53 protein-coding genes and 1 tRNA gene (2 of these 54 running past the window's edge) are annotated in these 57116 nt (G+C 66.8%); 28 read left to right on the forward strand and 26 right to left on the reverse strand.

What is annotated here, in order from left to right:
• From KPL74_05150 to KPL74_05160, 3 genes are all read right to left on the reverse strand, one after another.
• Window positions 1-2280 carry the 5' portion of a TonB-dependent receptor gene (locus KPL74_05150; protein QWT21390.1) on the reverse strand. The gene continues 726 nt to the left of window position 1, outside the view, so only the first 2280 of its 3006 coding nucleotides appear in the window; the start codon lies at window positions 2278-2280; its stop codon lies beyond the left edge, outside the window.
• 276 nt (window positions 2281-2556) lie between these two features.
• On the reverse strand, window positions 2557-2934 hold the full coding sequence (locus KPL74_05155; GenBank protein ID QWT21391.1) for a TraR/DksA family transcriptional regulator: 378 nt from the start codon (window positions 2932-2934) through the stop codon (window positions 2557-2559).
• 119 nt (window positions 2935-3053) lie between these two features.
• Window positions 3054-4112, reverse strand: coding sequence for a permease (locus KPL74_05160; protein ID QWT21392.1), 1059 nt, complete (start codon window positions 4110-4112; stop codon window positions 3054-3056).
• A 73-nt stretch (window positions 4113-4185) separates the two neighbouring features.
• Here KPL74_05160 and selD point away from each other — a divergent pair, with 73 nt between their 5' ends.
• On the forward strand, window positions 4186-5238 hold the full coding sequence (gene selD, locus KPL74_05165; GenBank protein ID QWT21393.1) for a selenide, water dikinase SelD: 1053 nt from the start codon (window positions 4186-4188) through the stop codon (window positions 5236-5238).
• A gap of 13 nt (window positions 5239-5251) precedes the next feature.
• On the opposite strand, the gene KPL74_05170 is transcribed toward selD, so the two are convergent.
• From KPL74_05170 to KPL74_05205, 8 genes are all read right to left on the reverse strand, one after another.
• Window positions 5252-5347 (reverse strand) — tRNA-Sec (locus tag KPL74_05170).
• The gene (gene selB / locus KPL74_05175; GenBank protein QWT22578.1) at window positions 5300-7267 is read right to left on the reverse strand and encodes a selenocysteine-specific translation elongation factor; all 1968 of its coding nucleotides are present in this window, start codon (window positions 7265-7267) and stop codon (window positions 5300-5302) included. The genes KPL74_05170 and selB overlap by 48 nt, the downstream gene beginning before the upstream one ends.
• On the reverse strand, window positions 7264-8670 hold the full coding sequence (gene selA / locus KPL74_05180) for an L-seryl-tRNA(Sec) selenium transferase (protein ID QWT21394.1): 1407 nt from the start codon (window positions 8668-8670) through the stop codon (window positions 7264-7266). Before selA ends, selB begins: the two co-directional genes overlap by 4 nt.
• A 55-nt stretch (window positions 8671-8725) precedes the next feature.
• On the reverse strand, window positions 8726-9676 hold the full coding sequence (gene fdhE / locus KPL74_05185) for a formate dehydrogenase accessory protein FdhE (GenBank protein QWT21395.1): 951 nt from the start codon (window positions 9674-9676) through the stop codon (window positions 8726-8728).
• Window positions 9673-10332, reverse strand: coding sequence for a formate dehydrogenase subunit gamma (locus KPL74_05190; protein QWT21396.1), 660 nt, complete (start codon window positions 10330-10332; stop codon window positions 9673-9675). The genes fdhE and KPL74_05190 overlap by 4 nt, the downstream gene beginning before the upstream one ends.
• Window positions 10329-11249 (reverse strand): formate dehydrogenase subunit beta, encoded by a 921-nt coding sequence (gene fdxH, locus KPL74_05195; protein QWT21397.1) that lies wholly within the window; start codon window positions 11247-11249, stop codon window positions 10329-10331. Before fdxH ends, KPL74_05190 begins: the two co-directional genes overlap by 4 nt.
• Window positions 11250-11259: 10 nt before the next feature.
• Window positions 11260-13725 carry a formate dehydrogenase-N subunit alpha gene (gene fdnG / locus KPL74_05200; protein QWT21398.1) on the reverse strand — a complete coding sequence of 822 codons (2466 nt, stop codon included), beginning with the start codon at window positions 13723-13725 and terminating at the stop codon, window positions 11260-11262.
• Window positions 13726-13737: 12 nt separating this feature from the next.
• Entirely contained in the window at window positions 13738-14331 is a 594-nt protein-coding gene (locus KPL74_05205; GenBank protein ID QWT21399.1) for a molybdopterin-dependent oxidoreductase, read from the reverse strand.
• Window positions 14332-14659: 328 nt separating this feature from the next.
• Here KPL74_05205 and KPL74_05210 point away from each other — a divergent pair, with 328 nt between their 5' ends.
• Both KPL74_05210 and KPL74_05215 read left to right on the forward strand, forming a co-directional pair.
• On the forward strand, window positions 14660-15514 hold the full coding sequence (locus KPL74_05210; GenBank protein QWT21400.1) for a restriction endonuclease: 855 nt from the start codon (window positions 14660-14662) through the stop codon (window positions 15512-15514).
• Between the two features lie 80 nt (window positions 15515-15594).
• The gene (locus KPL74_05215) at window positions 15595-15918 is read left to right on the forward strand and encodes a carboxypeptidase-like regulatory domain-containing protein (GenBank protein QWT21401.1); all 324 of its coding nucleotides are present in this window, start codon (window positions 15595-15597) and stop codon (window positions 15916-15918) included.
• Between the two features lie 115 nt (window positions 15919-16033).
• Here KPL74_05215 and KPL74_05220 read toward each other — a convergent pair whose 3' ends face one another.
• Window positions 16034-16780, reverse strand: a complete 747-nt coding sequence (locus KPL74_05220; protein QWT21402.1) for a glucose 1-dehydrogenase — start codon at window positions 16778-16780, stop codon at window positions 16034-16036.
• A 382-nt stretch (window positions 16781-17162) separates the two neighbouring features.
• Here KPL74_05220 and KPL74_05225 point away from each other — a divergent pair, with 382 nt between their 5' ends.
• Genes KPL74_05225 through KPL74_05240 form a run of 4 tightly spaced genes read left to right on the forward strand, consistent with a single transcriptional unit; the run spans window position 17163 to window position 21800 of the window.
• A complete protein-coding gene (locus KPL74_05225) occupies window positions 17163-18227 on the forward strand; it encodes an HlyD family secretion protein (GenBank protein QWT21403.1) in 1065 nt (354 codons plus the stop codon).
• The gene (locus tag KPL74_05230) at window positions 18224-19762 is read left to right on the forward strand and encodes a DHA2 family efflux MFS transporter permease subunit (GenBank protein QWT21404.1); all 1539 of its coding nucleotides are present in this window, start codon (window positions 18224-18226) and stop codon (window positions 19760-19762) included. Before KPL74_05225 ends, KPL74_05230 begins: the two co-directional genes overlap by 4 nt.
• Entirely contained in the window at window positions 19752-21209 is a 1458-nt protein-coding gene (locus KPL74_05235) for an efflux transporter outer membrane subunit (protein ID QWT21405.1), read from the forward strand. The genes KPL74_05230 and KPL74_05235 overlap by 11 nt, the downstream gene beginning before the upstream one ends.
• Before the next feature lie 3 nt (window positions 21210-21212).
• Window positions 21213-21800 carry a TetR/AcrR family transcriptional regulator gene (locus KPL74_05240; GenBank protein QWT21406.1) on the forward strand — a complete coding sequence of 196 codons (588 nt, stop codon included), beginning with the start codon at window positions 21213-21215 and terminating at the stop codon, window positions 21798-21800.
• Here the strand turns inward: KPL74_05240 and KPL74_05245 are convergent.
• Window positions 21792-24104, reverse strand: coding sequence for a diguanylate cyclase (locus KPL74_05245; protein QWT21407.1), 2313 nt, complete (start codon window positions 24102-24104; stop codon window positions 21792-21794). The two genes, KPL74_05240 and KPL74_05245, sit on opposite strands and share 9 nt — an antisense overlap.
• Window positions 24105-24289: 185 nt before the next feature.
• On the opposite strand from KPL74_05245, the gene KPL74_05250 reads away from it, so the two are divergent.
• On the forward strand, window positions 24290-24499 hold the full coding sequence (locus KPL74_05250) for a DUF2945 domain-containing protein (GenBank protein ID QWT21408.1): 210 nt from the start codon (window positions 24290-24292) through the stop codon (window positions 24497-24499).
• A gap of 28 nt (window positions 24500-24527) precedes the next feature.
• Here the strand turns inward: KPL74_05250 and xth are convergent, their stop codons facing one another.
• The gene (gene xth / locus KPL74_05255; GenBank protein QWT21409.1) at window positions 24528-25325 is read right to left on the reverse strand and encodes an exodeoxyribonuclease III; all 798 of its coding nucleotides are present in this window, start codon (window positions 25323-25325) and stop codon (window positions 24528-24530) included.
• Window positions 25326-25462: 137 nt separating this feature from the next.
• On the opposite strand from xth, the gene KPL74_05260 reads away from it, so the two are divergent.
• Both KPL74_05260 and KPL74_05265 read left to right on the forward strand, forming a co-directional pair.
• Complete coding sequence (locus KPL74_05260; GenBank protein QWT21410.1) at window positions 25463-25612, forward strand: hypothetical protein; 150 nt, start codon at window positions 25463-25465, stop codon at window positions 25610-25612.
• A gap of 17 nt (window positions 25613-25629) precedes the next feature.
• Entirely contained in the window at window positions 25630-26532 is a 903-nt protein-coding gene (locus KPL74_05265; GenBank protein ID QWT21411.1) for an SDR family oxidoreductase, read from the forward strand.
• A gap of 42 nt (window positions 26533-26574) precedes the next feature.
• Here the strand turns inward: KPL74_05265 and KPL74_05270 are convergent, their stop codons facing one another.
• The gene (locus KPL74_05270) at window positions 26575-27192 is read right to left on the reverse strand and encodes an NAD(P)H-dependent oxidoreductase (GenBank protein ID QWT21412.1); all 618 of its coding nucleotides are present in this window, start codon (window positions 27190-27192) and stop codon (window positions 26575-26577) included.
• A gap of 207 nt (window positions 27193-27399) precedes the next feature.
• Between KPL74_05270 and KPL74_05275 the strand changes: the two genes are divergently transcribed.
• The 7 genes from KPL74_05275 to KPL74_05305 all read left to right on the forward strand — a co-directional run bounded on the left by KPL74_05275 (window position 27400) and on the right by KPL74_05305 (window position 36499).
• Complete coding sequence (locus KPL74_05275) at window positions 27400-27723, forward strand: YXWGXW repeat-containing protein (protein QWT21413.1); 324 nt, start codon at window positions 27400-27402, stop codon at window positions 27721-27723.
• Between the two features lie 80 nt (window positions 27724-27803).
• Window positions 27804-28793 (forward strand): dicarboxylate transporter/tellurite-resistance protein TehA, encoded by a 990-nt coding sequence (gene tehA / locus KPL74_05280; GenBank protein ID QWT21414.1) that lies wholly within the window; start codon window positions 27804-27806, stop codon window positions 28791-28793.
• Entirely contained in the window at window positions 28790-29470 is a 681-nt protein-coding gene (locus tag KPL74_05285; protein QWT21415.1) for a hypothetical protein, read from the forward strand. Before tehA ends, KPL74_05285 begins: the two co-directional genes overlap by 4 nt.
• Before the next feature lie 607 nt (window positions 29471-30077).
• Window positions 30078-32816: a TonB-dependent receptor gene (locus tag KPL74_05290; protein ID QWT21416.1), complete on the forward strand. Its 2739-nt coding sequence runs from the start codon at window positions 30078-30080 to the stop codon at window positions 32814-32816.
• A 2-nt stretch (window positions 32817-32818) separates the two neighbouring features.
• Window positions 32819-34186: an APC family permease gene (locus KPL74_05295; protein QWT21417.1), complete on the forward strand. Its 1368-nt coding sequence runs from the start codon at window positions 32819-32821 to the stop codon at window positions 34184-34186.
• Window positions 34168-35112 (forward strand): carbohydrate kinase family protein, encoded by a 945-nt coding sequence (locus KPL74_05300; GenBank protein QWT21418.1) that lies wholly within the window; start codon window positions 34168-34170, stop codon window positions 35110-35112. The genes KPL74_05295 and KPL74_05300 overlap by 19 nt, the downstream gene beginning before the upstream one ends.
• Window positions 35090-36499: a hypothetical protein gene (locus tag KPL74_05305; protein ID QWT21419.1), complete on the forward strand. Its 1410-nt coding sequence runs from the start codon at window positions 35090-35092 to the stop codon at window positions 36497-36499. The genes KPL74_05300 and KPL74_05305 overlap by 23 nt, the downstream gene beginning before the upstream one ends.
• Window positions 36500-36517: 18 nt before the next feature.
• Here KPL74_05305 and bla read toward each other — a convergent pair whose 3' ends face one another.
• The gene (gene bla / locus KPL74_05310) at window positions 36518-37444 is read right to left on the reverse strand and encodes a class A beta-lactamase (protein QWT21420.1); all 927 of its coding nucleotides are present in this window, start codon (window positions 37442-37444) and stop codon (window positions 36518-36520) included.
• Window positions 37445-37627: 183 nt separating this feature from the next.
• Between bla and KPL74_05315 the strand changes: the two genes are divergently transcribed.
• From KPL74_05315 to KPL74_05330, 4 genes are read left to right on the forward strand one after another with little or no spacing between them, the layout of a single operon-like run.
• Complete coding sequence (locus KPL74_05315) at window positions 37628-40735, forward strand: response regulator (protein QWT21421.1); 3108 nt, start codon at window positions 37628-37630, stop codon at window positions 40733-40735.
• Window positions 40735-41565 carry a protein-glutamate O-methyltransferase CheR gene (locus KPL74_05320; protein QWT21422.1) on the forward strand — a complete coding sequence of 277 codons (831 nt, stop codon included), beginning with the start codon at window positions 40735-40737 and terminating at the stop codon, window positions 41563-41565. The genes KPL74_05315 and KPL74_05320 overlap by 1 nt, the downstream gene beginning before the upstream one ends.
• Entirely contained in the window at window positions 41562-42131 is a 570-nt protein-coding gene (locus KPL74_05325) for a chemotaxis protein CheB (GenBank protein ID QWT21423.1), read from the forward strand. Before KPL74_05320 ends, KPL74_05325 begins: the two co-directional genes overlap by 4 nt.
• A complete protein-coding gene (locus tag KPL74_05330; protein ID QWT21424.1) occupies window positions 42131-43258 on the forward strand; it encodes a hybrid sensor histidine kinase/response regulator in 1128 nt (375 codons plus the stop codon). Before KPL74_05325 ends, KPL74_05330 begins: the two co-directional genes overlap by 1 nt.
• An 8-nt stretch (window positions 43259-43266) precedes the next feature.
• Here KPL74_05330 and KPL74_05335 read toward each other — a convergent pair whose 3' ends face one another.
• A complete protein-coding gene (locus KPL74_05335; GenBank protein ID QWT21425.1) occupies window positions 43267-44178 on the reverse strand; it encodes a LysR family transcriptional regulator in 912 nt (303 codons plus the stop codon).
• Between the two features lie 176 nt (window positions 44179-44354).
• Here KPL74_05335 and KPL74_05340 point away from each other — a divergent pair, with 176 nt between their 5' ends.
• A complete protein-coding gene (locus tag KPL74_05340; GenBank protein QWT21426.1) occupies window positions 44355-44594 on the forward strand; it encodes a hypothetical protein in 240 nt (79 codons plus the stop codon).
• Window positions 44595-44759: 165 nt separating this feature from the next.
• Here KPL74_05340 and KPL74_05345 read toward each other — a convergent pair whose 3' ends face one another.
• From KPL74_05345 to KPL74_05355, 3 genes are all read right to left on the reverse strand, one after another.
• Window positions 44760-46067 carry a hypothetical protein gene (locus KPL74_05345; protein QWT21427.1) on the reverse strand — a complete coding sequence of 436 codons (1308 nt, stop codon included), beginning with the start codon at window positions 46065-46067 and terminating at the stop codon, window positions 44760-44762.
• 335 nt (window positions 46068-46402) lie between these two features.
• Window positions 46403-47149, reverse strand: coding sequence for a DUF1080 domain-containing protein (locus tag KPL74_05350; protein QWT21428.1), 747 nt, complete (start codon window positions 47147-47149; stop codon window positions 46403-46405).
• A 35-nt stretch (window positions 47150-47184) separates the two neighbouring features.
• Complete coding sequence (locus KPL74_05355) at window positions 47185-48000, reverse strand: CHAD domain-containing protein (GenBank protein QWT21429.1); 816 nt, start codon at window positions 47998-48000, stop codon at window positions 47185-47187.
• Between the two features lie 106 nt (window positions 48001-48106).
• Here KPL74_05355 and KPL74_05360 point away from each other — a divergent pair, with 106 nt between their 5' ends.
• The 3 genes from KPL74_05360 (at window position 48107) to KPL74_05370 (ending at window position 50386) form a co-directional block, all read left to right on the forward strand.
• Window positions 48107-49696, forward strand: coding sequence for an inorganic phosphate transporter (locus KPL74_05360; protein ID QWT21430.1), 1590 nt, complete (start codon window positions 48107-48109; stop codon window positions 49694-49696).
• 161 nt (window positions 49697-49857) lie between these two features.
• Window positions 49858-50118: a hypothetical protein gene (locus tag KPL74_05365; protein ID QWT21431.1), complete on the forward strand. Its 261-nt coding sequence runs from the start codon at window positions 49858-49860 to the stop codon at window positions 50116-50118.
• A 7-nt stretch (window positions 50119-50125) separates the two neighbouring features.
• The gene (locus KPL74_05370) at window positions 50126-50386 is read left to right on the forward strand and encodes a Txe/YoeB family addiction module toxin (protein QWT21432.1); all 261 of its coding nucleotides are present in this window, start codon (window positions 50126-50128) and stop codon (window positions 50384-50386) included.
• A 9-nt stretch (window positions 50387-50395) separates the two neighbouring features.
• Here KPL74_05370 and KPL74_05375 read toward each other — a convergent pair whose 3' ends face one another.
• The 4 genes from KPL74_05375 to KPL74_05390 all read right to left on the reverse strand — a co-directional run bounded on the left by KPL74_05375 (window position 50396) and on the right by KPL74_05390 (window position 52720).
• Window positions 50396-51274 (reverse strand): bestrophin family protein, encoded by an 879-nt coding sequence (locus KPL74_05375; protein ID QWT21433.1) that lies wholly within the window; start codon window positions 51272-51274, stop codon window positions 50396-50398.
• A 60-nt stretch (window positions 51275-51334) separates the two neighbouring features.
• Complete coding sequence (locus KPL74_05380; GenBank protein QWT21434.1) at window positions 51335-51676, reverse strand: hypothetical protein; 342 nt, start codon at window positions 51674-51676, stop codon at window positions 51335-51337.
• Window positions 51677-51814: 138 nt separating this feature from the next.
• Window positions 51815-52333, reverse strand: a complete 519-nt coding sequence (locus KPL74_05385) for a low temperature-induced protein (GenBank protein ID QWT21435.1) — start codon at window positions 52331-52333, stop codon at window positions 51815-51817.
• Between the two features lie 18 nt (window positions 52334-52351).
• On the reverse strand, window positions 52352-52720 hold the full coding sequence (locus KPL74_05390; protein ID QWT21436.1) for a BON domain-containing protein: 369 nt from the start codon (window positions 52718-52720) through the stop codon (window positions 52352-52354).
• Window positions 52721-52972: 252 nt separating this feature from the next.
• On the opposite strand from KPL74_05390, the gene KPL74_05395 reads away from it, so the two are divergent.
• Window positions 52973-53563, forward strand: a complete 591-nt coding sequence (locus KPL74_05395) for a hypothetical protein (GenBank protein ID QWT21437.1) — start codon at window positions 52973-52975, stop codon at window positions 53561-53563.
• 18 nt (window positions 53564-53581) lie between these two features.
• Here the strand turns inward: KPL74_05395 and KPL74_05400 are convergent, their stop codons facing one another.
• Together KPL74_05400 and KPL74_05405 are read right to left on the reverse strand one after the other, a co-directional pair.
• The gene (locus KPL74_05400; GenBank protein QWT21438.1) at window positions 53582-54313 is read right to left on the reverse strand and encodes a 2OG-Fe dioxygenase family protein; all 732 of its coding nucleotides are present in this window, start codon (window positions 54311-54313) and stop codon (window positions 53582-53584) included.
• 22 nt (window positions 54314-54335) lie between these two features.
• Window positions 54336-56075 carry a L,D-transpeptidase family protein gene (locus KPL74_05405; GenBank protein QWT21439.1) on the reverse strand — a complete coding sequence of 580 codons (1740 nt, stop codon included), beginning with the start codon at window positions 56073-56075 and terminating at the stop codon, window positions 54336-54338.
• Between the two features lie 140 nt (window positions 56076-56215).
• Between KPL74_05405 and KPL74_05410 the strand changes: the two genes are divergently transcribed.
• On the forward strand, window positions 56216-56935 hold the full coding sequence (locus KPL74_05410) for a murein L,D-transpeptidase catalytic domain family protein (GenBank protein ID QWT21440.1): 720 nt from the start codon (window positions 56216-56218) through the stop codon (window positions 56933-56935).
• A gap of 53 nt (window positions 56936-56988) precedes the next feature.
• Window positions 56989-57116 carry the 5' end (the start) of a hypothetical protein gene (locus tag KPL74_05415; GenBank protein ID QWT21441.1) on the forward strand. The gene runs 211 nt beyond the window's last position, so 128 of the gene's 339 nt are visible here — the first part of the coding sequence; the start codon lies at window positions 56989-56991; the stop codon falls past the right edge of the window.

Genomic DNA, 57116 nt, shown 5'->3' on the forward strand with positions numbered 1-57116 from the left:
ATTGAACAGGTAGCAGCTGTTGGTCGCGGCGACGTCGTAGCCGAGCGCGGCGGCCTTGGCGGTGATCCGGTCGACATCGCAGTAGTCGTCGATCGCGCTGCGCAGGATGCGCTGCGTAGCCTTGGCGCCATACACCCAGTGGTCGCCCGCGGTTTTCTGGAAGCCGAGGATGAACTCGTCCTGGTACTCGGACTTGAGGTTGCTGGCCGTCACCGTGCGCGGATCGGGCAGCACGCCGAAATAGTTGTTGGAAGACACCGGCGCGGAGAACGCGGTGAGGCCGGTGGGCAGGCCCTGTGCGTCGATGCCGCCATAAGTGAAGTATTGCGAGGTGCTGAGCGATGCACCGGCGGCGTTGAGGCCGGGATTGAGCGGCAGGCCGAGGTAATAGCGACCGGCGTTGCCGTAGACCTTGAAGCTTGCATCGCCGTTCACGTCCCAGCTGAAGCCCAGTCGCGGTGCCCACTGCGGACGATGCTGGGTGACGTAGGCGTCGCCGTCGCGGTTGAAGTTCTCGAACTGGTCGTTGCGCAGGCCGAGCGAGAGCAGCCAGCGATCGCTGACCTGCCACTTGTCCTCGATGTACTGCGCACGCTGGGTGGCGCGCACGCTGGCCAGCGAGCTCACCACGTGCTTGACCACGTAGTAGCCCTGCTGGCCGTTCGGGAAGGCTCCCGGGGCAGGCACGCCCAGGCCGGTGGAGATCGGCGTGTTCGGATCGGCCCTGCCGTAGCTCCAGTAATAGCCGTCGCCCGACGCGGTGGAACCCTGGTCGATGGCGCGGGTGACCTGGTTGTCGAGGCCGGCACTCAATGTGTGGTCGCCCAGCGTGTAGGTCACGTCCAGGCGAGTGTTGTTGCTGCGCGTGCTGCGGCCGGGGTTCGCCAGCGTCTGCACGGTCTGGTTGTTGCCCAGCGGCGAGCCACCGTTGAGCGCCGGGTTCTGGTTGATCAGGCCGTCGGCATAGGTGAGCGAGCCGTCGTAGGCGCCGGGCTGGTCGTACTGGTCGAGCTTCATCTTGCCGTACAGCGCGGACACCGTGAGGTTGTCGGTGATGTAGCCGGTGTACTTGGCCGTCCAGACGTCGCCGCCGGTCTTCACCGTGTCGGCTTCGCCGATGCGATCGCCGCGTTGCTGGCTGGCATAATCGTAGTCGTAGATCGTGCCGGTGGTCTCGCGCTTGCTGGATGCGCCGGTGAGCTCGAGGATGTGGCTGTCGGTGATGTTCCAGTCGACCTTGCCGTACCAGCGCGGCGAGTCGTAACGGTTTTTCGTATCGGGGATGACGTTGTCGACGGCGTTGTGGGTGTCGGCCTGTTCGCGCTCGAACTCGCCGGCGACGAAGAAGAACAGCTTGTCCTTGACCAGCGGGCCGCCGACGTAGGTGCTCACCGTCGTCACCCAGTCACGGTTCTGCCGGTTTGGCTTGTACAGCGAGCCGGCCACCGGCGAGGCGGGCAGGCCGTTGGTGTAGTAGGTGTTGACCGCGTCGGCACGGGCGAAATCCGGCTCCCACAGCACCTGCGCGCCGTAGTGCCATTCGTTCGTGCCGCGCTTGCCGACCTGGTTGATGACGCCACCATCGGAACGGCCGTACTGCGCGCTGTAGCCGCCGGTGTAGGTCTCCTGCTGGTCGATCGCGCCGTAGGGCAGGGAGATGCCGCCCATGCCGCGTTGCGGATCGGTCACGTTGTAGCCGTTGATGTAGTAGGCGTTTTCGCTGGCCGCCGAGCCGCCGAAGCTGTTGATCGACGCACCGGTCGGCCCCGTGTAACCGCCGCTGTTGGACACCACGCCCGGGGCCAGCCGCGCCACTTCGTCGGCATTCCGCGCCAGCGGCAGCTTGGACAGCTGGTCAGCATTGATCACGCTGCGCGAATCTACCGCGGCGACGTCGATGCTGGGCAGCGCCGAGGCCGAAACCTGCACGGCCGAGAGGTCCTGGGCCGGGGCCTTGCCGCTGAAGGAGACGTCGACGGAGGCGCCGACGCGCAGGGCTACGCCGCTACGCTTTTCCACGTCCGCGCCACCCTTGCGCAGGGTCACGGTATAGGTGCCCAGCGGGAGCTGGCCCGCGGCGTAGCGACCGCGATCGTCGACCGTGACTTCGCGGTTCAGGCCCGTGTCGCCCTGGATCAGCACGGTTTCACCGGCATCCACCGGCGCCTGGCCGGTGATGGAGCCCGTGGTGGACTGCGCCTGGGCCTGCGCCGCGCCGAGCAGGGCGACGACGGCGGCGAACAGGCGGGTGCGGGTTGCGATGGCGCGATTTGCTTTCAAGAGAAACTTCCCCTGGGAGGCGACCGGGTCGTCGCGTGGGTGCGCCGCTCATGCTGCGGCGCAACGTCGTTCACCAAGGAATACCGAATAGACGTCTATATGTCTAGACGTTCAAACGTGATCGGATCGACACGATCGAAACATAGCGTTTCCCGTGGCGAACGCTGGGTCGTCGCAAAGGGTTCCCATCGCGTGGCATGGGGCGTATGTTGAGCGGTTGCCAATAAAAAAGGCCGCCGATCGGATCGGCGGCCCCGGTGCCAGCGAACCCGGCGGTCAGCGCGCGCGCTTTTCTTCCGCTTCCAGCTCGTCCACCGTCAGGGCGCTTTCGGGAACGGCTTCCAGCCTGGCCCTGGGGATCGGCTCGCCGCTTTCGTCGGAGAGGCCATAGGTGCCCTCGGCAAGCTTCTCCAGCGCGCGGTCGATCGCAGCCAGCCGGCCCTCGCTGTGGGCCAGCACGGCTTCGTCGTTCTCCTGCTGGGCGAAGCGCTCGCCGTCGTCGCCTTCGTCCTGTGGTTCGTTGCCGGCCGCCGCCTGCCAGGCCTGTTCGTCGCGGCCGGCGGCATTGCCGACGGCGACCAGCTGGTCGCGCAGGTCGAGGAGGCGCTGCTTCTGTTTCTGCAGGAAGGTCGGATCGAGGTCGGTATTGCCCATGGTGTGTCTCCTTGGAAAAGTGATCCGCGTGGTTTAGCAGCGCGCGGCCGCGCAGGCTTGGCCAAACCTATCCAGCACGGCGTGTAGGCGCCGCATCCGAAGGCCGGCCCCGACGACGGTCAGCGCATGGCAAAGGCCACGGCGAGCCATCCCGCCAGCACCCCGAAGGCGACGACGGATGTCGCCAGCGCCAGCAGCACGCGGGCCGGCAGCGAGCGGTAGAGCATGGCGAGGGACGGCAGGCTCACCGGCGGCAGCGCTACCAGGAGTGCCGCCGCGGGGCCGACACCCATCCCGAGCGCGAGCATGGCCTGGATGATCGGCACTTCGCCGGCCGTGGGGATCACGAAGAGCATCCCTGCGATGGCCAGGCCGACGATCCAGTACCACTGGTCGCCTACGTCCGGGCCGATGTGCGGAAACATCCATGCCCGCGCTGCGCCGAGCAGCAAGACGATGACGATGTACTCGGGAACGAGGCGGATCGTCATCCGCAGCAGGATCTCCAGCCAGCGCTTCGCGATCTCGCCAGGCGATCGCGCGGCGGGTTCGGCCACCGATCCCGCCGACACGGGCACGGCACCGCGGGGCATGCCTGCCATCCGGTCGGCCAGCCAGCCAAGCCCGAACACCATGGGTATCGCCAGTGCGAAGCGGAGCGCCGTCCAGTGCCAGCCGAGGACGAAGCCGGTGAAGATGAGCGTTGCCGGGTTGAGCAGGGTGTTCGCCAGCCAGAACGCCGTGGCGGCCCCGGGCGTTGCGCGTTGCTCGCGCAGGCCGGCGACCACGGGCGCCGCGCAGCAGGTGCACATCATGCCGGGGACGCCGAGCAGGCCCCCGGCCAGGACGCTGCGAAAACCCAGCCCGCCGAGTGCGCGGTGCACGGCATTGGCCGGGAGCAGGGCCTGCACGGCCGCGCCGATGAGCAGACCGAGCAGCATCGCCTTCCAGATCGCCTTGCCGTAGGCGACGGCATAGCCGAGCGCCGCGTCCCACGAAGGCGAGGGCGCGCGTGCGTCGTCGCCCATGAGGATCGAGTGCCCTATCGAATGATGGGCCGCCGCGTCGAAGGCGCGCCCGTAGTAGGGCATCCATTTCACGTACAACAGGCCGGCCACGGCCAGCGCGAGGAAGATCGACCAGCGGATGGCGCGGTTGGCGCGGATGTCGTCGTGCATGGCTGTTACCCCAGCGGATCGCCTGTGGACTATGCTGCCGCAACCATTGCATGCGGCGCCACGGCGGATTTGTATGAATGTGCTTTCGGATCGCGTCAGGCTCACCGAACTGGCCCATGGCGGCGGCTGTGGCTGCAAGCTGGCACCTTCGGTGCTGCAGACACTGCTTGCCGACAAGGCGCCGGGCATGCCCTTCGCCTCGCTGCTGGTCGGCACCGAATCCAGCGACGATGCCGCGGTGTGGCAGGTGGACGATCGCACCTGCGTGATCGCCACGACGGATTTCTTCATGCCGGTGGTCGACGACCCGTTCGACTTCGGCCGGATCGCCGCCGCCAACGCGCTATCCGACGTCTACGCGATGGGCGGCAAGCCGATCATGGCGCTGGCGATCCTCGGCATGCCTTTGGGCAAGCTGGATGTCGATACCGTGCGCGCCATCCTCGCGGGCGGCGAGTCGATCTGCGCGCAGGCGGGGATTCCAGTCGCCGGAGGCCACTCGATCGATTCGGCCGAGCCGATCTACGGACTCGCCGCGATCGGCTTGTGCACGCCGGCGCAGGTGCGTCGCAACACCGGCGCGCAGCCCGGCGATGCGCTGATCCTGACCAAGGCGATCGGCGTGGGCGTGTATTCCGCCGCGTTCAAAAAGGGCGCCCTCGATCGTGCCGGTTACGACGAAATGATCGCATCGACCACGCTGCTCAATCGCGTGGGCCACGTGCTTGCCCAGGATGCGGACGTGCATGCGATCACCGACGTCACCGGCTTCGGCTTGCTCGGGCACGCTGGGGAAATGGCGCGTGGCAGTGGCGTGCGCCTGCGCATCGAACGCGAGCGCGTGCCCTGGCTCGCGCAGGCCGAAGCGCTCATCCAGACCGGGTTCGTCACCGGTGCCTCGAAGCGCAACTGGGCAAGCTACGGCGATGGCGTGCAACTGGCCGAAGGACTTGCCCCCTGGCAGCGTGATCTGTTGACCGACCCGCAGACCTCGGGTGGCCTGCTGGTAGCGTGCAGGGCGACGCGTGCCGACGAACTGCGCGACATGATCGAAGCCCAAGGTTATGCGCAGGCGCGCGTCATCGGGACCGTCGAAACCGGTGCCCCGCAGGTGGTCGTGGATTAGTCGCGCCGCGGCATGGCGGAAGAGAATGGGAGTCGAACCCACCCGAGGCAGTCTGGCTGCCTCACCCGGATTTGAAGTCCGGACGCCCCACCGGGAACGATTCTCTTCCATCGAACAGGCCGACGTACTCGCGGCGGATGCTGCGCAGCGTGCCGCGATTGAGCATAACACCGTGCCTGTCGAGGCACTCCAGCACCTGGATCGCGACCTTGCGGCCGTTGTCGAGGCGGTCGCGGAATTGCGCGGCCGTGAAGCGGCCATCTGCCGTCGTCGCCGCGATCTCGACGGCGATGCCGATCATCTCCTGCATCGTTTCGCGCAGGAAGTAATGATCGTGCGCCACCTCGTCGGCAAGCCCACGGCGTGCCGCGGACTGCATCCGCTGGCGCACCTCCGCCTCGGGCCGCCGAAGCAGCGCGGCGATCTCGCGCACGCGCGGTGGCCGGAAGCGCGTCGCGCCGCCGAGCAACGGCGCGATCGCGGCCCAGGCGGCTTCGTCCTCGACGCTGGCCCGGGCCGCGTGGCTGGCCAGCCGGACGAAGGCGCCGTCGCGCACCACATCGGCGGCGACGTCCGGATGCTGCAAGGCCAGCGCGAAGGCCGGCGGCGGTAACCGTGGCAGCACGCTCCGGCGCAGCGTTTCGCGCGGTAGGCCCTGCCGGTCCGGATGGGCTTCGTGGAAACCGGCGAGTCGTTCGTGCAACGCGGCGATCCATGGCTGCCAGTGCGCGCGGCCCAGCGCGACGCGTTCGCCGGCGGCAACGAACACTTCCGGCTGCACCGACTGCACGGCCTGGTCGAGCACATCGTTGGCGAGGTTCCTGTCGCGTGCGAAGGCGGCCAGGTCGCGGGTGAAGGGCGGCGCATCGAGTAGGGCGGCAAGGCTCCGCGCCGGGTCGTCGATCGCCCAGGCGGCGCGTTCTTTCGCGCGCGCCGGCGTACGTCGCTGGCGGGCGGGTGCGCGCAGGTCGATGAAGGTGCCACCACCGATGGTGCGCTGTGCCGATACGTCGCGCAGTACGAAACGGTCACCGACCGCGGCCGCGATGGGGCGGTCCAGGACGAGTTGCACGTCGGCCGCCTGGCCAGGCGCGACGACATGGCCTTCGAGTGGCACCACGCGGATGCCGACCTCGGTCGCCGCATGGTGCAGCCGGGCAGGGAACCACGCATCGATGGATTTGGTTTCGCCGGGCAAAAGGCGCAGGCGCGCGTCGATGCGCTCGGCCGGCGCGTGCAGGAACGCATCGACGACCATATCGCCGCGCTGGATGGCGTCCTTCGTGATACCGGGGCCGGCCAGGTTCAGGGCGCAGCGGTCGCCTGCGTGGCCGGCGTCGGTGTCACGGTTCTGCACATGGATCGAACGGACGCGGGCGCTGAGTCCCGCGGGGCTGACGACCACCGTGTCCTTCAGGTGGATGCTGCCGGACAGCACCGTGCCGGTCACCACCACGCCGATGCCAGGCAGGGTGAAGACACGATCGACCGCGAGTCGGAAGCGCGACCCCGCATGCGTACGCCGGGTCTCGCGTGCGGCGTCGATGAGCCGCTCGCGCAGCGTGTCCACGCCCTGGCCGGTGATCGACGACAGGGGCACGATCTCGCTGCCCTCCAGCAAGGTGCCCGCGAGGAGGTTGCGGATTTGCGCGGTCGCCTCGGCAAGCCGTTCCGCGACGACCAGGTCGGCCTTGCTCAGTGCGACGATGCCGCGACGGATGCCGAGCAGGTCGAGGATTGCCAGGTGTTCGCGGGTCTGCGGCATCACCCCGTCGTCCGCGGCGACGACGAGCAGCGCATGGTCGATGCCGCTGGCACCGGCGAGCATGGTGCGGACGAAGCGTTCGTGGCCGGGCACGTCGACGAAGCCCAGCGTCGTCGAGGCGTCGCATGGAAGATAGGCGAAGCCCAGGTCGATGGTGATGCCGCGGGCCTGTTCTTCCTTGAGCCGGTCGCCCTGGATGCCCGTCAGGCTTCGCACCAGCGCCGTCTTGCCGTGGTCGATGTGGCCGGCCGTGCCGATGATCATGCGCGAAGGGCATCCAGCGTGGCGAGGAAGGCTGCTTCGTCGTGTTCGTCGAGGCAGCGCAGGTCGAGCTGCAGGGCGCCGTCGGTGATCCGGCCAATGACCGGGCGGGGCACGGCGCGCAGCGCGCCGGCCAGTTCATCGAGCGCCCGCTGGCTACCGTGCGACACGATGCGCAGCGCGGCGCTTTCCAGCGTATCCATCGGCAGGGCGCCCGAGCCGACCTGGCTGCGGCAGGCGCCGACCGCCACGCCGAAGGCTTCGCCCAGCCGTGCCGATACGCTCGAACGCAGGCGCTCGGCTTGCGCGTGGATGTCGCCTGCCGGGCGGGCGAGGTAGCGCAAGGTAGGTAACGCCTCGACGAGCCGGTCCGGGTCGCGGTACAGCTGCAAGGTAGCTTCGATGCCGGCGAGACGGACCTTGTCCACGCGCAGTGCCCGCTTCAGCGGATTGCGGTTGAGTTCGTCGATGAGCGACCGGCTGCCGACGATGAAGCCGGCCTGGGGGCCGCCCAATAGCTTGTCGCCGGAGAACGTGACCAGCCGCGCGCCACCGGCCACGGCGTCGCGTACGGTGGCTTCGCGGGCCAGGCCGAATCGCGACAGGTCGACCAGGCTGCCCGAACCCAGGTCGTGCAGCAGCGGCACGCCGTGGGCCGTCGCGAGGGCCGCAAGCTCACGGGCCTCGACCCCGGCGGTGAAGCCCTCGACGCGGTAGTTCGACGTGTGCACCTTGAGCACGAGCCCGGTGCGGGCGGTCAAGGCTTGCCGGTAGTCCGCCGCGTGCGTGCGGTTGGTCGTGCCCACTTCGCGCATCCGCGCGCCGGCCCGCAGCATGATGTCGGGCATGCGGAACGCGCCGCCGATTTCGATCTGCTCGCCGCGTGAGATGATCGCCTCGCGGCCCAGCGCGAAGGTGTTGAGGCAAAGCAATACGGCCGCGGCGTTGTTGTTCACCACGGTCGCGTCCTCCGCGCCCGTGAGTTCGCGCAGCAGCCCACGCACATGGCTGTCGCGCTCGCCACGTCCGCCCTCGTCGAGGTCGAATTCCAGCGCCACCGGGTGGCGCATGGCATCGCTCGCCGCCGCGACCGCCGCGTCGGCGAACACGGCGCGGCCAAGGTTGGTGTGCAGGACGGTGCCGGTCAGGTTGAAGACCGGGCGCAGGCCCGGCTGGCGCGCATCGAGCAGGCGCGCGGCGTCGCGTGCGATGGCGGCGGCATCGGGAGCGCTGCCGATACCGGCGCGCAGGGCGCTGCGGGCGGCTTCGGACGCGGCGCGGATGGCATCGGTGGTGGCCACCCGCCCATGGCGTTCGACCAGCGCCATCGCATCGGCGGTGGCGAGCACGGTGCCGACCGCCGGTAGCTGGCGCAGGGAGCTTGCTTCGGTTTCCGCCATGGCCATGCCCGGTTCGTGGCTTCGCGACGAGCCGAGCGTAGTCCGATCGTGGCGCCGGTGGCTAGTCGACCGCTTCCGTCGCATCACCGACCAGCAGGAGCGGATTCGGTGCGTGACGGGCGAAACCGGCCTCGGCCACCAGCAGGTCAAGGCCGAGCGAGGCGAGGTCGTCCGCGACCGGATCCACCTGCATGTCTTTCAGCTGGTAGAGCAGCTTGCTGTAGGTGTGGCATTCGCCGCAGGTCTCGGCCATGACCACCCCGGGATCGCCTTCGATGCCTTGCACGGCGGTCTTCCGCGTGGCGCCGCAGGTGATGCAGACGGCGCGCACGTGGTTCCAGGCCGTCGAGCACAGCGAACAGTGCAGGTAGCGCGTGCCCGGGGTCAGGCCGGACGCCGTGACCACGCCGGCCACGGAGGGTGAACCGCAGCACGGGCACAGGTTGCGTTGTTCCAGCAAGCGCAGCGACGCCGGATCGAGGCGGGCGGCGGACGCGGTGAAATAGACCTGCAAGGCGGCGGCGACGTACACCGCCGCGGCGACGTCGGCCGGCGCCACCTGGCCACGCAGGAAGGCATCGGCCTGCCGCTCGAGTGCCAGGTCGTCGGCAGCCCGCAGCGCGGCGATGGCCTCGGCCGCGGCATCGGGCAGGCCGTCGACGGCGGAGGCATCCAATAGGGCGCGGAGTCCCCGCAACCACGACGGGTGACGCGGATGGCCGTCGGCGGCGAGCGGCGGCAGGCGTGCCTCGACCAGCCGCTCCACGGTGTCCACGGCTACGTCGCCGTGCGGCACCACATCGGTCGCGACGGCGTGTTGCGCCCGTGCCAGCCCGGCCATGAAGCGCAGCCATGCTTCCAGCGGGTGATCCGTGGCAAGCGCATCGAGCCTGGCGGCCGTGGCGGCAAAGCGTCGCGCCGGAACGGGCAACACGATCGGGTCGGGCGACTTCACGCCCGCGTGCGAGGGTCCGCTCCACTTCGCATTCGGGGGTAGTTCGGCTTGCTTCACGGGTTTTTCCTGGGCTCGGTCTTGATCCGTTGCGTGCGTACCAGCTGGTAGAACCATTTGCGATGGTGATGCCAGGCCCAACCGGGCGTCACGTAGCCCTGGGTCATGCTACGCACGGAGTCTCGGATCCAGATCGCCGCGTAGACATGTACCACGAAGACCAGGATGGCGGCGAAGGCGCAGAGGCTGTGCACGAGGATGGCGACGCGCTGTACCTCGATCGACGTGGCGGCGCCGAAATACACCTCCCACACCAGCATGCCGGTGAAGAACAGCACGGGGATCAGGAAGGTCATCGACCAGAACACCAGCTTCTGGCCGCTGTTGTTGCGGCCGATCGGTGGCACGTTCTCGTCGTCGTTGATGGCGACGTGGACGATCGCCTTCGACCAGGCGACGTCGTCGCGGTTGGGCAGGTTGTCCCGCCAGAACTGGATGATCATGCCGATCCAGCTGACGACCAGGCACACGCCAAACCAGGGATGCGCGGCGCGCGCCCACTGGCCCCCGCCGAACAGGCCGGAAAGCCAGAACAGCAGGGGATGGAACATCGACAGGCCGGACAGCAGCAGGGCGATGAATAGCCCCGCGTTGATCCAGTGGTTGATCCGGTTGACCAGGGTATAGCGCGTGAAGGCACGGGCGGGGCGGGTCATGGCAGTTCCTCCTCCGCGCGTGCTTCGCGGATCGCCTCGTCGGCTTCGGCCTCGTCTTCCTCGGTCACTTCGTTCGGGCCGATGGTGATCCAGTGGAAGAACGCCCCGATCGCGGCAAAGGCCAGTGCCGCGACGGCGAGTGGCTTGGCGATGCCTTTCCATGCCGTCACGAAGCTGCTGATATGGGGCTTGTCCGGCAGCCCCGAATACAGCGAGGGCTTGTCCGCGTGGTGCAGCACGTACATCACGTGGGTGCCACCGACGGCCGCCGGGTTGTACAGGCCGGCATGGGCGAAGCCGCGCTCGTTGAGATCGACGATGCGCTCCTCGGCCTGCTGGATCATGTCGACCTTCGAGCCGAACATGATCGCCCCGGTCGGGCAGGCCTTGACGCAGGCGGGCTCCAGGCCGACGGTGACGCGGTCGGAGCACAGCGTGCACTTGTACGACTTGTGGTCGGTCTTGCTGATCCGCGGGATGTCGAACGGGCAACCCTTCACGCAATAGCCGCAGCCGATGCAGTTCTCGCTGATGAAGTCGACGATGCCGTTGGCGTACTGCACGATCGCGCCCGGAGCCGGGCAGGCCTTCAGGCAGCCGGGATCTTCGCAGTGCATGCAGCCGTCCTTGCGGATCAGCCACTCGAGGTTGCCCTGTTCGTTCTCATACTCGTTGAACTTCATCAACGTCCAGACGCTGGGGCCGAGGTCGTTGGGGTTCTCGTACGAGCCTTCGAAGTGGCCGATCTCCGGGCGCAGGTTGTTCCATTCCATGCACGCGGACTGGCAGGCCTTGCAGCCGATGCAGCGGCTCACGTCGATCAGCTTGGCCACCTGGTCTTCGTGGCTGCGTGCCTTGGGCGGCGTCATCGTGGTCGCGGAGCGCCGGATGTAGTCTTGCGATTGCAGGTCGGACATGACGGTCGCCTCAGGCCACGGGTGCGCTGGTTGCTACGACGTTGACGAGGAACGCCTTGAATTCCGGCGTCTGCGTGTTGGCATCGCCCACCGAGGGGGTGAGCGTGTTGGCGCCATAACCCTTCCTGGCCTGTCCGGTGAAGCCCCAGTGCAAGGGCACGCCGATCACATGCGTGGCCTTGCCATCGACGATCAGTGGCTTGATCCGCTTGGTGACATAGGCCTTGCACACCACGTCGCCGCGCTTGGACGAGACCTTGACCCAGCCCCCCTGGGCAATCCCCTTTTCCTTCGCCAGCACCTCGCCGATCTCGACGAATTCTTCCGGCTGCAGGATCGCGTTGATCAACGCGTGCTTGGTCCAGTAGTGGAAATGCTCGGTGAGGCGGTAGGTGGTGGCGACGAAGGGGAAGTCCTTGCGATCGCCGAACATGGCGCGGTCGTCGTCGAACACGCGCGCGACCGGGTTGGCCCGCACGGATGGATGCAGCACGTTGTCGACGGGCGATTCCATCGGCTCGTAATGCTCGGGGAACGGCCCCTCGGCCATCAGGTTGCGGGCGAACAGGCGGCCGACGCCTTCGACGTTCATGATGAAGGGGCCGTCGTTGGCGGACGGTGGTTGGGTGGCGACGTAATCCGGTACGTCGATGCCGGTCCACTTCGTCCCGTTCCATTCGACGATGGGCTTCTTCGGGTTCCACGCCTTGCCGTCTGGATCCGCGCTGGCCCGGTTGTAGAGGATGCGCCGGTTAGCCGGCCACGCCCACGCCCAGTTCGGCGCGATGCCTTGCTCGCGCGGATCGGTCGCGTCGCGCCGGGCCATCTGGTTGCCCTTCTCGGTGAAGCTGCCGGCGAAGATCCAGCAACCGGACGCGGTGCTGCCGTCGTCGCGCAACTGGCCGAAACCATCGAGTAGCGTCCCCGCCTTGGTCGTCACGTTGCTGGCCGGGTCGGTGATGTCGGTGAGCACGCGCCCGTTCATCTCCTTTGACAACTCTTCCGGGTCGGGCTCCCACGGATCGGTGTATTTCCAGGTCATGTTCATGAGCGCATCGGGGAAGGCACCGCCTTCCTTCGCGTACAGCGCGCGCAGGCGCTGGAACAGGCCGGTCATGATCCAGATGTCGGAGCGGGCGATACCCGGCGGATCGGCCGCCTTCCAGTGCCATTGCAGCCAGCGCGAGGAGTTGACCAGCGAGCCGTTTTCCTCGGCGAAGCAGGACACCGGCAACTGGAAGACTTCCGTCTGCACCTCGTGCGGCTTGTTCGGGTTCTGCGGGCCGAAGTCCTGCCAGAACCGCGAGGTCTCCGTGTCCAGCGGATCCATGGTCACCAGGAACTTGAGCTTGCCCAGGCTGCGCCGGATCTTGCCGCGATCGGGGAAGGCCTGCAGCGGGTTGAAACCCTGGCAGATGTAGCCGGTGAGCTGGCCCTTATCCATCATCTCGAAGGCCTTGATGATGTCGTAGAGCGGGATATCCAGCTTGGGCAGCAGGTCGTAGCCCCAGTTGTTCTCCTGCGTGGCGTGGTCGCCGTAGATCGCCTTGAGGAAGCTGACGACGAACTTGCGGGTGTTCTGGTAATAGCTGGTCTGGCCCTCGCGCAGCGGCTTGAACAGCTTGGACTTCATGTATTCGTCGAAGCTGGTTTCCTTGTCGTTCGGCAGCGTGAGGTAGCCCGGCATCTGGTTGGAGAGCAGGCCGATGTCGGTCAGTCCCTGGATGTTGGAATGCCCACGCAGCGCGTTCATGCCGCCGCCGGCGACGCCGATGTTGCCGAGCAGCAGCTGCACCATCGCCATGGCACGGATGTTCTGCGCGCCCACGGTATGTTGCGTCCAGCCCAGCGCGAACAGGCTGGTCATCGCGCGATCGGGCGCCGCGGTGCTGGCGATCATTTCGCAGATGTGTTCGAACTTGTCCTGTGGCGTGCCGCAGATCCGCGAGACCATCTCCGGCGTGTAGCGGGACACGTGCTGCCTGAGCAGGTTGATGACGCACCGCGGGTCCTGCCAGCTATCGTCCGCCCTGGCGAAACCCTTGTCGTCCAGTTCGTAGTCCCACGACGACTTGTCGTACACGTGCGTCTGGTCGTTATAGCCGGTGAACAGGCCATCGCTGAAGGCGAAGCCATCTTTCACGATCAGGCTCGCGTTGGTGTAGGCCTTGACGTAGCGGTGCTGGATCTTGTCGTTGGTCAGCAGGTAATGCATCAGCCCGCTGAGGAAGGCGATGTCGGTGCCGGGACGGATCGGCGCGTAGTAATCCGCGACCGAGGCGGTGCGCGTGAAACGCGGATCGACCACGATGAGCTTCGCACCGTTCTCGATCTTCGCTTCAATCACCCACTTGAAGCCGCACGGGTGCGCCTCGGCGGCGTTGCCACCCATGACGATGACGATGTTGGCGTTCTTGATGTCCTGCCAGGTGTTGGTCATCGCACCGCGACCGAATGATGGGGCCAGACTGGCCACCGTCGGTCCGTGTCAGACGCGCGCCTGGTTGTCGAACACCACCATGCCGAGGGCTCGGGCGACCTTCCAGGTGAGGTAGGCCGTTTCGTTGGACGACGCCGACGCCGCCAGCATGCCCATGCTGGTCCAGCGGTTGACCGTGGCGCCATCGGCGTTGGTGGTCATGAAGTGCTTGTCGCGGTCGTCCTTCATCAACCGCGCGATGCGGTCGAGCGCGAAGTCCCAGCTGACCTCCCTGAACTCCGTGCCGCCGGGTTCGCGGTAGCGCGGCGCTTTCAGGCGGGTGGGCGCGTGGACGATATCCAGCAGTGCCGAGCCCTTCGGGCAGAGCGTGCCGCGGTTCACCGGGTGGTCCGGGTCGCCTTCGATATGGGTGATGTCCGAACGGGCATTCTTGGCCTTGTCGCCCATGCTGTAGATGAGGATCCCGCACGCCACCGAGCAATAGGTGCACGTGTTGCGGGTCTCGGTCGCATGGGTGAGCTTGAACGGTCGCACGGCGGCGGCTTGCGCCACGCCGGATGCGCCGAATCCAATCATGCCGAGGCTCGACGCGGCGAGCCCCATGCCCGTTAACTTGATGAACTCGCGGCGGGTGAGTGCCATCGCAAGAACTCCCGGGAAACCTGGCTGGACGTCCGCCCCGAGGGGGCGGAGGCTGGCTGGAACGGTAGCTTGACTGGGCCGCGCCGGTTACGGCACGACTCCATGGTAACGCTAGCACGATCGCGGGAACCCACGCGCGCAAAATCTGACCCTGCCGAACTGGCTCAATGGAACCAGTTGTCGTCGCAGGCTTTTGCGGCTTACCATCGGACGAATCCGGCAGCGGGCCGGGGGGCCACGCCCCGGACGACAGGGGAGTCGCCATGGAATGCATCAGCCGTGCCGGAAGGCCGGGCAGGGATCACGTAGCGACGCCGGACGGCGACGCGTGAGGCGCCACGCCAAGCCCGTGCGGGAGCGCTGGGACGATGCGCTCAGCCGCGTGCGCTGGGACGATTTCGAACGGCGCGTCGGCGATTATTACGCGAGCCAGGGCTATCGCGTGGAGCACAGCGGCACCGGCAATGGTGCCAGCCAGACGGACGGCGGGGTCGATCTCCGTCTCTACCTCGACGATGCGTTCATCGTGGTCCAGTGCAAGCACTGGAATGCGTTGCAGGTGCCGCACAACCCGGTGCATGAACTGATCGGGGTGATGCATACCCAGGGTGCCACCGGCGCCATCTTGGTCACGTCGGGTGAGTTCACCCGCGCCGCGCTGGATTCGGCCGCACGCTTCCCGGGCATCACGCTGGTCGACGGCCCCGCCGTCCGCCGGATGATTGGCCCGATCGCGGAAGATTTCATGCGCACGCCCCCGCCGCCCCCGCCGCCGTCGTGGGCACCGCGCCATGCGACCCACCGTGGTGCGCGTCCGGGCAACGTCCGCGCGGCCGGCCTTTACGCCTTCGCGGCCCTTGCCGTGGTCGCAAGCGTCTTCATCTGGTCGTCGCTGCTGCAGCGTATCGCCGGGCAAGCACAGGACACCCGCGCCGTGGCGAGTATCCGCCCCCCGGCCACGAGTTTTCGACTTCCCGTCGGGTCGCCGCCCCATGTATCGGCGCGGCCGCGCATGCCGTCGTATGTCGCGGCATCGACGCCGCCGATCACCCATCCGGACGGACGGCCTGCCGCCACGGGCGACGTGCCCCGGAACGCCGTCGACCTCAAGGCATGGGAGCGGCAGAACGCCGAGTCGATGAAGATCCTGGAAAAGACCACGCCGGCATTGCAGTCGCCCTAGGTCGGGCGGTGCTTCATTCAATCCACCACACGGTGCGGGCAGGCACCCACGCAGCAACATCCACCCACGAAGGATTACTTGTGAACGTACGTGCTTACCTGATCGGCCTGCTTGTCTTCGTCTCCTCCGGCGCAGGTGCGCAGAGCACCGCTGGCTCCATCTTCGGGCACGGCCCTGCCGGTGCATCGGTGACCGCGGTGAGCTCGAATGGCTCGCAGCGCCACGCCACGATCAACAGCAGTGGTCGCTATTCGCTGACGCCGCTGCCGATGGGAACCTATACGGTCAAGCTTGAGAAAGACGGCAAGCTGGTCGACACGATGAAGAATGTGCCGATCGTGGTGGGACGCGGTCGGGAGGTGGATTTTGCTTGTGAGAACGATAAGTGCGATGCGGGGAGTTGAGGGGCGGGGTGATTGGGGTGGGGTGATTGGGTTGGGGTGATTGCCGGGTGACCGGGTGGTCGCGCACAGGTGCGCTCCTACAGAGAGCGGGAGAGAGGAGCGCACCTGGGTTGGGTTAGCGCATGCCGCCGGCGGCGAGGATGGTTTCGCCGGTGACCCAGCCGGCATCGTCCGAGGCGAGGAAGGTGACGACCGGGGCGATGTCGGTGACCTGGCCAATGCGGCCCAGCGGGGTCTGGCCTTCGGCCCATGCCTGGAAATCGGATCCGACGAAGCCCGCGGTGTGGGTGCCCTCGGTCTCGACCATGCCCGGGTTGACCGAGTTCACGCGGATGCCGCGCGGGCCCAACTCACGCGAGAGCACGCCGGTGATCGCATCCAGCGCACCCTTGGTGCCGGTGTAGATCGCGGTTTCCGCCGGGACGAGGCGGGTCACGCCGGAACCGATATTGATGACGCTGCCACCCTTGCCCAGGTGCGGCGAAGCGGCGCGCGTCACCAGCAAGGGGCCGAGCACATTGGTGTCGAACATGCGGCGATACAGCTCCTCGGTGGTCGCTTCCACGGGGGCGAACGCGTAGACGCCCGAGTTGTTCACGACGATGTCGAGGCGGCCGAAGTTTTCGATCGCGGCGGCGACGAGCTTCTCCGCATCAGCCTGTTTGGTGACATCGGCACCGACCGCCACGGCCTTGCCACCCGCGGCCTTGATCTCGGCAACGACCTTCTCCGCGCCTTCCTTGCTCGATGCGAAGTTGACGACGACGCTGGCGCCGTCGGCGGCCAGCGCCTTCGCGATGCCTGCGCCGATGCCCTTGGATGCGCCGGTCACGATGGCGACCTTGTCTTTGAGCTTGCTCATGATGTTTCCCTGGATGTGGTGGTCGCCCCGACATGGGTCGCCTGCCGTCATCTTTGGGGCCGTGGCGCAACGCTCGGTATGCCGTGCCGGGGAAAAGCTGCTTTGCCCGGTGGGCACGGGTCGCGTGCCCGAACGATGTGAAAAAACGGTGGCGCGCCGAAAGCGCGATGGCGGTCACGCTTGCAACGGGGCCGCAACCGGCACGATGGATCTGCCTGGCGCCCCCCGGAATCCCCCATCGCCAGGCCCAGCGCCGTCCGGACCATCAGCCGGAACGGCGCTTTTTTTCGCCCGGATAAAACTATTTATTGGCCAGGCCCTTGAAAGCCGTGCCTGGCGGTCATAGAAGTACGAGCATAATTCAACTGCTGAAGGTGCTCCCGTGTCCGCTGTCATCGATTCGCCGGCCGTCCCGGCGCGGCGTAGCAAGCCGCTCAAGCTCATCGCCGGTGCCGTCGTGGCGCTGGGCGCCGTCGCCTATGGCGTTCACTGGTGGACTACCGGCCGCTTCATCCAGGACACCGACGACGCCTATGTCGGCGGCGACGTCACCGTGATCGGGTCCAAGGTGCCGGGCTACGTCCAGCTGGTGGCAGTCACGGATAACCAGGCCGTGCACAAGGGCGACCTGCTGATCCGTATCGACGACCGCGACTACCGTGCCGCCGCCGCGAAGGCCGATGCCGCCGTGGCGGCCGGCGAGGCGGCACTGCGCAACCTCGACGCCGTTGCCGCCTTGCAGGAGAGCGTCATCCACCAGGCCCAGGCCGGCATGGCCGCCGCGGATGCCGAAGCCACCCGCGCCCGGCTCGACGACACCCGCTACGGCGACCTGGTCAGCCGCTCGGCGGTGTCGGTAGAAAGCGCCCAGCGCGCTCGCGCGGCGGCACAGACGGCCGACGCTTCGCGGCAAAAAGCCAGCGCCGCCGTCGAAGCGGCCCGCCGCGAACTCGATGTCATCGACACGCAGAAGCGCCAGGCCGAGGCGGCGCTGGCACAGGCGCGTGCCCAGGCCGACAGCGCGCACCTGGATCTGTCCTACACGGAAGTGCGCGCACCGGTCGACGGGACGATCGGCAATCGCCGTGCGCGGGTCGGCGCCTACGTCGGTGCCGGTAGCCCGATGCTGGCGGTGGTGCCGGCGCATGGCCTGTGGGTGGATGCCAACTTCAAGGAAGATCAGCTGGCCCGGATGAAAGTGGGCGAGGCGGTGGACATCCGCGCCGACATCCTGCCGGGTCGGGCGTTCCGCGGGCACATCGCATCGCTCGCACCGGCCACCGGCGCCCAGTTCAGCGTGCTGCCGCCGGAGAACGCCACCGGCAACTTCACCAAGATCGTCCAGCGCGTGCCGGTGCGCGTGGTGCTGGACGGTAGCGACGGCGATCTCGGCGTGTTGCGCCCGGGCCTTTCGGTCACGGCGACTGTCGATACCAAAGCGCCATGAGCCCGATTGCCCACCTCACCCCGGGCCAGAAGATCTTTGCCTTCGCCAGCATGTGCGTGGGCATGTTCATCGCCTTGCTCGACATCCAGATCGTCTCGGCATCGCTGCGTGACATCGGCGGCGGCCTTTCGGCTGGTGCTGACGACACGGCCTGGGTCCAGACCAGTTACTTGATCGCCGAGATCGTGGTCATCCCCTTGTCCGGCTGGCTGTCGCGGGTGTTCTCGACGCGCTGGCTGTTCGCCTTTTCCGCCGCCGGTTTCACCCTCACCAGCCTGCTGTGCGGACTGGCCTGGGACATCCAGAGCATGATCGTCTTCCGCGCCGCGCAGGGTTTCCTCGGCGGGTCGATGATCCCGATGGTGTTCACCACGGCCTTCGTTTTCTTCGAGGGCAAGCAGCGCGTCATCGCCGCCGCGACCATCGGTGCGCTGGCCTCGCTGGCGCCGACCCTCGGGCCGACCCTGGGTGGCTGGATCACCGACAACTTCTCCTGGCACTGGCTGTTCTTCATCAACCTGGTACCCGGCATCTTCGTCACGCTTGCCGTACCGGCACTGGTGAAGATCGACGAGCCCGACCTCGCGCTGCTGAAGGTGGGTGACTGGGTAGGCATCGCGCTGATCGCGGTGTTCCTCGGTTGCCTGGAATACACCCTGGAGGAAGGCCCGCGCTGGAACTGGATGGAAGACTCCGTGATCCGGACCACCGCCTGGGCCGCCGCGATCGCCTGCGTGCTGTTCATCTGGCGCGAGCTGACGGCGAAGCATCCAGTCGTCGACCTGCGCGCGCTGAAGGATCGCAACTTCGCGCTCGGTTCGTTCTTCTCGTTCGTCACCGGCATCGGCCTGTTCGCGACCATTTACCTGACGCCGCTGTTCCTGGGGCGGGTCGAAGGCTATAGCGCGTTGCAGATCGGCAAGGCGGTGTTCTCCACCGGCGTATTCCAGATCCTGACCATCCCGGTGTACGCCTTCCTCGCCAATCGCGTGGACCTGCGCTGGCTGTTGATGGTCGGCCTCGCCATGTTCGCCGTCTCGATGTTCGAGTTCACCCCGATCACGCATGACTGGAGCAGTGTCGAACTGCTGTTCCCGCAGGCCCTGCGTGGCGCGGCCCAGCAGCTGTCGGTGCCACCGGTGGTGACGCTGACGCTGGGTAGCCTGCCACCGGCGCGCCTGCGCCAGGCATCGGGCTTGTTCAACACGATGCGCAACCTCGGCGGTGCGATCGGCATCGCTGCCTGCGCCACGATCCTCAACGACCGTACCAACCTGCATTTCCAGCGCCTTGCCGAGCATCTCACGCCAGCCAACGAAGCGATGAACAGCTTCCTGGGCAGCGTGGACAGCGCCGGCCAGGCGTCCACCGCCGCGCTCCGCCAACTCTGGCAGCTGACCTTCCGCGAAGCCCAGACGATGACGTACAGCGATGCATTCTTTTCCATCATGGTCTGCTTTGTGATCGCAACGGCGATGGTGCCGTTGATGCGCAAGGTGCAACCGCCCAAGGGTCCCTCCGCCGATGCGCACTAAACTCCTCCCCCTGTTGTTCTCCCTCACGCTGGCCGGATGCACGGTCGGCCCCGACTACGTCAAGCCCAGCCTGCCGGTCGCTTCCACGTGGAACCAGCAGGGCGCGCTGGACCAGCGCGTCGCCGCCGCGCCGGCGCCCACCCTGGATACGTGGTGGAACGGCTTCGGCGATCCCGAACTGGCGACCATCGTTTCCCGCGTCGTGGCACAGAACCTCGACCTCGCCGCGTCGGCGGCGCGCGTCGACCAGGCCAGCGCTGCCGCCCAGCACGCGCACGCGGACCGCCTGCCGCAGGGAAGCCTCGACGGCACGGCGGCACGCCTGCGCCAGTCCGAGCGCAGCCCGCTGGGCAAGCTCGCCAGCCCGACCCCGGGATACGAGCGCAACCAGACCTACGAAGACCTCGGCGTGGGTGCGAGCTGGGAGCTTGACCTTGCCGGTGGACTGCGCCGCGGCGATGAATCGGCGAACGCGTCCTACCAGGCCGCCGAAGCCACGCATGCAGGTGTCCGTATCACCCTGGTGGCCGAAGCCGCCGACGCGTACTTCCGGGTGCGTGGTGCACAGGCGCGCATCGCCATCGCCAACGAGCAGATCGGTAACGAACAGGGCCTGGTCGACCTGGTCCAGTTACGCCTTGACCACGGCCTTGGCACGGTGCGCGAAGTGGCGCAGGCACAGGCCCTGCTGTTGCAGGCGCAGGCGACGGTCCCGCCCTTGCAGGCCGAGCTGGATACCCAGCTCAACCGGCTCGACGTGCTGATGGGAGCGGCGCCCGGCACCTACGCGAAGGAAATCGCCAGCTCCACGCAGCCGTTCCAGATCCCCACCGTGGACGGCGCGGGTGGGCCCGCGTCGCTGCTGCGTCGCCGCCCCGACGTGATCGCCGCCGAACGCGAACTGGCGGCCAGCAATGCACGGATCGGCGTGGCCTTGTCGCAGTACTATCCCTCGGTCTCGCTGTCGGGCCTGCTCGGCTTCGCGTCGCTGGATAGTGGCAAGCTGTTCACTGGCTCCGCGCTGCAATCGCAGGGCGCGCTCGGGCTGCACTGGCGGTTGTTCGATTTCGGCCGCGTGGATGCCGAGGTAAAGCAGGCCCGCGGGGCGAATGCCGAGGCACTGGCGCGCTATCGTGGGCAGATGCTGAAGGCGACCGAAGACGTGGAAAACGCGATCGTGTCGCTGACCCAGCTCGAGGCCCAGCATGCCGTGCTGGTCAACGAAGTGGATGCCCATGTGCGCGCCCGCGACGCGGCGCAGGATGCGTACAAGGGCGGTGCGGTGAGCCTGCTCGAAGTGCTGGATGAAGATCGCCAGCTGCTCGGATCGCGCGACCTGCTGGCCCGCGTGCACACGGACGATGCGCGTGCCGCGGTCAGCGCGTTCCGCGCACTGGGTGGTGGTTGGGATGCTCCCGCGGACGCGGTGGCCGACGTCAAGAGGTGATCCATGCGTTACGCGAAAGACCACAAGGAGAAGACCCGCCAGCGGATCATCGAGACCGCGGCGCAGAACTTCCGCGAGAAAGGCTTCGAAGGCGAGGGCATCGCCTCGGTGATGCAGGGCGCAGGCCTGACCAATGGCGCGTTCTTCAACCACTTCAGCTCGAAGGAAGACCTGGCCCGCGAAGTCATCGCCTTTGCCATGGCCGAGCGACTGGACTTCGTCAATGCCAAGCTCGACAACGGCGAGGGCGTGCAGGGCTACATCGCGTCATACCTGTCGATTCGCCACCGTGACCATCCGGAGCACGGCTGCCCCATGGCCACGCTGGCCACCGACATCGCCCGGCGTGCGCCACCGGTGCGCGAGGCCTTCTCCGCGGGCCTGAACACGCTGGTCGACCGGCTGGCGACGGAGTGGCCGCAGCTGGGCGACGTGGAAGCGCGTGCGCGTGGCTTCGCCCTGTTCAGCCTGCTCAATGGCTGCCTGCAACTGGCGAGGGCGACCGACGACGAAGCCCTGTCGGCAGAGATCCTGGCTTCGGGCAGGCGGGCCGCGAAGCAGCTGGTGGAGGCGCCGGCGGATTCAGCCTGAGCGCATCCGGGCCTCGGCGATGCGGTTCTTGCCGGTCGCCTTGGCCTCGTACAGCGCATCGTCGGCGCGTCGCACCAGGGCCAGCGGATCGACGCCGTGCAGCGGTGCCTCGGCAATACCGACGCTGAGGGTGACGTGCAGCGGCACGCCGTTCCAGTAGAACGGCTGGCTGGCGGCTTCGACGAAGGCCTCGGCACGCACCGTGGCCTCGCGCAGCGAGATCGGCGGGGCGAGCAGGGCGACGAACTCGTCACCGCCCAGGCGGCACACCGTATCGGCCTTGTGCGTGCGCAGGAGCAGGCGCTCGGCGAACTGCTTCAGCAACTCATCGCCGGCCGCATGCCCATGTGCATCGTTCACCGTCTTGAAGCCGTCCAGGTCCATGTAGAGCACGGCGAGGCTCTCGCCCGCCTTCAGGTGTGCGAGCGAGGCTTTCAGCCGCTCCTCGAACACCAGCCGGTTCGGCAAGCCGGTCAATGCATCCGATTCCGCCAGCTGGCGCATGCGGTCGGCGACCGAGCGAGCGATCGAGACGTCGCGCAGGACCAGCACCCCACCGACCACGTGGCCGTCGCGGTCGCGGATCGGTGCGGCGACGTCTTCGATGTCCAGCCTTGAGCCATCGGCCAGCAGCAGCTGGCGCGATTGCAGCATGTCGACCACGCGCTCCTCGGCGATCGCGCGCATCAGCGAACTCTCGCTGGGATGGTCATGTGCGTCGCGCAGGTGCACCACCGAATCGACCGGCATGCCACGCGCACGCATCGCCGGCCGCAGTAGCAACGCTTCTGCGCGCTGGTTAAGGAAGGTGATCGCGCCGCTGGTGTCGGTGGTCAGCACCGCGTCGCCGATCGAATCCAGGGTGACCTGGGCCAGTTCCTTCGCGGCGTAGAGGCTTTCTTCCAGCCGCTTGCGCTCGCTGACGTCGGTGACCATGACGTAGAAACCGCAGAAGCGCCCCTCTTCGTCGAGGTCGGGGGTGTAGCTCACGTCGCCGGTGAAGTACTTGCCGTGCAGGTTCATCTGGTTCATTTCGAAGCGGATGGCCTGGCCGAGGCGAACCCGGTTGAGCATCGGGGCGAGGCGCTGGTAGTTGAGCTCGCCGAGGAACTCGCGCAGGGTCATGCCGATCCGCGGCGCCGCGTCGCCGAACCACTGGCGATAGGTGGCATTGACGAAACGGTAGGTTTCGGTCTCGTCCATGCGTCCGATCAGGGCCGGCACCGAGTCGGTCATCCGGCGCATGCGCCGGCGTGACTGGTCCAGTTCGTCCTGCAGCATGCGCGCGCCGGTGATGTCCTGCAGCACGGCGACGAAGCCGCTGGTGTCGCCGTCGACCTGCACCGGGGTGGCGTGTGCGTGGGCCCAGATCAGCAGGCCGTCGCCGCCACGGAAGCGGAACACCTGCTCGAAGCGTTCGCCGCGGGTGACCAGGCCTCGCCAGGCGTCGACGACCCGGCCCTGGTCGGCGGGCTCGATGTTCTCGCGGATGAACGTGGCCACGTCCTGCCCGCTGCGCTGGCCGACCCAGGCATGCGCCTGGGCATTCAGCCACAGTGGCACGCCGTTGGCGTCAACGTGGAAGACGGCCAGCGGCGCGGCGTCGGTGAAGGCATGCAATTCGGCCCGGCCCTGCTGCATGGCCGAGAGCGCGTCGCGCAGGCTGCGCAGGAGCGTGCGTGCCGTGCTCCGCGAACGGCGCAGGGTCACCACCGACCAGACCACCAGGCCAAACAGGGCGAAGCCAGCGACCGAGAGCACCAGGTCCTGACGCGACTGGCTGTGTTGCAGGCGGGTACGCTCGTAGGCGGCAAGCGCCGCGATGTCGTGGGCAACGGCATCGTTGCGGGCCTGGTAGTCGCTGCCCATCATCTCGGCAATGCGGCGGTCGCGGTCCACGCCGGCGGGCTGCGCGAGCAGGGGCGCCGCGGTGTCGATCCGGGCCTGGACGCTGCGGACCAGGGCGCCGACCAGCGAGGTTTCCTGGGCGTCCTTGGCCAGCGTGGCCTCCAGCGTCGCGACATGGCCGCGCGCGGAGGCGATCGCCTTCGCCCAGGCCGCTTCGGCGTTGGGATCGTTGCGCAGCACGCGGGCGCCCACCGCGACCCGCAGGTCGTGGATGTCGGCACTGATGGCGTTGGTGACCAGCAGGACTTCGTAGCGCTTGCCGACCTGGCGCTGGGCGGTGAGCAGGCCCAGGGCCGTGGCGACCCCGGCCAGCGTCAACAGGACCACCAGCGCCACGCTGGCCTTGATGCTGCGGTCGACGAGGCGGCTCAGGCGTGCGTGGCGCTCTTGGGGCATGAAGGCTTCGATGGCGTGTTTGCGGCGAATCTAGCAAACCAGCGCGGGAAAGGCTTCGCTTTTTTGGCGAAAGCGTGACCTTCACCCATGTGACCCCGGCCTATGCAGAAACACGCGCGGCCTACACACCCGACGCGGAAGATCGTCCGGGCGCAACCCCGCGCTGCCCGACCCCGGAGCACCCCATGACCAAGGCACCCCACAAAGGCGACGCCGTGAGCTGGAAAAGCTCGCAGGGCGAGGTCAAGGGCAAGGTGGTCAGGAAGGTCACCACGACCACGAAGATCAAGGGCCATGTCGTTGCCGCCAGCGAGGACAACCCCGAATACCTGGTCCGCAGCGACAAGACCGGCGCGGTGGCGGCGCACAAGCCCGAGGCCCTGAAGAAGCGCTAGGGCCGGCGGGTTCGCCTTGGATGACCTGCTAGCGCCTAGGCCTGGCGCGGGCGGTGTCGCGCAGCTCGACCCATGTCGGCGCGTGGTCGCTGGCTTTTGGCAGGTCGCGGACCCAGCGGTCGACCCCGGCGTTCTTCATGCGTCTGGCCAGGTCGGCCGAGAGGAGCAGGTGGTCGATGCGCAGGCCTCGATCGCGAGGCCAGTGCTGCCGGAAATAATCCCAGAACGTATAGATGCGCGCATCCGGATGCATCGTCCTTAGGGCATCGGTCCAGCCCTGGGCGAGCAATCGTGCGTACGACTCGCGCGACTCGGGCTGGAGCAGGGCATCGCGCCGCCAGTTTTTTGGATCGTAGATATCGTTGTCGGTCGGCACGACGTTGTAGTCGCCGGCGAGGACGATGGGGTAGCCGGTGTCGAACATCGGCTTCGCGTAGGCGATGAGTCGCTCGAACCAGGCCAGCTTGTAGTCGAACTTCGGGCCTGGACGTGGGTTGCCATTCGGAAGGTAAAGACAGCCGACCAATACGCCGTGGGCGAGTGCTTCGATGTAGCGACTGTGCACGTCCTTGTCGTCGCCGGGCAGGCTGCGCCGGCTTTCGATGGGATCCTCGCCACGCGAGAGGATGGCGACGCCATTCCACGAGGCCTGGCCCGACCACACCGCACCGTAGCCGGCGTCATGGATAGCCTGCAGGGGAAACGCCTTGTCCTGCGCCTTTAGTTCCTGCAGGCAGGCGACATCGGGTTGCTCGCGTTCGAGCCATGCGAGCAGGTGCGGCAACCGTGCAGTGATGCCGTTGACGTTGAAGGTCGCGATCTTCATGCCGCGAATGTCGCGCCGCCAGCGTCGACGGTGGGTGACGGCAGCGCATGGTGAATGGGTCCGTCACGGCAGGGGCACCCGACGTGCAGGGAGGGCTTCGGAGACTGCACGTTCTCCCACGAAGAACGGAGGCCGCCATGGCCAACGAGAAGAACGCCCCGGAAAAACATACCGGCCAGAACGACGTGCCGAAGGATCCGCGCCAGCCGACGCGCGAACGCGAAACCGACTCGTCAGGCGATGCCGTGGACGGTTCGGGTGAAGACAACAAGCGATCGAAAGATTGAGCCGACAGGAGCATTCCATGAGCAAAGGCAAGAACGAACCGACCCTCATCGATCCGACCACGCGATATCCGGGTCCCCCGTTCGCCACGCCGGAGCAGTCCGCGCCGGGTACGGTGCACAAGCTCAAGCCGCCGGCCGACCATGGTGAAACCAGCTACAAGGGTAGCGGCAAACTCACGGGACGCCGTGCATTGGTGACCGGTGGCGACAGCGGTATCGGCCGTGCCGCGGCGATCGCCTTCGCGCGCGAAGGTGCCAACGTCGTGATTACCTACCTGCCTGAAGAAGAAGCCGATGCCCGCGAGGTGATCCAGCTGATCGAGGCGGAAGGCGTCATCGCGAAGGGGATCCCCGGCGACCTGAAGGACGAGGCGTTCTGTCAGTCGGTGGTGAAGCAGGCGTCCGACGCGATGGGTGGCCTGGACATCCTCGCCAATGTCGCCGGCAAGCAGACCCATCAGGACAGCATCGCCGATCTCTCGACCGACCAGTTCGACGCGACGTTCAAGACCAATGTGTACGGCCTGTTCTGGCTGTGCAAGGCCGCGCTGGCGATCATGCCCAAGGGCAGCACCATCGTGAATACCGCTTCGATCCAGTCGTATTCGCCGTCGGACATCCTGCTCGACTACGCCTCGACCAAGGCCGCCATCGTGGCCTTCACCAAGTCGCTGGCCAAGCAGGTGGCGGGGAAGGGCATTCGCGTCAACGCCGTGGCACCCGGCCCCGTGTGGACCGCGCTGCAGCCGTCGGGCGGCCAGCCGATGGACAAGATCAAGGATTTCGGCGCGCAGGTTCCGCTGAAGCGTCCCGGCCAGCCGGTGGAATGTTCGCCGCTGTACGTCTTGCTGGCGTCGAACGAATCCAGCTTCACGACGGGTGAAACCTATGGCGTGACCGGCGGTACGCCGCTGCCGTGATCCGGGTGCGGACGCCTCGCTGGGCGTCCGCGCCGCGTTCTCTCAGTTGCCTTTCAGCGGTGCGGGGTAGCTGTTCGCCTTCAGCACCTTCGCCAGGTGGGCGGCATTGCTGGCCAGCGTGGTAATGGTGTCGGCGACCTTTTTCGGCGTCTCCGCCAGGTCCTGGTAATCCGTGTCCGACATCGCCTCGCCGACCCAGTACGCGGAGCTACCACCTGGAATGCTGTAGCCAACATCGGCCAGGGCCTGGTAGAGCTCGGCGGTGACGTGGTGGGCGCCGTCCTCGTTGCCGACCACGGCGACGACGCCGACCTTGTCGAAGGTCGGATAGCGTCCGTCCTTGCCGATGTCGCCAAAGATCGCATCCATCCGCTCCACGACGCGCTTGGCAACGCTGGACGGCTGGCCCATCCAGATCGGCGTGGCGACGATGAGAATGTCGGCAGCCATCACACGCTGGCGCAGGGCAGGCCACTCGTCGCCATCGCCCTCGTCGTGGCTGACGCCGGGCTTGATGTCCAGGTCGACCACGCGCTGGCTATCGCCCTCGACGCCGTGCGTGGCGAGGGCCTGCAGGATCTGGTCGAGCATCTTCTGCGTGGAGGATGGCTTGGGCGAGCGGGAAAGCGTGCAGTTCAGGCCGAGGGCTTTGAGCGCCATGCGATGTCTCCTTCGAAGAAGGAAGGAGCGTGGCTCGACGGTTGTGCAGCCCGTGCATGGGCTGCGTACGTGCCGTCCATGCATGACCTCGGCGGGATGAATCGTGGCCCAACGCCCCCAACGTTTCCCTAACGGCCGGTGTGACGAAATCCCCGCGAAAGCGTTAGTCGCTTCACTACCGCCCTGTCCGAGATACCAAGGATCCCCATGCGCCACGCTTTCGTCGCCACATTGTTACTTTGTACTGCTGCCCTTGCCCTCGGTGGCTGTGCGCCCAAGCCGCGCCTCGAGCGCAACGCGACGGTCGTCGTGGTTAAGCGCGATCCGCCCGTGGAAGTCACCGAAGTCGACCCCGGCCCGCGCGAAGGCTGGGTCTGGGCACGCGGCTACTGGGCCTGGAACGGCCACGACTACGATGCCGTGCGCGGCCACTGGGAGCGCGTGCGGCCCGGTTATCACTACATCCATCCGCACTGGGAAAACCGCAAGGGTCAATGGATCCTGCTGACCGGCACCTGGGTGAAGGATTGACGAGCGAAGGTTTCGCCAAGACGGCGTGACCCGCGGGCCGGAGAGTCACTGCACCGGTTTCCGTAGCGCAGGGGCGCGCCATGATCCTCCATCGATCGATACCCGCCTCGTTCTTCGGCATGGTCCTGGGCCTGGTCGGCCTGGGCGGGAACTGGCGAGTCGCCAGCCGCCTCTGGGGCGTGCCCCTGGCGATCGGCGAGGCCATCATGGCGCTGGCCCTGGTGACCTGGGCCGTGCTGGTCGTCGCTTATGCGCTGAAATGGATCGGCCATCGCAGCGCGGCGATCGAAGAAGCGTGGCATCCGGTGCAATGTTGTTTCATCGGCCTTGCGCCTTCGAGCACGGCGCTCATGGCAGTGGTCCTCGCGCCGCACGCGCACGCGCTGGCACTATGGGCCTTGTGGGTGGGTGGCATCGGGCATGTCTGCTTCAGCGTCTGGCGCGTCGGCCACATGCTGCAGGGCGGACGCGACATCACGACGGCGACGCCGGTCATTTACCTGCCATCGGTGGCCGGTAACTTCATCAGCGCGATCGCCGCCGGCACACTGGGGTATCCATCGTGGGGACTGTTGTTCTTCGGGGCCGGATTATTTTCATGGCTTGCACTCGAATCGGTGATCGTCAATCGCCTGTTCCACGCGCAGGCCTTGCCAGCGGCATTGCGGCCGACGCTGGGCATCCAGCTCGCCCCGCCGGTGGTGGCCGTCGCGGCGTGGCTGGCGAACACCCAGGGCATGCCCGAGCTGCTGGTGCAGGCGACATGGGGCTATGGACTGCTGCAGCTGTTACTCCTTTTGCGCCTGTTGCCTTGGATCCTCGCGCAGCCTTTCGCACCGAGCTACTGGGCGTTTACCTTCGGCCTGACCGCGCTGTCGGGCACGGCACTGCAGATGCACGAGCGTGGGGTGACGGGCGCCATCACCGACCTGTCGGTGGGCCTGTTCGTGCTGACGAATGTCGTGCTGGCGATCGTCATCGTGGGCACGCTTGTCCGCGCGGCACAGGGCAAGCTGTTGCCGCCCGGCACGGTGTCCGCGGCGCCGCCCGACCCTGCCGCTGCAAAGTGACGCCTGCCGCGCGGCGCTTCCAGCGCATCGTCGCTTACGGCGTATTCGCCTGCATCGGCCTGGCACCACATGGCGCGGCACATGCATCGGGCGGCAGCTATGCGGTCGACGATGCGTCCGTGGTCGGCGCGGGCCAGTGCCAGGTGGAATCGTGGCTGCGCGCATGGTCGAAAGGCAGCGACGGCGTCCACTCGGTGCCCGCGTGCGGCATCGGCCCGCTTGAGTTCGGCCTCGACCTCGAGACCGGGCAGCGCGTGCGTGGCATCGGTGCGAGCCCCGCGGTGAAGTGGCAGCTGCGCGATGGCGACGACAAAGGCGTTGGTGTCGCCCTGGTTGCCAACGTGTCGTATTCGAGCGGAAGGCAACGCGATGCACAGTCCTACGTCGCGACGACCTTCGGCCTCGACGATGCACGGCGCTGGATGGTCGCGCTCAATGCCGGCACGGATCGCACGCGCGGTGAAACCACCCACGCGCTGTACGGCGTCGGCCTGTCCTACGCGCTGACGCAACGCTGGGCATGGCTGGTTGAGCGGCTGTGGACGCATCGAGCCATCGCCGACCAGACCGGCGTGCGCCTCGCCTTCGGTGACTCGTCGCTCGACCTCGTGTTCGGCCGCGAGCGTTCGTTGCAGCGCTCGCACTGGATCAACATCGGCTGGAATGCATCGTTCTGAGCCGTGCGCCACGGGATGCTGCCCCGCAGCACGAAAACCGCATGAAACGCGACCGTTGACGCCGAATTTACAGTGAGCTATATCTTGCCGAAGTGGCGCGCTTCGCAAGGACGCGCGTCGCTTCCCGCGAATGCATGCATGGGGCATGCAAGGCGGCGCACCTCGCGATCGGACCACGGGACCTTATGCGTCACCGCACTCCCAATCCAGCGAACCCGGGTTGCGCCCTCGCGGAGCCGTCGTTCCCGTTTGTCCAGGCCGACGGCCATCCGATCCTTTCCCGCGCCAAGCTGAGCGCCCTGCGTTCGCGTGGCAAATCGCTTGCCGGCTATTCGCCGCCGCGACACTCCCGCTAGTCCGTTTCCACTGATCGGCTTTTCCTTTTGCCGCATGCCTGGATAAGGCGGCGATCGCAGGTGCGTGTCTGTCGACATGCACCCGCATCGCGCTGGCACCTCGAAAGTCGCTGGTCAGCATATCCGCAGCATTCGGCGGGGGCCGCGTGCTGTCTGCCAACGACACTTTCGGGGTGGGGTGACTTGTGCGTAACGATCATGTTCTGACGAAGAAAACACTTGTTCTCGCGGTCTGTACGGCGTTCGGCCTGGTGGCGGCGCCGGCTTTCGGCCAGCAGGCAGCGGCGGCCGACACGACGGCGGCAGCGACGAATGCGCCGCCGAAAGACAAGGCCGAGAAAGAGAAGGCCGTGCAGATGAAGGCGCTGAGCGTCGTGGCCAACCGCTACGAGGCCACCAGCATCCGCATGGATTCGGTCAACACCGTCGACGTGCTGTCGGCGAACGACCTGCAGCACACCGCCGTGCATAACGTGGCCGAAGCACTCGGCCTGATGTCGGGCGTCAACGTCACCACCACCGGCACCGGCTACTTCGGCGGCATCGATGGCGCCGCGCGCGGCGAGGGCATGTTCGCCTCGGTGCGCGGCTTGCCCTCCGAGTACAACGTCAACCTGGTCAACGGCAGCAACGTCGCCCAGGGCATGCCGTACAGCCGCAGCGTGCAGCTCAGCCTGCTGCCGCCGTCGGGCCTGCAGACTATCGTGTTGAACAAGACCTCCACGGCGGACATGGATGGCGATGCCATCGGCGGCACGATCGACTTCAGGACGCCCAGCGCGTTCGATTTCAAGAAGGATTTCAGCGGCAGCGTCACCGTCAGCGGCCGCAGCGAAAGCCGGGCGCGGGACTACGGTGGCAGCGGCCTGGGCAGTGGCATCGCCGGCGAGCTGCAGTCGAAGTTCGGCGAGCAGAAGCAGTTCGGCTTCTACGTCAGCGGCTATTACGACTATCGCAACATCGCCAACAGCGAGATCGGCGCCGCCGAAAGCGCGTCCAACGACGGCTCCTGGGCGTTCCTGCACGCAACGGCCGAGGGCGACAATGCACCGGGCTACGATCCGCAGCACAACCTGACCAGCATCGGCACCAACGTCGGCATCGCCTCGGGCTTCGAGCGCCGCTACGGCGGCAACATGTCGTTCGACTGGAACGTCGACCCCACGCTGCATGCCTACGCGAAGGCCTCCTACGCCTACGCGCTGACCGAACAGAACACCACCTACAACCAGCTGCTGCCGCAGGACCTCACCTACGTGCCGACGGCCACGCCCGGCGTGTACGCACCCAATATCGGCCGCATCGCCAACCGCTTCTGGTTCGAGACCAACCCCGAGCGCGCGGATCTCGCGACGATCCAGCTGGGTGCCGACAAGACCGCCGGCGGCTGGACCATCTCGCCGAACGTGTTCTGGAGCATCGGCCGTAACGATCGCCCCGAGCACGTGGAAATCGACGGCCGCGAAGACAAGTATTCGCAGGATAACTTCGCCTATAACCAGAGCTCACTGCTCAGCTACGGCGGTAGCCACTTCCCCTATCCGGTGCTCACCCCGGCCTTGCTCAACTCAGTGAACAACGTCCAGAACATGTGGGCGAATGACTATGGCGAGGTCACCAAGATCCGCTCGGGACAGAAGCGTGGCGGCGCCAAGCTCGACTTGCGCTACGACTTCGAAGATGGCCCGGTGCAGAACGTGAAGTTCGGCGTGAAGTACAGCGATAGCTCGCGCAACTTCACCAACCGCGACTGGTCCACCGGCGGGATCAACGATGGCACGACGACGCTGGACGACCTTGGCATCTTCAAGGGCAATTACAACCAGATCTTCCCGGGCAAGTTCGACTGGACCACGCCCGACGTGAGCCGGGCGGCGGTGGCCGCGCTGATCGCGGCGCACGTGCAGCCGTCCGACCTGGATACCTGCAGCCAGCTCGACTACAACAACTTCAATTGCGACACCATGCGTGGCACCGAGGCGGTTTCCGCGGCCTATGCGATGGCGACGATCCAGGAAGGCCCGTTGGAAATCATCCCCGGCGTGCGCTTCGAGCATACCTCGATCCACAACACGTTCTGGACAACGCCGCAGGATGCCGACGGCAACGAACTGCCGGGCTACTTCTCGAACAACCGCACGATCTACAACGAACCGCTCGGCAGCCTGTTCATCAACTATCGTCCGGGCGGCAACGTCGTGTTCCGCGGCTCGATCTGGCAGAGCTACACCCGGCCGGCCTTCGTCCAGCTCGGTGGCGGCTCGCAGATCAGCGTGTCCAACGGTGTCACGACGATCACGCGTGGCAACCCCGACCTCGACCCGATCAAGGCGACCAACGTCGACCTCGGCGCGGAGTGGACCACCGACCACGGCGGCTTCGTCTCGCTGACCAGCTACTACAAGAAGCTGCGCGATTACATTTACGACAGCGGCGGCGGCCAGGCCAACCCGAATACCTCGGGCGTGGGCACCGTGCTGACCAAGACGCCGACCAATGGCGGCGACGGCCGCGTCTATGGCCTGGAAGCTACCGTGCGGCAGAAGTTCGAGGACCTGCCGGGGGCGTGGAACGGCCTGGGCTTCAGCGTCAATGCCACCCGGCAGAATTCGCGCGTGGACCTCGGTCGCGACGGTTTCGAGAACGAGCGCCTGCAACAGGCCCCGCGAAGCATGGCCAATGCCGAGATCTTCTACGAGAAGTACGGCTTCTCGGTGAACCTCAGCTACCACTACACCGGCTCGTATATCTCCACCTACGACTTCCTCAACCAGGGCAACCCATGGGATGACCTCTGGCTGCGGCCGATCCGCCGGGTCGACCTGCACGCCGGTTACCAGATGGCCAACGGCCTGCAGTTCGACCTGCAGATCAGCAACCTGACGAAGCAGTACCAGTACTGGTCGCACATCGGCCAGTACAGCCTGGTGAATTCGGATATCGTCGATGCAGGCCGCACCGCGCTGGTCACCGTGAAGTACTCGTTCTGAGCATGCATCGCCGGGATTCCCTAGCCACGCCGCAGGTCGCCAACGGGCTGCCCCCACGAGCCATCGGCTTCTGGGGCGGCCTGTCGGCCAACGTGCTGAACATGATCGGGATCGGCCCGTTCGTGACGATCCCGCTGGCGTTGTCCGCGCTGGCGGGCCCGGCGGTGTTGCTGGGCTGGATCGCCGGCGCGCTGCTGTGCGCCTGCGATGGCCTGGTCTGGGCCGAGCTCGGTTCGACGGTGCCGGAGTCGGGCGGTCCCTACCATTACCTTCGCGAAGCCTACGGTCGCGAGCGTGCGGGTCGCCTGTTCGGTTTCCTTTACCTGTGGCAGACCTTGCTGACGGCGCCCCTGTCGATCGGTTCGGCGGCGGTGGGCTTCGCGCAGTACGCGGGATACCTTTTTCCTGCGCTGGGCGATGCAGGCCACGTGTTGGTCGCGGCGGGCCTTTGCCTGCTGAACACGGCGATCCTCTATCGCAAGGTCGGCGATATCCAGCGACTGTCGGTGGTGGTGACGGTCGCCGTCGTCGCGGCTTGCGCATGGGTGATCGTCACCGGGATCACCCATTTCGACATGGCAACGGCACGCCATTTCATGGACGCACCGGTCCCCTCGGGCAAGGGCTTCTGGCTGGGCCTCGGTGCCGCGGCGCTGATCGCCGTCTACGATTACGGCGGCTACAACAACGTGTGCATGCTCGGCGGTGAAGTGAAACAGCCGCGCCGGACCATTCCCATGGCCGTGCTGGTGTCGATCCCGCTGGTCGCGGTGCTTTACCTTGGCCTCAACGTCAGCATCCTCGGCGTGCTGCCGTGGGAAACCGCGGCGCATTCCACGGCGGTCGTCGCCGACCTGATGCAGGCCGTGCATGGCCACTGGGGTGGCACGCTGGCCGTCGTCCTGATCCTCGTCGCGAGCTGGGGTTCGGCGCTGGTAGTGCTGCTGGGTTACTCACGCGTGCCTTACGCGGCTGCGGCCGATGGCCAGTTCTTCCGGCCGTTTGCCCGCCTGCATCCGCGCGGGGGGTTCCCCACGGTGTCGCTGTTGTTCGTCGGCGTGACGTCCGCGCTAGCGTGTTTCCTGTCGCTGGAGCGACTGATCAGCATGCTGATGGTGGTGCAGATCCTGTTCCAGTACATCGCCCAGTGCTTCGCCGTGGTGGCGCTGCGCCGGCGCAAGGTGTCGGCCGACGTGTTCCGCATGCCGCTGTACCCGCTGCCGATCGTGGTCAGCGTGGTGGGCTGGCTCTACCTGGTCGCCACCGGTGGCGTGTCGACCTTCGTCACGGCCATCGTCGCTATCGCGGTCGGTAGCCTTCTTTTCCTGTGGCAAGCGCGGAGTACTCGTACGTGGCCGTTTCCCCGATGAAACCCTGGGACGTCGCGGTCGTCGGGGAAATCTTCGCCGACCACGTGTTCACCGGCTTCCCGCACTGGCCACGGCCAGGCGAAGAAGTCGTGGCGGACGGCTACGTACGCGAGCTCGGTGGCGGCAGCGTCAACACCGCATGCGGGCTATCTCGGCTGGGCCGGCGCGTGCGCCTGGTCGGCCTGATCGGCGACGCCGACTTCGACTGGTTCGAACACCGGCTCGGTGAGTTCGGCGTCGGCATGGGCGGGATCCGCCTGGAGGGTGACGGCACGGGAATCACGGTCAGCGTATCGATGCGCGATGACCGTACGTTCTTCACCTACCCGGGCGCGAACCGCGGCCTGGCGGAACTACTCGGCGTGCCCGCAGTGATCGCCGACCTCGCCGCGGCACGCCATGTGCATTTCGCGATGCCGTTGTCGCGCGAACTGGCCGAGGCGATCCTGCCGGTGCTCCGCGCAAGCGGCTGCAGCATCTCGCTCGACGTCGGCCATTCGCCTGGCTGGCTGCGCGATCCCGCCAACGTGGCGACGATCCGCGAGATCGACCTGTTCCTGCCGAACGCGGCCGAGGCCGCGCTGCTGTGCGGCGACGCGTCGCCCGAGGCCTACATCGCATGGGCGCTCGATAACGGGCTGCCCCGTGCCGTGCTCAAGCAGGGCGCGCAGGGCGCGCTGGTGGCCGCCGAGGGCACGCTGGCGAGCGTGCCACCGCCGCGGATCGAGGTGGTCGATACCACCGGCGCCGGCGACGCCTTCAATGCCGGCCTCATCGATGGCTGGCTGGACAACGAACCCCCTGGCCGTGCGCTCGAGCGCGCCTGCATCTGCGGTGCGCTGTGCAGCACGGCCGCCGGCGCCCTCGCGGCGCTGCCCCATTCCCCCCAGTTAAGGACCCTTCGTGAACAGACGTACCGATCGTAAGATCGCTTTGGTTGGCGGCGGTGGCGTGCGTTCGCCCCTGGTGGTGTTCGGCGTCAACGAGGCCGCCGAGGCGCTTGGTGCCTCCGAGATGGTGCTGTACGACCCGGACCCCGAGCGCCTGCGGATCATGGTCGCGCTGGGCAACGCCATCGTCCGGCGCTTCGGCGGTGCGCTGCAACTGCGTGGGGCCAGCTCGATCGAAGAGACGATCGAGGGCGCGGACTTCGTCATGAACAGCATCCGCATCGGTGGCATCACTGGCCGTGCGGCAGACGAGCGCGTGACCATCGAGCACGGCTACCCGGGCCAGGAAACCACGGGGCCCGCCGGCGTGGCCATGGGCTTGCGCACGATCCCGGTGGCGATCGAGCAGGCGCGGCTGGTCGAACGCCTGTCGCCCGATGCGTGGCTGGTGAACTTCACCAATCCGGCGGGGCTGATTACCCAGGCGGTGAACGACCACAGCAAGGCGAAGATCGTCGGTATCTGCGATACACCGACGGAGCTGTTCCACAACATCGCGCGCGCGCTCGGCGAGCCGTTCGAAGACGTCGAGTGCGACTACGTCGGCCTCAACCACCTGGGCTGGGTGCGTGGCGTGCGCGTGCGTGGCACGGACGTGATCGACACGCTGCTGGACAACGACGAGCTGCTGCGCAGCCTGTATCTCGCGCCGCTGTTCGACACCGACATGATCCGCACGCTGCGGATGATCCCCACCGAGTACCTGTTCTTCTACTACGAGCGGCGCCGTGCGCTGCTCAACCAGCGCCGCCAGGGTGGCAGCCGTGGCGCGGAAATCGCCCGGCTCAACGAGGATCTGTTCGCGTCGCTGAGCGCGCGGCTGGCCGCGGGGCATGGCGACGAGGCGGTCGATATCTACGCGGCTTACCTCAACCAGCGCTCCGGCTCTTATATGAAACTCGAAGCCGAAGGTGGTTCGGCGTTCGACCAGGGCGTGAGCCTCGACGGCGATCCGTTCCGGGTGGCCACGGGATACCACCGCATCGCGATCGACGTGATGAGCGCGCTGACCGGCGCGAAGCCGGCACCGATCGTCGTCAATACCCGCAATCGTGGCGCGATTCCCGACGTGCCGGATGCCGACGTGGTGGAAACCCTGTGCGACGTCTCGCTGGACCGGATCGAGCCGCGCCAACTGGCTGCGCTGCCCGACCCGGTCGCCGGCCTGGTCCGCTCGGTGAAGGCTTACGAGCGCGCGGCGATCGCCTCGGTGCTCGACGGTTCGAGGCTGGGTGCACGCAAGGCGATGCTGATCCATCCGGCCATCGGCGAGTGGACGCCGACGGCCGAGCTGCTGGACGCCCTGCTTGGCCACGCCAGTGACGATGGCGAGTGCCTGTGCCAGGGGCCGGTGTTCCGCTAAGCGATTGCTTCTAAGCGATTACTTCTGCATGTCGGCGGCGACGAGGCCACCGACCTCGGCGAACCAGGCCGTCGCCTGTTCGGGCGTGGCCGGTGCGTCGGCGAGGAAAACCACGACCACGCGCTTGTCGCCATTCGGCGCCGTGACGATGCCGATGTCGTTGAATGCCGCCATGCGGCCATCGCGACTGCCGCTGGTGCCGGTCTTGTCGGCCAGCTGGAAGCCGGTGGGCAGGCCGGCGCGGATGCGGTTGGGAATCACCTGCGCGGTCATCATGCCCAGCAGCTTCGTGGTGGAGGCCGGCGAGAGCAGCTTGCCTTCCTGCAGCATGCGCAGGAAGTCCACCGCGCCATCGGGCGTCGTGCTGTTGACGTGGCTGGCGAGCACCGCCGCGACGCTCTTCTCGGTGAACTGGGTGGCCAGGTCGCGTTCGCCCATGTCGATGCGCATGCCGCGTACGCCTTTGCCGGTGAGGTACCGGGTAGCTTCGGCGCCGCCGCCGAGCAGGCGGAGCAGGGCGTCCACCGCCGTGTTGTCGCTCTGCGTCACCGCGGCATGGAGCAGTTCGTCCACGCTGTAGTCGCGCGGACCTGCCTTCAGCTGCGCGCCGACTGATGGCACGGCCGAACCGTCGACAATGTCGGCGGGAACCAGCCGGACCTTCCGATCGAGCGCGAGGGTTCCCGCGTCGACCCTCGCAAGCACGGCCGCGGCGATCGGCGCCTTGAACACGCTCATCATCAGGTAGGGGCGATCGGCGTTGACGCGGGTAGTCGCGTGCGTCTTCAGGTCCAGCACCATGATGCCCATCGTGCCCGGGCTCGCCTTGTTGGCGATGGCCTGGAGACCATTTTGCAGGGACGCCGGTGCCGGCGGCGGCGCGGCGGCCAGGGCGGTTGAGGCGACGAGGGCAAGCGCGGTGCCGCGGAGCAGCTGGATGAACATGGAGAAGTCCGGCGAAAAGGTCGACGCAGCTTATCGGCAGGTCGCTAGCCTGCCCGTGGCGCAGTTCGGGCGATTCGAGGGCGGCGGCGTCATCACATCTGTTTTACACCGCGATGGGCACCTTTCTCCGGTTGTGCCCGGCCGACGGGCCTGGCGTTGATCCACAGGGGATGCCGTTTTCCGATGAGCCAGAAGCAGTTAGCCCGCGATCGCAGCATCTGGACCGCGGTCGTCGTCATCCTTGCCGCGACGCTCGGCATCGATGTCGTGACCCCGCTCGGCTACTCGGTGTGGTGTTTCTACTTCCTAGCCGTCGGGCTCACCCTGTTCCAGTCACGCCGCGATATCCCACTGATCGTCGCGCTGGTCGCCTCGGTCCTGGTCGTGATCGGCTTCAAGCTGTCGCCGCCATCGGCAGCCGCGGGTTTCGCGCTACCCAATCGCGCAATGGGCGTTGCGTCGCTGTGGATCATCGCCGTGGTGGTGAGCCAGGCCCTGCGCGCCCGCCATGCGGCCGAGCGGATGCTGTGGCTACAAGAGGGCCATAACGCGGTGGCGCACGCCCTGCGCGGTGAGCAGAGCCCGGACGAAGTCGGTGCCCATGCGGTGCGCGCGCTGTGCGCCCGGCTCGACGCCCAGGTCGGCGCGCTGTACCGCGTGCAGGGCGACCGGCTGATACTGAGCGGCGGCGTCGGCCTGCCGGACGATCAGCCGCTCTCACTGCCGCGCAAGGGTGGCCTGCTCGGCGACAGCATGGCCGATGGCAACGTGCGGCGCGTGGGCGGCCTGACCGGCCATCATCTCGTCGTCGCCTCGTCGATGGGCCGCACGCCGGCCGCCGAGGCGTTCTTCGTCCCGGTGACGGCGGCGGGCCGGCCGGTCGGCGTCATCGAACTGGGTCGCAGTGGCGACACGCCGATCCATGATGCCGTGCTCGAGCTGCTCGAACGTACCGGTGAAACCATCGGCGTCGCGCTGCGTACGGCTTCGCTGCGCCAGCGCCAGGACGAGCTGCTCGAAGAGACCCAGCGCCAGGGCGAGGAATTGCAGACCCAGCAGGAAGAGCTGCGCGTCTCCAACGAAGAGCTCGAAGAGCAGACCCGTAACCTGCAGCTTTCGCACGCCTCGCTCGAGGCCCAGCAGGCCGAGCTGGAACAGACCAACGTGCAGCTGGAAGAGCGCACGCACGAACTCGAGCGCCAGCGCGCGACCCTGGTCGGCGCCCAGGCCGACCTCGCCCGCAATGCGCGTTCGCTGGAAGCCACCAGCCGCTACAAGTCCGAATTCGTCGCCAACATGTCGCATGAGCTGCGCACGCCGCTGAACAGCTCGCTTATCCTGGCCAAGCTGCTGGTCGACAACAAGGACGGCAACCTCAGCGACGAACAGGTTCGCTATGCGGGTGCCATCCATGCCTCCAACAACGACCTGCTCACGCTGATCAACGACATCCTCGACCTGTCGCGGATCGAAGCCGGGCACGTCGAGATCGTTGCCGAGCCGTTGTCCGTGGATGGCGTACTCGCCCGCCTGCGCGAGACCTTCGATCCGCTGGCGGGGCAGAAGGGCCTGTCGTTGCGTCTTGAGACCGCGCCCGGCGCGCCGGTGCAGCTCAACGGCGACGAACAGCGGCTGCGCCAGGTGTTGAAGAACCTGGTTGCCAACGCGGTGAAGTTCACCGAACGCGGCGAAGTCGCCTTGCGCGTGGAAGCCGCGCCGGGCCAGCGCGTCCGCTTCACCGTGTCCGACACCGGCATCGGCATCGATGCGGCGCAGAAGGACGTGATCTTCGAGGCGTTCCGCCAGGCCGACGGCAGCACCAGCCGCAAATTCGGCGGTTCAGGCCTTGGGCTGTCGATCTCGCGCGACCTTGCCCGGCGCATGGGTGGCGACATCACCGTCGCCAGCGAACCGGGGCAGGGCAGCACCTTCACCCTGGAGTTGCCGGTCGACGGAAGCGCCCATGCGAGCGAGCCGCCGGCCGCCGCACCGGCACAGGTCGCTTCCTTCATGGCGCCGCCACGCAGCGCGCCAGCCGCAGCCGCCCCGTCGGCGCCGTCGCCGTCGCCGGCCAGCGTCCCCAGCGTGCCCGACGACCGCACGTCACGGCAGCGCCCCGGCCGCCTGATCCTGGCCGTGGAAGACGACGTGGTGTTCGCCCGCGCGCTGGTCGACCTGGCCCACGACCTCGATTTCGACTGCATCGTGGCGGGCACCGCGGACGAAGCGCTCAGCCTCGCGGCCACGCATTCGCCCAGCGGCGTGCTGCTTGACCTCGGCCTGCCCGATGTCTCGGGCCTCAGCGTGCTGGAACGGCTCAAGCGCAACCCGGCGACGCGGCACATCCCCGTGCACGTGGTCTCGGCGACGGAACACGCACAGGTCGCCATGGAACTCGGTGCGATCGGCCACCTGCTGAAGCCGGCCACACGCGAACACCTGGTCGACGCCATCGCCCAGCTGGAAGATCGCCACCAGCGCAGCATGCGCCGCCTGCTGATCGTCGAGGACGACGCCTCCCTGCGCGACAACCTCACCCTGCTGCTGTCGCGCGACCAGCTCGAGATCGTGGCCGTGGGCAGCATCCGCGACGCGCTCGACCAGCTGGCCACGGCGACCTTCGACTGCCTGGTGATGGACCTGGTGCTGCCCGATGGCAGCGGCTACGACCTGCTTGCGCACATGGCGGCCAGCGAAGCGTTCGCGTTCCCGCCGGTGATCGTCTACACCGGCCGCTCGCTCACCCGCGAGGAAGAGCAGCAGCTGCGCCGTTATTCCAAGAGCATCATCATCAAGGGGGCGCGTTCCCCGGAGCGCCTGCTCGACGAAGTGACCCTGTTCCTGCACAGCGTCGAGGCTTCGCTGCCTTCCGACCAGCAGCGCCTCTTGCGCGAGGCACGCAAGCGCGACGCGATGCTCGACGGGCGTACCGTGCTGCTCGCCGAGGACGACGTGCGCAACATCTTCGCGCTGACCAGCGTGCTGGAACCGCTCGGCCTGCGCCTGGAGATCGCGCGCAATGGACGCGAAGCGATCGAACGGCTGGAAGCCACCGAAGTGGACCTGGTGCTGATGGACATCATGATGCCGGAGATGGATGGGCTGGCCGCGATGCGCCACATCCGCGCCGACCGCCGCTGGACGGACCTGCCGATCATCGCTCTGACCGCCAAGGCGATGGCGGACGACCGTGAGCGCTGCATCGAAGCCGGGGCCAACGATTACATCGCCAAGCCGATCGACATCGACAAGCTGGTGTCGCTGTGTCGCGTGTGGTGCTCGAGGCGATGATGTCAGCCGAATCGGACCTGTTCGACTTGGAGCTAAAGGTACTGCTGGAAGCGGTCTACCTGCGCTACCACTACGACTTCCGCCATTACGCGGTGAGCTCGCTGCGCCGGCGCATGCGCCATGCCATGTCGCGTTACGGCCTTGAGCGCCTGAGCGACCTGCAGCATCGGGTGATCCACGAGCCGGCCTTTTTCGCCGAGGCCATGCAGTACTTCACGGTGCAGGTCTCGGAGATGTTCCGCGACCCGTCCTATTTCGCCGCGCTGCGCGAGCATGCCGTGCCGGTGCTGAAGACCTATCCATCGATCAAGGTCTGGGTCGCCGGTTGCAGCACCGGCGAAGAAGTGTGGTCGATGGCAATCCTGCTCGAAGAAGAAGGCCTGCTCGAACGCACGGTGATCTACGCCACCGACATCAATCCGCGTGCGCTGGAAGCAGCGGAAAGCGGCGTCTACGCGCTGGACCGGATGGCGACGTTCAGCCGCAACTACCAGGCGGCCGGCGGCCATCGCTCGCTCTCGGACTACTTCACCACCGGCTACGGCGGCGCCGTGTTCGACCGCCGCCTGCGCCGCCAGGTGGTGTTCGCCGACCACAGCCTCGCCACTGATGCGGTGTTCTCCGAGGTGCACCTGGTTTCGTGCCGCAACGTGCTGATCTATTTCAACCGTGACCTGCAGGACCGTGCCGTGGGCCTGTTCCACGATTCGCTGGTCCGCCGCGGCTTCCTTGGCCTCGGTGCGAAGGAATCGCTGCAATTTGGCGCGCACGCGGGCGATTTCGAAGCGACCGCACCGCAGCAGCGGCTGTATCGCAAGGTGGGCGGATGAGCGCGAGCTGGCCCCAGGCCGTGGTGATCGGTGCTTCCGCCGGGGGCGTGCACGCCCTGCGCGAGTTGCTCGCCTGCCTGCCGGTCGGTTTCGGCGCGCCGGTGCTGGTCGTGCAACACATCCCGCGTGACCGTCCCAGTGGCCTTGCCGCGCTGCTGGACGACACCTGCGCGCTGCCGGTGGCGGAGGCCCAGGACAAGCAACCGCTGTGCCCGGGCGTGGTGCTGTTCGCACCGCCGGACTACCACCTGCTGGTCGAGGATCGGGAGACCGTGGCGTTGTCGCGCGACGAAGCCGTGCTGTACTCACGGCCTGCGATCGACCCCCTGTTTGAATCCGCCGCCGAGGTCTTTGGCGACGGCCTGCTTGCCATCCTCCTCACCGGCGCGAGCAGCGACGGTAGCGCGGGGCTGGCAGCCGTACGCCGCGAAGGCGGCATCGCCTGGGTCCAGGACCCGGACGAAGCCGTTGCGCCCACCATGCCGGCATCCGCGATTGCGCATGCCGGTGCCGATGCCATTGCTACCCTTGGCGAGCTCTGCCGCCGCCTTGGAGAACTCCGTTGATGAACCTGTCGATGACCCTCCCGGACGAACCGGTGGCGCAGCGCGAGCTGGCGAACATCCTGATCGTGGATGACGTGCCGCAGAACCTGATCGCGATGGAGGCGCTGCTCTCTCGCGACGACATCCGCATCCTCAAGGCCTCCTCGGGGCCCGAAGCGCTGGAACTGTTGCTGGTGCAGGACGTGGCGCTGGCCCTGCTCGACGTGCAGATGCCGGAGATGGACGGCTTCGTACTGGCCGAGCTGATGCGCGGTTCGCAGCGCACGCGCGACGTGCCGATCATCTTCCTGACCGCATCGCCGAACGATCCGGCCCGTTCGTTCAAGGGCTACGAAACCGGTGCGGTGGACTTCCTGCACAAGCCGATCGACCCGCGGGTGATCCAGGGCAAGGTGGACGTGTTCGTCGAGCTCTATCAGCAGCGGCAGCAGCTGAAGGCGCAGAACGCCCGGCTGGAGCGCGCGCTGCAGCTCAACGAAGCAATGATCGCCGTGCTCACCCACGACCTGCGCACGCCGCTGTCGGCGATCACGCTGTGTGCCGATCGCATCCGCGAGGAGGTGGGTGACGGCCCGCTGGCGCGTACCGCGCACCATGTGGAATCCAGCGCCCGGCGCATGGCGCGGATGATCGACCAGTTGCTGGATTTTTCGCGGATCCGTTCGGGCGTGGTCGTGCTCGACCTGGCCAACCACGACCTGGGCGCACTGGCCCAGGCGACCACCGAAGAAATCCGCCAGGCCCATCCCACCCGTTCGATCGATCTCCACGTGACGGGCAACACGCTGGGTTACTTCGACTCGACCCGCGTAGGCCAGGTGGTCTCCAACCTGCTCGGCAACGCGGTGCAGTACGCCCTCGGCAGCGCGCCGATCGAACTGAGCGTGGACGGCACCGATGCCGCGTCGCTGTCGATCGTCCTGCGTAATGCGGGCGCGCTTCCGCCCAACCTCGTCCAGCGCATCTTCGAACCGTTCAAGGGCAACTTCCACCAGAGCCGCGGGCTGGGCCTGGGTTTGTACATCGTCGATCAGTTCGTCCGCGCCCACGGCGGCAGCGTCACCGCGGCGAACGTCGCCGATGGCGTGGAATTCGTCGTACGGATGCCGCGTAACGCCGTGCGTTAAAGGCGGCGTCAGGCGACCGGCAGGCCGTGGATCAGGCGCTTGGCCAGCCGTGGCTGGCGGAACTGTTCGATCCACCAGGCCAGTGCACGGCCTTCGGTATCGCCGCGCCAGGCCACGTACAGGGTATTCGGCTCGCGCGGATCGGCCATCCGCTTCTCGACCAGCTCACCGCTATCGAGCAATGCCTTCGCCCGCTGGCGGGGCACCCACCCGACGCCCAGGCCGTCGCGTTGGGCGAGGATCTTGGCACGCATGCTCGGCACCGCCAGCGTCGGCTGACCGCCCAGCGTGCCGTAGCCGCGCGTGCTGCCACGCGATGAATCCGCCACGACGATCGCACGGTGCCTGGCCACCGCATCGGCGTCCAGTGGTTCCTTCGCCTTGCCCAGCGGATGGCGCGGCGAGACGGCGAACGCCCATTCCATGACGCCGAGCTCGTGCCAGCGCAGCTTCGGGATGGCGGGCGGCTCGTTGGTGGCGCCGACGACGAGGTCGGCACGGCCGTCGCGCAAGGCTTCCCAGGTGCCGCCCAGCACTTCATGCGTAAAACGCAGGCGTACCCCCGAGCCCAGTGCGTCGAACGCGCGGATCGAGGGGAACAGCAGGTCGAACTCGAGCAGCTCGTCGGTGACGATGGCGAGCCGGTCTTCCCATCCGCCAGCGACCTGCTTGACGCGTTGGGCCAGCCGCGACACGTCCTGCATCAGTCGCGCGGCTTCATTGGCGAGCAACTGGCCGGCAGGCGTGAGTTGCAGGCGGTAACGGCGGCGATCGAAAAGCAGGGCGTCGAACCGGTCTTCCAGCTGCCGCGCGGCGTGCGACAAGGTCGAGGGTGCCTTGCCCAGCCGGGCCGCGGCACGCGACAGGCTGCCCGTCTCGCGGATGGCCTCGAGCAAGGCCAGTTCGTCCTCCGACAACATGTTCGACCCCTTCGAACGTCTGCGTTGGCGGCCATCCTACGGCAAACAGCGTGCCATCCCTTGCACGACTTCACCGCGCTAGGTAGGAATACGTAAGACACGGAACACGGCGTTCCTTAACCTCGGCGCCGCATCCCGAGCCAGCACCCTGGCTTTTCCCGCCAGCGGTACCGTGCATGGATACGATCCAATTGAATCGACGCGCCAACCTTCGCACGGTGCTCGACGAGCTTACCGCCGAGGGCATCACCGGCTCGGTCACCCGCGCCTCCATCCTCGGCATCGACGATCGCGAAGTGCTCGCCATGCTGCGCGGGAAACACATCGACAACGAAGCCGCCCGCGAAGTGGAATGGGCGATGCAACGCCGCGTCGGCTGGATGGACGAAGACCACCGCCGCGAAAAGCTCGTTTAATGTAGGAGCGCGCCTGCGCGCGAAAACTGACAGGGCGATGAAATCGTAAACGGCGATCAATCCATGGAAGGCGATTGTTTTAAAAAACGACGATCGTCCTAAAAAAACGACGCCGCACCGGTCACGAAAAAACATCGCGCGCAGGCGCGCTCCTACACGGTGGCGTTACCTTCCGAGGTTGCTGAGGAAGCGCTTGGTGTACTGCAACGCCGTGGTCGAAGGCTGTGAGTTGCAGGTGGGCGAGGCGGTGGATTGCGAGCAGGGCGTATCGCGGTCAAGCGACCAGAAGTGCACGCCGGCCAGCTTGTTGGTCGCCGCGTAGTTGGTCACCGTGTCGATGTCGGCCGTGGTGAACACTTCGCTGGACACGTCGTTGACGCCGATCATCGGCGTGACTTCGATCTGGCTCGCCGGGATGCCGTACGTGTGCTGCAGGTTGATCACCGACTGCACGGCGGACTGGCCCATGTCGCATGCACCATTCTTCACCACGCACACGCCGCTACCGGCCGCGCCGTAGTCCATCGCCATCAGGTTGATGGTGTAGTTCTTCAGGCCCGAGGCCTTCACCGCCTTGACCACGGTGTCACCGGTGCCGTTCAAACCACCGAAGCTGCCATCGGATGCCGCGAGCGTCGCCAGGGTGAACGAGAAGCGCAGGTTCGGGTAGATGCTCTGCGCGTACACGGCCTGGCTGACCAGCGACGACAGCTGCGCGGGCGTCTGGCCTCCTTCGATGTCGAAGTCGATGCCGACCAGGTGCGCACTGTTGTAGCGCGCGACGAACTGCGCCATGCCGGTGGCGCTGCCACAGCTGAACACGCCCGCCTGCCCACCGGTGGACACGACGTAGTTGATGCCGGCCGAGTTCAGCCGGGCGATGTTGGCGTCGGCGAAGGCCTGGCCCGGCACGCCGCCCCAGTTCTCCGAGCCGCATTCGCCGCTGGCGAAGGCGAGGGTGATCGCACCGAGGTTCGGTACCTGGGTGGAGACCAGGCTGCCGGAGCCCACCACCGGGATGCGCGTGCCGGTGACCAGCGTCGACATGATGTTGGTGTTCCAGTCGAGGTTGATCGTGATGTCCTTGTAGGGGCTGAAGAACACGGTGCCGGCGCCGGGCGGCGGATTGGTCGGCGGGGGATCCGTCGGCGGCGGATCGGTCGGTGGCGTGCTGCCGCCGCCACTGCAGGCACCCTGCGAGGTCCACGGCTGGCCGCTACCGGCGGCGCCGCTGCTGGTGGCGGGGTCGTTGCCCTGGGTCCACCAGTTGGCGACGTAGTTCACACCGTTCTCGCTGGCGACGTTGCCGCCGGTGTAGACCGTGCCCGCACCCCATGCGGCGGCACAGGCCGTGGCGGCATGCGCGGCACGCATGGGCACGGCGGCGGAAAGGGCCAGGGCGATGGCGACGCCGAGCGTGCCAGTACAGCTTCCGAGCAGAAAACGAGACCGAACACCTGCGCTTGCGTGCATGATGAATCTCCGTTCCAGATGGTGTTGCCGAAGGTGGTTTTCCCCTGTTGCCGGCGCCTGCCTCGCCTGCCCCCGTGGCACTGACGCACGGTTTTGCTGACGGCCGGATTTGTCCGGTTTAGTCCCGGATGACAACGTTGTCTATTCGAAGATGCTGGTTTTGTGACAGGGTTCGTGAACCGCTGGCATGCCGGCAATGGCGCGGCGCAGCGCGATTTGCCGCGTGAAATCGATTACCTGTCGCGACAGCGGCGTCGATCGCGGTGTTGCACCGCGAGAGCACGGAATCGGTGGACCAGGACGTCCTTGTCCCGTAGTGACAACGTGGTCAGTAGTCAGCCTAGCTGTTTGATCCGGATGCTGCGGAACCAGATCTGGATCGGCGGCGTGCCCTTGTCCTCGCCGCCCTGCAGGGAGATGTGGCCACGCTGGAACTTCGCGAAGCCGGGCATCTTCGCGAACTTGGTCTTCGCCACCAGCGCATTCCATTCGGGCGTCCAGAGCGTCGTGTCGACCGTCTTGTGTCCGTTCTGGAAGAACTGCACGTGGCCGTGGTCGACGATGATCTCGACCTGGTTCCAGTTGCCGTGCTCGCGAACGCTTTCGATGTCCGACGAGATCAGGTCGAACAGGTCGCCCGAGCGCTCGTAGAGCGTGTAGCTGTCGGGCTTGGTGCAGACCAGGTCGGCGACCTGCAGTTCCGGGCCGGTTTCCCAGGTATTGCGATACTTCGGCGCTTCGCTGACGTTGAACATGATGCCGGCGTCGGCGCAGGCGGTCATCTTCCACTCGAGCTTCAGGTCGAAGTTCTCGTATTCGCCATCGGTGACGAGGTCGGCGAAATCCGCATCCGGTGCCTTCAGGTCGCGGTCCAGGCGGATGGCGCCGTCGGCGACGCTCCAGTCCTTGCCCGTGCCTTTCTGCTGGAAGGAGTGCCAGCCGGCGAGGCTCTTGCCGTCGAAAAGCAGCTTGTAGCCCTGGCCGCGCTCGGCATCCGAAAGCGTGTTCGGCGAGTCGGCCGCGTGGACGGGGAGGGCGATGAGGCAGGCGAGGGCTAGGGCCTTCGAACACGCACGCAGCATGGGGCGACTCCGGTGGGGGATATTCTGGATAGGCTTCAGGCGACCTTGCGGTACTGCTTGAGCGCCACGCCGACCTGTTCGACCAGCGGCGCCGTCAAGGCGGGTTCGCGCAGGGCCCTGAGGTGCGAGCGCAGCGAGCGCAGGTCCTGTTTCGCACCAAGGGCGTCGGACAGCTTCGCCATGGCACGGGTAGCGGCCTTGTCCTGCTTCGCGTGATGCGGCGCCGGCTTGCCGGCGGCACGCAGGACCCGGCGCCAGTACTGCAACTGCATTCGCAGCCTCCGGGCACGCCGACGCCAACGGTGCAGGCTGGCCGGCGCGGCATCCTTGCGCACGCGCTTGCCAGCGCGCTCGACGCGGCGATGGCCGGCCTTCAGCACCTCTTCCAGCAGCCCGCGCTTGACCGACCGCCACGGCAGCTTTTCGATGAGGTCGCCGATGTCGCGCACCTCATGCCTGCGCTTGAGGAACCGCGGATCCTTGTGCAGGGCCTCGACCAGGCGGCCGTCGCGTCTATTTTCCAACGTCCTGATCGCGGCGGCCCATGCAGGCGACGGGCGCGGCCCAGCCAGGCCATGGGCGAGGGTCACCGCGACGTGGGCGTCGCGCAGGGGCGACAGGCCGCGGGCCAGCTTGCCGATCCGCGCTTCGATGTCAGCCAGTGGCTCGCCGAAGACATCCGCGCCCAGCCGCAGCAGGCTCTTCAGCCGCCGCAGGCCCTTACGCGCCGCGTGGATCCCGCCGTGGCGGTCCTTGGTGTTGGCCAGGGCGCGTGCGATGGTCCGGCATTCGCGCGAGGCGAACAGGGCCAGGGCGGTAGGAATGCTGGGCTTCACGGTATTCGGAGGCATCCGGTCGTATATACCACGGCGGACGCCGCCGCGGCGTCACGTGGGCTGACACCAGATGGTCACACGGGCTTGTTAGTTCTGGGCGGGTCCCGATGGGAGTCACGCGATGAACAGCACCGTTTTGACCGAACAGGCCGCAGGGTCCCCGCAGACCCGCCTGGTCAGCCTCGTTGTCTTTGGCGGCGTGCTCCTCGCCGCGGCCATCTATGTCGGCTCCCAGCTAGGCCACGACCTGACCGTCGCGCCGACCGGGCCGACCTTCGAATACGTATTGCTGGGCATCGCACTGCTGATTGCCCTCGGTTTCGAATTCGTCAACGGCTTCCACGACACCGCGAACGCCGTCGCCACCGTGATCTACACGCGGTCGCTGCCGGCGACCTTCGCCGTGGTCTGGTCGGGAAGCTGGAACTTCATTGGCGTGCTGATCTCCAGTGGCGCCGTGGCCTACGCGGTGCTGCAGCTGCTGCCCATCGCGCTGGTGCTGAACGTGGGCTCGGGCATCGGCTTCGCGATGGTCTTCGCGCTCCTCATCGCCGCGATCATCTGGAACCTCGGCACGTGGTGGCTGGGTTTGCCCTCGTCGAGTTCGCACACGCTGATCGGCTCGATCATCGGCGTTGGCATCATGAACCAGATGATGAACCCGGGCGACGCCAACGCGGCGGTCGACTGGAGCCAGGCGCTGAGCGTCGGCAAGTCCCTGCTGTTTTCACCCCTGATCGGCTTCGCCGCGGCGTACCTGCTGCTGCTCGCGCTGAAGACCTTCGTCAAGGTGCCTGAGCTCTACGCCGAACCGCACGGCGACAAACCGCCGCCGTTCTGGGTGCGCAGCCTGCTGATCCTGACCTGCACCGGCGTGTCCTTCGCCCACGGCTCGAACGACGGCCAGAAGGGCATGGGCCTGATCATGCTCATCCTGATCGGCACCGTGCCCAGCGCCTATGCACTGAACAAGGCGGTGACCGCGGACGAGACCCAGACCTTCGTCTCGGTGGCGCACCACGCCAGCGAGACGTTGTCGAAATACGCACAGGGTGCGACCGTGAGCGGCTCGCCGCGCAGCGAAATCGAGCACTACATCCAGACCCATGACGCCACGCCGCAGACGATGGCCGCGCTCACCGCGTTGACCAGCACGATTGCCGGCCAGGTCGGGCAGCGTAGCTCGCTGGCCGACGTGCCGCAGCACGAGATCAACAACGTGCGCAACAACATGTACCTCAGCTCCGAAGCGCTGCGCCTGATGGCGAAGTCAAAGCAGCCAGCGTTCTCGGCGGACGACCAGGCGGTGCTGGACAACTACCACGGCCTGCTCGACAAATCGACGAAGTTCATCCCGACCTGGGTGAAGGTGGCGGTTGCCATCGCACTGGGCCGGGGCACCATGGTGGGTTGGCGGCGCATCGTGCGCACCGTGGGCGAGAGGATCGGCAAGCAGCACCTGACCTATGCGCAGGGCGCGTCGGCCGAAGTCGTCGCGATGCTGACCATCGGCGCCGCCGACCGCTTCGGGCTGCCAGTCAGTACGACCCACGTGTTGTCTTCCGGCGTCGCCGGCACGATGACCGCGAACGGATCCGGGCTGCAATGGAACACGGTGCGCAACATGCTGCTGGCATGGGTGCTGACGCTGCCGGTGTCGATCGCGCTGGCGGCGTGCCTGTTCTGGATGCTGCGCCACGTCTTCGTCTGAGCGCGCTTCGTCGGGGAATGCCGCTGACGCTGTCGGGTTTCGCCTGCAAACGATCGGCCGGTTTGCTGACAGACGCCCATCGGCACCTCGATTAGCCTTTACATCGCTCCGCCAGCCAACGAGGTGGCGGGCTCCTAAAGGCTAATCAGAGGGAAAACGCCATGACTTCATCCCATCGGATGCGCCGTCGCACCTGCGTTGCGGACGCATCCAGTTCAGCCCCGAGCCTCTCTGCTCCCCGCGAAACCCACGTTCAGATGCCTGCGCGCGTCCGTTCCGTTTCCGAAGCACGTATTCGGGAAGGCATACTCGAGACGGCCTTTCTCCTTTCTGGCCCGAACCGCGACCACCTGCTGGCAAGCATTGCGGAACTCCGCGCCGGCAAGGGTGTTGAACACGCGCTTGTCGATTTCGCGGACTAACCCATCCATGGCAAGGAAGCTGATCTTCAGTCCCCGCGGCTGGAGGGACTACCAATCGTGGATCGATGACCGGAAAGCGATTCGACGGGTAAATACCCTGATCAGGGATGCTCTGCGGACACCGGATAGCGGAGCGGGGAAACCTAAACCGCTATCCGGCGACCTGCAGGGACTCTGGTCACGCAGGATCGATGAGGAACATCGCCTGGTCTACGTCTCCCGTGACGATTCGATCGAGATTGCGATGTGCAGGACGCATTACCAATGATTCCTGCTATCAGTCGTTCGCCATCAGTGCGAGCAGGTCGTTCTGGATCGTCGTGCTGTAGGCGTCGAGCGGAAGGTCGTTCGGCATGACGTCGAACGGGTCTTCGATCTGGTCGCCAAGCGCATCCAGGCCGAAGAACGTGTAAGCGAGGATCGCCACCACCGCCGGCGTGAACCAGCCAAGTACGCCGACGAGGCAGAACGGCAGGAAGAAGCAGTAGACGTACACCGATCGATGCAGCATCAGGATGTACGAGAACGGGATCGGCGTGCCGCGGATGCGCTCGCACCCACCCAGGACATGCGACAGCGAACTGACCTTGGCATCGATGCTTGCGAGCAGGATTGGATCGACATGCCCGGCGCGGGCGGCGTCGGCTAGTCCCACGCCCAACCGATGCAGCAGGAAAGCCGGCCGGTTCGGCGCAACCGCGATTGCATCCGCTAGCCGCGGTGACAACCAGCGCGCGAGGTCGCGCGTCGCGTCCGTGCCGCGCAGGTGATGGCGCAGGGCGTGGGCGAAGGCGATCACCATGCCGATCAGGCGGGCGCGTTCCTCCGCCGCCGCTCCCGGAAGGAAGGCGCGGACCTGGCGGGCCAGGTCGCGCGACGAGATCAGCAGCTCACCCCAGAGGTTCCGCGCTTCCCACCAGCGCTGGTAGGCCACGGTGTTGCGAAACCCCAGGAAGATGGCGAGGGTCAGGCCCATCAGGGTGAGCGGCGTTGCGTTCAGGCCGCCACCGAACCAGCCATAGCGCAGGTCGAGTACCGCGATGACCAGCGACAAGAGCACGGTGAAGGCGAGCCGCCACACGATCACCGGCATGATCGTGCCGCGATAGGCGAAGAGGAGCGATCCGATGCGTGGTGCGCGGGTGCTGTGGGTCATGCCGGTTATTCCACTCCGGAAGGCGCCAGCTTGCATTGGGCGTTTTGCCGCAGGCCTGGATCAGGTGGGCGTCGCGCCTGTGTCGCCCGACTCGTCCGCCTTACGCCGGCGGCGCTTCGGGGCGGGCTGGGCCAGCAGGGACTGCAGGTAGGCCACCCCTTCTTCTTCCGGAAACCACGCCACCACGTCGGCTACGCTCAGGTCGTATTGCAGGCGCAGGGTTTCGAACGCGAGGCGTGCGTCGGCCAGGGGATCGACCCGCACGGTTTTTGGACGCCCAGGTTTTCGCTTCGCGACGGGCGCTGCCGCCGCCGGCTCCGGCTGGCGGACGGCTTGCTGGCGCTCGAGTGCGGCGAGTTCGTCCTGGAACTGTCTGAAGTCGTATTTGCCGGACGAGTTCATCGCTCAAATCTGCAGAAACGTGGTCTCTAGTGTGCCACGAGCTGGCGTGGGAAATCTGAGAATCCCGACCTTTTCCACTGCGATGTGTCTCAAAAATAGGGTGCCAAACCGCCAGACGCGCCAGGCACCCTGGGCGAATCAGGGGACGCGGGCTTCCGCACCCGAGGAAATGTCGTCCGCATTGTTCCGCTTGAACACGTCCCTGGCGACATCGCGCTGGTGGCCTGTATCGGTATGCACCGAGATCAGGATGCTGCCCTCCCGAACCTTGGCGTCATAGCGCTTGGCCTCGAATTCCGGGATGCCCATGCCGACCAGGGCGCCGATGATGCCGCCCGTGGCGGTACCCACGGCAGCGCCGCCGAGGGCGGCCATGATCGGGCCGGCGGCGATGAACGGGCCGACCCCGGGGATGGCAAGGGCACCGATGCCGGCCAGCCAGCCCAGGCCGGCGCCGAGGCCTAGCCCGACCACGCCGCCGGTGGTCGCGCCTTCAGGCGCCTTGGTGTGGTGCTCGTGGGCGAAATCGCGGGTGCCGCGACGGTCCGGCAGCAGGGCAGAGATGTCGTCACTGGTGAAACCGGCCTGCTTCAGTTCGAGCACGATGTGTTCGGCCTGCTCGACCGTGCGGGTGGTGCAATAGACGGACGCATTCATGGGCATTCCTCGCTGGGGTCAGTGCTTGATATCGAGCTGGTTGTCGACCGTGGTGACGCCTGGCGTGCCCTTGGCGAGCTGCTCGATACGCGACTTCTCGGCGACATCCTTGACCGGACCACGCAGGGTGACGGTGCCGTTGGCGGCGATGAGCTTCACGTTGTGCGCCATGGTCGACAGGCTGTCGTCACCGACGATGGCCTTGCGCACGGCGGCCGCGACCTTGATGTCGGCGGCATCGTTAGGCTGGTCGATCGGCGTCGCGTGGTCGCCGGCTCGGTCGCGCTGGTTGATCTGGCTGTTATCGACTTTCGACGCATCCTGGGCGAGCAGGGGAGCCGAGGCGCCGGCGAGCAGCAGGACAGTGAGGATGGCGCGTGGATTCACGGCGGCTCTCCGCGTGGGGACGAGGCCGCAGTACGCAGCAACCGGCGTGAACCACCGGTGCAGCGCGTGTCCAGAGCGGGGCAACCACGCCGCGGCGTGGCGCGACGGTTCAGCCGGCGCCGCGCCGGGCTGGGCGCGCGGGGGCTGCCGACGCAACGTGGCAAGTCAGTGCGCATGACCGTGGGCCCCTTGCGGTCGCCGTGTTCCCTCCCGTAGTTTCCCCTGCATCCGGTTCTGGGCAGGAGGCTAGCTGTGACCGTGAAAAATAAACTCGTGGCGTGTGCATTGCTGCTCGCTTCGCCATCCTGTTGGGCCGAGGCGCAGTCGTTTGCGATGGATCATGCAAGTGTGGACGTAGCTTCTTGCCAGGATGTCGCGGTGAAGGAGCGCATGTTTTCGTGTCATCGCATCGAACGCGGCACCGGGTATGTCGTCGCGACTCGACAGTACTGGCCACCCCGGCGATCCGATGACGATGCCTTTGAGAAGGTCACCGTTGTCTTCCAGTCGAAGCCCAACCGGGGGGATAAGCTGGATGTGGCAAGGAACGGGGTAGCGGTTTTCTTCAGCGCGGGTCCGAGTTCCTTTCCTGGCAATCACGGCTGCTACGGAGCCGCACGGGATGGCGTGGTTGACGTCGTCAGTGTGTCGGAATCGGCGATACGGGTTCTGGTGTCGGCCACGATTGACGTTCAGAGCCCGCTCGGTTTCCAGGGCGAATGCCAGCCGAAGAAAATGCTGAAGCGGGAGATTACCGCTCGGGTGGCGCGAGTTGATGACCTGACCACGTGGCGTGGCCGCAAGGATGGCTCGCCGGATGCGTGGGACGAAGCGCACCCTTGATCGGCGTGGCGCGACGGTTCAGCCCGCGCGGAACGTCACGACGAGCACGTCGCGGTGCGAGGCCTTGCCGGGGTCGAGCGGGGTCACCGGCGTCACGCCGTGGAACACGCGCGGATCGTGGATCAGGGCGGCATCGAACGGCTGCTTCAGGGTGAATTCGCCGAGGGCACGACCGTCCGGGGCATGGATCGTGGTGGTGCCACTGGCGATGTTTTCCCGGTCGACCAGCAACACCAGCACGTAATCGACACCGTCGCGATGGCTGCCTTCCGGCGTGGGTTCCCCCGCCGCGCCCGCGGTCGCCTCGATCCGGAACTGGTGCACTTCGATGTGCCAGTGCGCGACGTCGGGCGAAAGGCCACCGAAGAAATCGCGGCAGAAATCGAGGATCGCCGTCATGCTGGCGCCCGTGGCCACCTCCGGGAACACCGGCTGGAACCAGCGCTCGATGTCGCCCTGCAGCGTGTTGTAGGCCAGGGTCTGGAAGTGCGCCTGGTGGCCGCGCGGCTCGACCCGGCCGAAGCGCTCGGCGGCGTAGACGGCGTGGCGGCGACGGCGGAAGCGCCCGGTGGCGGCCAGATAGGTGTCCGGTTCCAGCGCGTTCCAGCTGGCCGCGAAGGCGTTCCAGTCACCCAACGAAGCCGTGTGGCTGACCAGGTCGCGCATCGTGTCGCCCTGTACGAAGGCGAATCCGTCATCGCGCAGCTGGTCGTGGAGGGAAAGTTCGATCGCTTCGAGGGGGGCGTTCATTGCGCGCAGTATACGCCTCGGGTCACGGGGCGGTGAGCACCTGCGGCTTGTCCAGGGCGCCAAGCAGGCCGCTATCGCGGTCGTAGATGTCGTTCTTGAACGACAGCCTGCCGTCTTCGTCCACGTCGACCGTCCAGTACGCCAGCAGGATCGGCACGGACGTGGGCAGGGTGACGTTCTGGGTCTTGCCGTCGGCGATGCGCGCGTCGATGGCGTCGCGGTTCCACTTCTGGTCGTCGTTGAACAGCAGTTGGACCAGGTCCAGCGGGTGCTCGACGCGGATGCAGCCCGAGCTGGTATCGCGGCGTGCCTTCGCGAACAGCTCCCGGTGCGGCGTGTCGTGCAGGTAGACCGCGAACGAGTTGGGGAAGCGGATCACCACCTGGCCGAGCGAATTGCCCGCACCGGCGTCCTGTCGAAGGGTGATGCCGCGCGGGTTGGACCAGTTCACGCTCGACGCGGGAATCGTATTGCCCGCGCTGTCGAGGACGCGGATGCGGTTGTTGGCGAGGTAAGCGGGGTTGGCGCGGATCTTCGGCAGGACGTCGTTCTTGAGGATCGTGGGCGGCACGGTCCAGGTCGGATTGAAGGTGACGTAGGTGATGTCCGAACGGAAGATCGGCGTGCTGCGATAGGGCTTGCCCACCTGCACGCGCGACTTCCACACGGGATTGCCGTCGCGGTAGAAGGTGACCTTGAATCCGGCGACGTCGACGACGACGAAGGTGGTCGGCAAGGCATGCAACAGCCAGCGCGCACGTTCGAGGTTGGCGCGCACCTGGCCGATGCGCTGGGTGAGCGGCACGTTCATCGCGGCCAGCGTGTCGGCGCCGACGGCACCGTCGGTATCCAGCCCGTGGTCCGCCTGGAAGCGCTTCACTGCATCGGTCACCGGGTTGTCGTAGTGCTGGCCGTGGGCCAGCGTCTGGTCGAGGTAGCCCTCCGCGACCAGACGCGCGCGCAGGCTGGATACGCGTGGATCTTTCATGCCTGGCTTCAGCGACGGGCCGTCGGGCACGGGCGGCCACTCGCCGCCGGCGGCGGCCGACGCGCGCAGCCGGGCAAGGCCGTCGCGCAGTTGCGCGTAAAGGGGATGCTGGGGCCGGGCCATGGCGAAGGCCTGGTCGACCGAGCGCTCGTCGATCGAGGTCTCGAGCATGGCCAGGCCCTGCTGTGGGTCGATCGCCAGCGGGTCGATGTTCCAGACCGGATCGAGCCGGGTCGGGTCGACCTTGCCGCGGGCGAGCTGGACCAGCGCGGTGATGTAGGCCCGGGTGGCCAGTAAGTCAAAATCGGCATGTTGTTCCGGACTGGCGTCCTTGAAGCCGGGAGCCTGGTAGGTCGCGCGCAGCGCATCGAGGCCGTAATCCTGCGGATTCAGCCCGTCGCCCTCGACCGAGGCCAGCCCGGCGAACAGCGCGTCGACGTTCTGGCTATCCGACCAGGCAGCAGCGAAATGGCGTTGCGTATAGAAATCCGACAGGGCCTTGCTCACCGCGGCGTGCTTGCGGGTGATCGGGCCGCCTTCGATCGGAGTCATTGCCTGGATGCGACCGAAGATCGCCTGGCCCACGGGATCGTCGGCCGGTGGTGGCTGCGGCAGGGCGACGCTGGCCGATGACCCCGGCGCTGGGGCGACGATCGGCGGCGGGCTGGCCGCCGAACCCGGCGACGGCGGGGTCTGCGTCTTGCCGCACAAGGGCAGGGCGGTCGTGAGGAGGAACATGGCGAGCGCACCATGCAACCGCTTTTCCATAGTCATTGCCTATTGCTTCCAGAACAACGCGCGGTGGTTGCTACACGCTTTCACATATATGAATGGCACAGATGTGACGATCTTGTGGTCAATAAATGATCACCGCGTTAGGATCGGCCGGTCTCATATGTATCCCGGCTGGCCTGATGACCCGATCGATTCGTGCGCTTCTTGCGTCCGCGCCGCTCCTTGGCGCCCTTGCTCTCCTTCCCCAGGCACACGCCGCCGACTCGCTCGGCGATGCGCTGGCCCGACTGGCTCCCGCCGCCGATCCCAAGGTGATCGGACTCGCCGTGCAGGCTGCGGAGTGCGCGCAGAGCCAGGGTGGCCCGCAGTCCAGTCGGCTCGCCGTGATCGATTACTCAAAGCCCTCGTCGCAGCCGCGCCTGTGGGTGTTCGATACAGTGAACCGCAAGCTGCTCTTCCAGGAGCTGGTCGCGCACGGCAAGAACAGTGGCGACGCTTCATCGACGAAGTTCTCCAATGCCCCGGAAAGCCTGGCGTCGAGCATCGGCCTGTTCCGCACCTCCGATACGTACATGGGAAAGAACGGCTATTCGTTGCGCATGACCGGACTGGAGCAGGGCGTGAACAACAACGCGCTGGCCCGGGCGATCGTGATCCATGGCGCCGCCTATGTGAGCGAGACCATGGCGCGCGCGGCAGGCCGGATCGGTCGTAGCTGGGGCTGCCCGGCGGTGAGCAAGGCGGTCGCGCACAAGCTGATCGATACGCTGAAGGGCGGCCAGATGGTGTTCTCCTACTATCCGGACCAGCGCTGGCTGGGCTCGTCCAGCTACCTGAAATGCAGCAACAACCAGCTGGCGAAGGCCGAGGCCAACCTCGGCAATCACATCGGAACCTGATCTCCGCGCGCGTCCTCGGCTAGAATCCCGGGGACCTCACCGTGGAATCCAGCATGAAACACGTTCTTGCGATCGCCGGCACCCTTCTCCTCGCCGGCTGCGCCACCAGCGGCATGAAAGACACCTTGCCGAAGCTCAGCAGCAAGACGGACAAGTCCGTGCCGGCGTACGTCCAGTGCGT

It is taken from the genome of Bacillus sp. NP157 (assembly GCA_018889975.1).
In the GTDB taxonomy this organism is placed as follows: Bacteria; Pseudomonadota; Gammaproteobacteria; order Xanthomonadales; family Rhodanobacteraceae; genus Luteibacter.

Coding starts and splice junctions, on each gene's coding strand:
- KPL74_05410 (QWT21440.1), top strand. CDS start 56,216: ATGACCCGATCGATTCGTGCGCTTCTTGCGTCCGCGCCGCTCCTTGGC.
- KPL74_05240 (QWT21406.1), top strand. CDS start 21,213: ATGCGTTACGCGAAAGACCACAAGGAGAAGACCCGCCAGCGGATCATC.
- KPL74_05380 (QWT21434.1), bottom strand. CDS start 51,676: ATGAACTCGTCCGGCAAATACGACTTCAGACAGTTCCAGGACGAACTC.
- KPL74_05260 (QWT21410.1), top strand. CDS start 25,463: ATGGCCAACGAGAAGAACGCCCCGGAAAAACATACCGGCCAGAACGAC.
- selB (QWT22578.1), bottom strand. CDS start 7,267: ATGATCATCGGCACGGCCGGCCACATCGACCACGGCAAGACGGCGCTG.
- KPL74_05295 (QWT21417.1), top strand. CDS start 32,819: ATGCATCGCCGGGATTCCCTAGCCACGCCGCAGGTCGCCAACGGGCTG.
- KPL74_05270 (QWT21412.1), bottom strand. CDS start 27,192: ATGGCGCTCAAAGCCCTCGGCCTGAACTGCACGCTTTCCCGCTCGCCC.
- KPL74_05330 (QWT21424.1), top strand. CDS start 42,131: ATGAACCTGTCGATGACCCTCCCGGACGAACCGGTGGCGCAGCGCGAG.
- fdxH (QWT21397.1), bottom strand. CDS start 11,249: ATGTCCGACCTGCAATCGCAAGACTACATCCGGCGCTCCGCGACCACG.
- KPL74_05205 (QWT21399.1), bottom strand. CDS start 14,331: ATGGCACTCACCCGCCGCGAGTTCATCAAGTTAACGGGCATGGGGCTC.
- KPL74_05220 (QWT21402.1), bottom strand. CDS start 16,780: ATGAGCAAGCTCAAAGACAAGGTCGCCATCGTGACCGGCGCATCCAAG.
- KPL74_05235 (QWT21405.1), top strand. CDS start 19,752: ATGCGCACTAAACTCCTCCCCCTGTTGTTCTCCCTCACGCTGGCCGGA.
- KPL74_05370 (QWT21432.1), top strand. CDS start 50,126: ATGGCAAGGAAGCTGATCTTCAGTCCCCGCGGCTGGAGGGACTACCAA.
- KPL74_05360 (QWT21430.1), top strand. CDS start 48,107: ATGAACAGCACCGTTTTGACCGAACAGGCCGCAGGGTCCCCGCAGACC.
- KPL74_05160 (QWT21392.1), bottom strand. CDS start 4,112: ATGCACGACGACATCCGCGCCAACCGCGCCATCCGCTGGTCGATCTTC.
- KPL74_05250 (QWT21408.1), top strand. CDS start 24,290: ATGACCAAGGCACCCCACAAAGGCGACGCCGTGAGCTGGAAAAGCTCG.
- xth (QWT21409.1), bottom strand. CDS start 25,325: ATGAAGATCGCGACCTTCAACGTCAACGGCATCACTGCACGGTTGCCG.
- KPL74_05230 (QWT21404.1), top strand. CDS start 18,224: ATGAGCCCGATTGCCCACCTCACCCCGGGCCAGAAGATCTTTGCCTTC.
- tehA (QWT21414.1), top strand. CDS start 27,804: ATGATCCTCCATCGATCGATACCCGCCTCGTTCTTCGGCATGGTCCTG.
- selD (QWT21393.1), top strand. CDS start 4,186: ATGAATGTGCTTTCGGATCGCGTCAGGCTCACCGAACTGGCCCATGGC.
- KPL74_05365 (QWT21431.1), top strand. CDS start 49,858: ATGACTTCATCCCATCGGATGCGCCGTCGCACCTGCGTTGCGGACGCA.
- KPL74_05345 (QWT21427.1), bottom strand. CDS start 46,067: ATGCACGCAAGCGCAGGTGTTCGGTCTCGTTTTCTGCTCGGAAGCTGT.
- KPL74_05400 (QWT21438.1), bottom strand. CDS start 54,313: ATGAACGCCCCCCTCGAAGCGATCGAACTTTCCCTCCACGACCAGCTG.
- KPL74_05375 (QWT21433.1), bottom strand. CDS start 51,274: ATGACCCACAGCACCCGCGCACCACGCATCGGATCGCTCCTCTTCGCC.
- selA (QWT21394.1), bottom strand. CDS start 8,670: ATGGCCATGGCGGAAACCGAAGCAAGCTCCCTGCGCCAGCTACCGGCG.
- KPL74_05325 (QWT21423.1), top strand. CDS start 41,562: ATGAGCGCGAGCTGGCCCCAGGCCGTGGTGATCGGTGCTTCCGCCGGG.
- KPL74_05320 (QWT21422.1), top strand. CDS start 40,735: ATGTCAGCCGAATCGGACCTGTTCGACTTGGAGCTAAAGGTACTGCTG.
- KPL74_05340 (QWT21426.1), top strand. CDS start 44,355: ATGGATACGATCCAATTGAATCGACGCGCCAACCTTCGCACGGTGCTC.
- KPL74_05355 (QWT21429.1), bottom strand. CDS start 48,000: ATGCCTCCGAATACCGTGAAGCCCAGCATTCCTACCGCCCTGGCCCTG.
- KPL74_05265 (QWT21411.1), top strand. CDS start 25,630: ATGAGCAAAGGCAAGAACGAACCGACCCTCATCGATCCGACCACGCGA.
- KPL74_05350 (QWT21428.1), bottom strand. CDS start 47,149: ATGCTGCGTGCGTGTTCGAAGGCCCTAGCCCTCGCCTGCCTCATCGCC.
- KPL74_05335 (QWT21425.1), bottom strand. CDS start 44,178: ATGTTGTCGGAGGACGAACTGGCCTTGCTCGAGGCCATCCGCGAGACG.
- KPL74_05315 (QWT21421.1), top strand. CDS start 37,628: ATGAGCCAGAAGCAGTTAGCCCGCGATCGCAGCATCTGGACCGCGGTC.
- KPL74_05385 (QWT21435.1), bottom strand. CDS start 52,333: ATGAATGCGTCCGTCTATTGCACCACCCGCACGGTCGAGCAGGCCGAA.
- KPL74_05405 (QWT21439.1), bottom strand. CDS start 56,075: ATGACTATGGAAAAGCGGTTGCATGGTGCGCTCGCCATGTTCCTCCTC.
- bla (QWT21420.1), bottom strand. CDS start 37,444: ATGTTCATCCAGCTGCTCCGCGGCACCGCGCTTGCCCTCGTCGCCTCA.
- KPL74_05155 (QWT21391.1), bottom strand. CDS start 2,934: ATGGGCAATACCGACCTCGATCCGACCTTCCTGCAGAAACAGAAGCAG.
- KPL74_05275 (QWT21413.1), top strand. CDS start 27,400: ATGCGCCACGCTTTCGTCGCCACATTGTTACTTTGTACTGCTGCCCTT.
- KPL74_05245 (QWT21407.1), bottom strand. CDS start 24,104: ATGCCCCAAGAGCGCCACGCACGCCTGAGCCGCCTCGTCGACCGCAGC.
- KPL74_05190 (QWT21396.1), bottom strand. CDS start 10,332: ATGACCCGCCCCGCCCGTGCCTTCACGCGCTATACCCTGGTCAACCGG.